The sequence below is a fragment of the Reella acinonychis genome, from assembly GCF_052384575.1.
In the GTDB taxonomy this organism is placed as follows: Bacteria; Pseudomonadota; Gammaproteobacteria; order Enterobacterales; family Pasteurellaceae; genus JBQSUQ01.
In genome coordinates this window covers 57672-109191 of record NZ_JBQSUQ010000003.1, presented here as the reverse complement: position 1 = coordinate 109191, position 51520 = coordinate 57672, and the positions used below count along the sequence as shown (strand labels likewise).

At 39.3% G+C, this 51520-nt stretch carries 79 protein-coding genes and 1 tRNA gene (2 of these 80 only partly in view); 25 read left to right on the top strand and 55 right to left on the bottom strand.

Features of this window, described 5'->3' with window-relative positions; translation table 11 throughout:
- The 4 genes in view from ACT2CV_RS01510 to ACT2CV_RS01495 are tightly spaced (at most 3 nt apart) and all read right to left on the bottom strand, a layout consistent with a single transcriptional unit that may run on beyond the window.
- Positions 1–917, bottom strand: the 5' portion of a protein-coding gene (locus ACT2CV_RS01510) for a phage protein (RefSeq protein ID WP_464973854.1). It extends 37 nt beyond the left edge of the window; only the first 917 of its 954 coding nucleotides appear in the window; its start codon is at positions 915–917; its stop codon lies beyond the left edge, outside the window.
- Positions 907–1227, bottom strand: a complete 321-nt coding sequence (locus ACT2CV_RS01505) for a phage baseplate plug family protein (RefSeq protein WP_464973853.1) — start codon at positions 1225–1227, stop codon at positions 907–909. Before ACT2CV_RS01505 ends, ACT2CV_RS01510 begins: the two co-directional genes overlap by 11 nt.
- A 3-nt stretch (positions 1228–1230) precedes the next feature.
- Positions 1231–1845, bottom strand: coding sequence for a phage baseplate protein (locus tag ACT2CV_RS01500; protein WP_464973852.1), 615 nt, complete (start codon positions 1843–1845; stop codon positions 1231–1233).
- Between the two features lie 2 nt (positions 1846–1847).
- Positions 1848–3998 carry a tape measure protein gene (locus ACT2CV_RS01495; protein WP_464973851.1) on the bottom strand — a complete coding sequence of 717 codons (2151 nt, stop codon included), beginning with the start codon at positions 3996–3998 and terminating at the stop codon, positions 1848–1850.
- A gap of 66 nt (positions 3999–4064) precedes the next feature.
- Between ACT2CV_RS01495 and ACT2CV_RS01490 the strand changes: the two genes are divergently transcribed.
- Both ACT2CV_RS01490 and ACT2CV_RS01485 read left to right on the top strand, forming a co-directional pair.
- Positions 4065–4343 carry a type II toxin-antitoxin system RelE/ParE family toxin gene (locus ACT2CV_RS01490; RefSeq protein ID WP_464973850.1) on the top strand — a complete coding sequence of 93 codons (279 nt, stop codon included), beginning with the start codon at positions 4065–4067 and terminating at the stop codon, positions 4341–4343.
- A gap of 17 nt (positions 4344–4360) precedes the next feature.
- Entirely contained in the window at positions 4361–4630 is a 270-nt protein-coding gene (locus tag ACT2CV_RS01485) for a HigA family addiction module antitoxin (RefSeq protein WP_464973991.1), read from the top strand.
- A 194-nt stretch (positions 4631–4824) separates the two neighbouring features.
- On the opposite strand, the gene ACT2CV_RS01480 is transcribed toward ACT2CV_RS01485, so the two are convergent.
- The 22 genes from ACT2CV_RS01480 to ACT2CV_RS01375 all read right to left on the bottom strand — a co-directional run bounded on the left by ACT2CV_RS01480 (position 4825) and on the right by ACT2CV_RS01375 (position 19043).
- A complete protein-coding gene (locus tag ACT2CV_RS01480) occupies positions 4825–5280 on the bottom strand; it encodes a phage tail assembly chaperone (RefSeq protein WP_464973849.1) in 456 nt (151 codons plus the stop codon).
- Positions 5280–5705 (bottom strand): phage structural protein, encoded by a 426-nt coding sequence (locus tag ACT2CV_RS01475; protein ID WP_464973848.1) that lies wholly within the window; start codon positions 5703–5705, stop codon positions 5280–5282. Before ACT2CV_RS01475 ends, ACT2CV_RS01480 begins: the two co-directional genes overlap by 1 nt.
- An 83-nt stretch (positions 5706–5788) precedes the next feature.
- Positions 5789–7135, bottom strand: coding sequence for a DUF3383 family protein (locus ACT2CV_RS01470; RefSeq protein WP_464973847.1), 1347 nt, complete (start codon positions 7133–7135; stop codon positions 5789–5791).
- A complete protein-coding gene (locus tag ACT2CV_RS01465) occupies positions 7122–7613 on the bottom strand; it encodes a phage neck terminator protein (RefSeq protein ID WP_464973846.1) in 492 nt (163 codons plus the stop codon). The genes ACT2CV_RS01470 and ACT2CV_RS01465 overlap by 14 nt, the downstream gene beginning before the upstream one ends.
- Positions 7603–7950, bottom strand: a complete 348-nt coding sequence (locus tag ACT2CV_RS01460; RefSeq protein ID WP_464973845.1) for a hypothetical protein — start codon at positions 7948–7950, stop codon at positions 7603–7605. Before ACT2CV_RS01460 ends, ACT2CV_RS01465 begins: the two co-directional genes overlap by 11 nt.
- 3 nt (positions 7951–7953) lie before the next feature.
- The gene (locus ACT2CV_RS01455) at positions 7954–8397 is read right to left on the bottom strand and encodes a phage virion morphogenesis protein (protein WP_464973844.1); all 444 of its coding nucleotides are present in this window, start codon (positions 8395–8397) and stop codon (positions 7954–7956) included.
- Positions 8384–8731, bottom strand: coding sequence for a hypothetical protein (locus ACT2CV_RS01450; RefSeq protein ID WP_464973843.1), 348 nt, complete (start codon positions 8729–8731; stop codon positions 8384–8386). The genes ACT2CV_RS01455 and ACT2CV_RS01450 overlap by 14 nt, the downstream gene beginning before the upstream one ends.
- A 3-nt stretch (positions 8732–8734) precedes the next feature.
- Positions 8735–8932, bottom strand: coding sequence for a hypothetical protein (locus tag ACT2CV_RS01445; protein WP_464973842.1), 198 nt, complete (start codon positions 8930–8932; stop codon positions 8735–8737).
- On the bottom strand, positions 8932–9888 hold the full coding sequence (locus ACT2CV_RS01440) for a DUF2184 domain-containing protein (RefSeq protein WP_464973841.1): 957 nt from the start codon (positions 9886–9888) through the stop codon (positions 8932–8934). Before ACT2CV_RS01440 ends, ACT2CV_RS01445 begins: the two co-directional genes overlap by 1 nt.
- 68 nt (positions 9889–9956) lie before the next feature.
- Complete coding sequence (locus ACT2CV_RS01435; protein ID WP_464973840.1) at positions 9957–10391, bottom strand: structural cement protein Gp24; 435 nt, start codon at positions 10389–10391, stop codon at positions 9957–9959.
- A 13-nt stretch (positions 10392–10404) separates the two neighbouring features.
- Positions 10405–11469 carry a DUF2213 domain-containing protein gene (locus ACT2CV_RS01430; RefSeq protein ID WP_464973839.1) on the bottom strand — a complete coding sequence of 355 codons (1065 nt, stop codon included), beginning with the start codon at positions 11467–11469 and terminating at the stop codon, positions 10405–10407.
- A 249-nt stretch (positions 11470–11718) separates the two neighbouring features.
- A complete protein-coding gene (locus tag ACT2CV_RS01425) occupies positions 11719–12138 on the bottom strand; it encodes an HD domain-containing protein (RefSeq protein WP_464973838.1) in 420 nt (139 codons plus the stop codon).
- Positions 12138–12356, bottom strand: a complete 219-nt coding sequence (locus tag ACT2CV_RS01420) for a hypothetical protein (RefSeq protein WP_464973837.1) — start codon at positions 12354–12356, stop codon at positions 12138–12140. The genes ACT2CV_RS01425 and ACT2CV_RS01420 overlap by 1 nt, the downstream gene beginning before the upstream one ends.
- Complete coding sequence (locus ACT2CV_RS01415) at positions 12356–13810, bottom strand: phage minor head protein (RefSeq protein ID WP_464973836.1); 1455 nt, start codon at positions 13808–13810, stop codon at positions 12356–12358. Before ACT2CV_RS01415 ends, ACT2CV_RS01420 begins: the two co-directional genes overlap by 1 nt.
- On the bottom strand, positions 13725–15011 hold the full coding sequence (locus ACT2CV_RS01410) for a phage portal protein (protein ID WP_464973835.1): 1287 nt from the start codon (positions 15009–15011) through the stop codon (positions 13725–13727). Before ACT2CV_RS01410 ends, ACT2CV_RS01415 begins: the two co-directional genes overlap by 86 nt.
- 2 nt (positions 15012–15013) lie before the next feature.
- Positions 15014–16459, bottom strand: a complete 1446-nt coding sequence (gene terL / locus ACT2CV_RS01405) for a phage terminase large subunit (RefSeq protein ID WP_464973834.1) — start codon at positions 16457–16459, stop codon at positions 15014–15016.
- Positions 16410–16922 carry a terminase small subunit-like protein gene (locus tag ACT2CV_RS01400; RefSeq protein ID WP_464973833.1) on the bottom strand — a complete coding sequence of 171 codons (513 nt, stop codon included), beginning with the start codon at positions 16920–16922 and terminating at the stop codon, positions 16410–16412. Before ACT2CV_RS01400 ends, terL begins: the two co-directional genes overlap by 50 nt.
- A 121-nt stretch (positions 16923–17043) precedes the next feature.
- Entirely contained in the window at positions 17044–17562 is a 519-nt protein-coding gene (locus ACT2CV_RS01395; RefSeq protein WP_464973832.1) for a phage antirepressor N-terminal domain-containing protein, read from the bottom strand.
- A 155-nt stretch (positions 17563–17717) separates the two neighbouring features.
- The gene (gene lysC / locus ACT2CV_RS01390) at positions 17718–18002 is read right to left on the bottom strand and encodes an Rz1-like lysis system protein LysC (RefSeq protein WP_464973831.1); all 285 of its coding nucleotides are present in this window, start codon (positions 18000–18002) and stop codon (positions 17718–17720) included.
- Entirely contained in the window at positions 17896–18255 is a 360-nt protein-coding gene (locus ACT2CV_RS01385) for a DUF2570 family protein (RefSeq protein WP_464973830.1), read from the bottom strand. The genes lysC and ACT2CV_RS01385 overlap by 107 nt, the downstream gene beginning before the upstream one ends.
- Positions 18242–18688, bottom strand: coding sequence for a lysozyme (locus ACT2CV_RS01380; protein ID WP_464973829.1), 447 nt, complete (start codon positions 18686–18688; stop codon positions 18242–18244). Before ACT2CV_RS01380 ends, ACT2CV_RS01385 begins: the two co-directional genes overlap by 14 nt.
- The gene (locus tag ACT2CV_RS01375) at positions 18669–19043 is read right to left on the bottom strand and encodes a phage holin, lambda family (protein ID WP_464973828.1); all 375 of its coding nucleotides are present in this window, start codon (positions 19041–19043) and stop codon (positions 18669–18671) included. The genes ACT2CV_RS01380 and ACT2CV_RS01375 overlap by 20 nt, the downstream gene beginning before the upstream one ends.
- 405 nt (positions 19044–19448) lie before the next feature.
- Between ACT2CV_RS01375 and ACT2CV_RS01370 the strand changes: the two genes are divergently transcribed.
- On the top strand, positions 19449–19628 hold the full coding sequence (locus ACT2CV_RS01370; protein WP_464973827.1) for a ribbon-helix-helix protein, CopG family: 180 nt from the start codon (positions 19449–19451) through the stop codon (positions 19626–19628).
- A 12-nt stretch (positions 19629–19640) separates the two neighbouring features.
- Here ACT2CV_RS01370 and ACT2CV_RS01365 read toward each other — a convergent pair whose 3' ends face one another.
- Genes ACT2CV_RS01365 through ACT2CV_RS01355 form a run of 3 tightly spaced genes read right to left on the bottom strand, consistent with a single transcriptional unit; the run spans position 19641 to position 20661 of the window.
- Positions 19641–20006: an antiterminator Q family protein gene (locus ACT2CV_RS01365; RefSeq protein WP_464973826.1), complete on the bottom strand. Its 366-nt coding sequence runs from the start codon at positions 20004–20006 to the stop codon at positions 19641–19643.
- Entirely contained in the window at positions 20006–20371 is a 366-nt protein-coding gene (locus ACT2CV_RS01360) for a RusA family crossover junction endodeoxyribonuclease (protein WP_464973825.1), read from the bottom strand. Before ACT2CV_RS01360 ends, ACT2CV_RS01365 begins: the two co-directional genes overlap by 1 nt.
- Complete coding sequence (locus ACT2CV_RS01355; protein WP_464973824.1) at positions 20368–20661, bottom strand: DUF1364 domain-containing protein; 294 nt, start codon at positions 20659–20661, stop codon at positions 20368–20370. The genes ACT2CV_RS01360 and ACT2CV_RS01355 overlap by 4 nt, the downstream gene beginning before the upstream one ends.
- Positions 20662–20961: 300 nt before the next feature.
- Here ACT2CV_RS01355 and ACT2CV_RS01350 point away from each other — a divergent pair, with 300 nt between their 5' ends.
- The gene (locus tag ACT2CV_RS01350) at positions 20962–21579 is read left to right on the top strand and encodes a P22AR C-terminal domain-containing protein (protein ID WP_464973823.1); all 618 of its coding nucleotides are present in this window, start codon (positions 20962–20964) and stop codon (positions 21577–21579) included.
- Positions 21580–21706: 127 nt separating this feature from the next.
- Here the strand turns inward: ACT2CV_RS01350 and ACT2CV_RS01345 are convergent, their stop codons facing one another.
- The 10 genes from ACT2CV_RS01345 to ACT2CV_RS01300 are packed head-to-tail and all read right to left on the bottom strand — an operon-like array spanning position 21707 to position 26954.
- The gene (locus ACT2CV_RS01345) at positions 21707–22156 is read right to left on the bottom strand and encodes a recombination protein NinB (RefSeq protein ID WP_464973990.1); all 450 of its coding nucleotides are present in this window, start codon (positions 22154–22156) and stop codon (positions 21707–21709) included.
- Entirely contained in the window at positions 22098–23018 is a 921-nt protein-coding gene (locus tag ACT2CV_RS01340) for an N-6 DNA methylase (protein WP_464973822.1), read from the bottom strand. The genes ACT2CV_RS01345 and ACT2CV_RS01340 overlap by 59 nt, the downstream gene beginning before the upstream one ends.
- Positions 23011–23241 carry a hypothetical protein gene (locus ACT2CV_RS01335; protein WP_464973821.1) on the bottom strand — a complete coding sequence of 77 codons (231 nt, stop codon included), beginning with the start codon at positions 23239–23241 and terminating at the stop codon, positions 23011–23013. The genes ACT2CV_RS01340 and ACT2CV_RS01335 overlap by 8 nt, the downstream gene beginning before the upstream one ends.
- Positions 23238–23771: a phage N-6-adenine-methyltransferase gene (locus ACT2CV_RS01330; RefSeq protein WP_464973820.1), complete on the bottom strand. Its 534-nt coding sequence runs from the start codon at positions 23769–23771 to the stop codon at positions 23238–23240. Before ACT2CV_RS01330 ends, ACT2CV_RS01335 begins: the two co-directional genes overlap by 4 nt.
- A complete protein-coding gene (locus tag ACT2CV_RS01325) occupies positions 23764–24420 on the bottom strand; it encodes a replication protein P (protein WP_464973819.1) in 657 nt (218 codons plus the stop codon). Before ACT2CV_RS01325 ends, ACT2CV_RS01330 begins: the two co-directional genes overlap by 8 nt.
- The gene (locus ACT2CV_RS01320; RefSeq protein WP_464973818.1) at positions 24417–25184 is read right to left on the bottom strand and encodes a replication protein; all 768 of its coding nucleotides are present in this window, start codon (positions 25182–25184) and stop codon (positions 24417–24419) included. The genes ACT2CV_RS01325 and ACT2CV_RS01320 overlap by 4 nt, the downstream gene beginning before the upstream one ends.
- Positions 25181–25873: a phage antirepressor KilAC domain-containing protein gene (locus tag ACT2CV_RS01315; RefSeq protein WP_464973817.1), complete on the bottom strand. Its 693-nt coding sequence runs from the start codon at positions 25871–25873 to the stop codon at positions 25181–25183. Before ACT2CV_RS01315 ends, ACT2CV_RS01320 begins: the two co-directional genes overlap by 4 nt.
- Positions 25874–25925: 52 nt before the next feature.
- On the bottom strand, positions 25926–26402 hold the full coding sequence (locus ACT2CV_RS01310) for a hypothetical protein (RefSeq protein WP_464973816.1): 477 nt from the start codon (positions 26400–26402) through the stop codon (positions 25926–25928).
- 25 nt (positions 26403–26427) lie between these two features.
- Positions 26428–26727 (bottom strand): CII family transcriptional regulator, encoded by a 300-nt coding sequence (locus ACT2CV_RS01305; protein WP_464973815.1) that lies wholly within the window; start codon positions 26725–26727, stop codon positions 26428–26430.
- Between the two features lie 20 nt (positions 26728–26747).
- On the bottom strand, positions 26748–26954 hold the full coding sequence (locus ACT2CV_RS01300; protein ID WP_464973814.1) for a helix-turn-helix transcriptional regulator: 207 nt from the start codon (positions 26952–26954) through the stop codon (positions 26748–26750).
- 129 nt (positions 26955–27083) lie between these two features.
- Between ACT2CV_RS01300 and ACT2CV_RS01295 the strand changes: the two genes are divergently transcribed.
- The 3 genes from ACT2CV_RS01295 to ACT2CV_RS01285 all read left to right on the top strand — a co-directional run bounded on the left by ACT2CV_RS01295 (position 27084) and on the right by ACT2CV_RS01285 (position 29719).
- Positions 27084–27743, top strand: coding sequence for a helix-turn-helix domain-containing protein (locus ACT2CV_RS01295; RefSeq protein ID WP_464973813.1), 660 nt, complete (start codon positions 27084–27086; stop codon positions 27741–27743).
- Between the two features lie 63 nt (positions 27744–27806).
- Positions 27807–28658, top strand: a complete 852-nt coding sequence (locus ACT2CV_RS01290) for a KilA-N domain-containing protein (protein ID WP_464973812.1) — start codon at positions 27807–27809, stop codon at positions 28656–28658.
- Between the two features lie 59 nt (positions 28659–28717).
- Positions 28718–29719 carry a hypothetical protein gene (locus tag ACT2CV_RS01285; RefSeq protein ID WP_464973811.1) on the top strand — a complete coding sequence of 334 codons (1002 nt, stop codon included), beginning with the start codon at positions 28718–28720 and terminating at the stop codon, positions 29717–29719.
- Between the two features lie 35 nt (positions 29720–29754).
- Here the strand turns inward: ACT2CV_RS01285 and ACT2CV_RS01280 are convergent, their stop codons facing one another.
- On the bottom strand, positions 29755–29943 hold the full coding sequence (locus tag ACT2CV_RS01280; protein WP_464973810.1) for a hypothetical protein: 189 nt from the start codon (positions 29941–29943) through the stop codon (positions 29755–29757).
- A gap of 237 nt (positions 29944–30180) precedes the next feature.
- Between ACT2CV_RS01280 and ACT2CV_RS01275 the strand changes: the two genes are divergently transcribed.
- Together ACT2CV_RS01275 and ACT2CV_RS01270 are read left to right on the top strand one after the other, a co-directional pair.
- Positions 30181–30369, top strand: coding sequence for a hypothetical protein (locus ACT2CV_RS01275; protein ID WP_464973809.1), 189 nt, complete (start codon positions 30181–30183; stop codon positions 30367–30369).
- Positions 30370–30421: 52 nt separating this feature from the next.
- Positions 30422–30661 carry a hypothetical protein gene (locus tag ACT2CV_RS01270; protein ID WP_464973808.1) on the top strand — a complete coding sequence of 80 codons (240 nt, stop codon included), beginning with the start codon at positions 30422–30424 and terminating at the stop codon, positions 30659–30661.
- Between the two features lie 540 nt (positions 30662–31201).
- On the opposite strand, the gene ACT2CV_RS01265 is transcribed toward ACT2CV_RS01270, so the two are convergent.
- Positions 31202–31903: a DUF4145 domain-containing protein gene (locus ACT2CV_RS01265; protein ID WP_464973807.1), complete on the bottom strand. Its 702-nt coding sequence runs from the start codon at positions 31901–31903 to the stop codon at positions 31202–31204.
- A gap of 1 nt (position 31904) precedes the next feature.
- On the opposite strand from ACT2CV_RS01265, the gene ACT2CV_RS01260 reads away from it, so the two are divergent.
- Positions 31905–32084: a hypothetical protein gene (locus tag ACT2CV_RS01260; protein ID WP_464973806.1), complete on the top strand. Its 180-nt coding sequence runs from the start codon at positions 31905–31907 to the stop codon at positions 32082–32084.
- Positions 32085–32185: 101 nt separating this feature from the next.
- On the opposite strand, the gene ACT2CV_RS01255 is transcribed toward ACT2CV_RS01260, so the two are convergent.
- The gene (locus tag ACT2CV_RS01255) at positions 32186–32605 is read right to left on the bottom strand and encodes a hypothetical protein (protein WP_464973805.1); all 420 of its coding nucleotides are present in this window, start codon (positions 32603–32605) and stop codon (positions 32186–32188) included.
- A gap of 12 nt (positions 32606–32617) precedes the next feature.
- On the opposite strand from ACT2CV_RS01255, the gene ACT2CV_RS01250 reads away from it, so the two are divergent.
- The 15 genes from ACT2CV_RS01250 (at position 32618) to ACT2CV_RS01180 (ending at position 41162) form a co-directional block, all read left to right on the top strand.
- A complete protein-coding gene (locus ACT2CV_RS01250) occupies positions 32618–32800 on the top strand; it encodes a hypothetical protein (protein ID WP_464973804.1) in 183 nt (60 codons plus the stop codon).
- Positions 32801–33050: 250 nt separating this feature from the next.
- Positions 33051–33824: a KilA-N domain-containing protein gene (locus tag ACT2CV_RS01245; RefSeq protein ID WP_464973803.1), complete on the top strand. Its 774-nt coding sequence runs from the start codon at positions 33051–33053 to the stop codon at positions 33822–33824.
- 86 nt (positions 33825–33910) lie between these two features.
- Positions 33911–34177, top strand: coding sequence for a hypothetical protein (locus ACT2CV_RS01240; RefSeq protein WP_464973802.1), 267 nt, complete (start codon positions 33911–33913; stop codon positions 34175–34177).
- 243 nt (positions 34178–34420) lie between these two features.
- The gene (locus ACT2CV_RS01235; RefSeq protein ID WP_464973801.1) at positions 34421–34564 is read left to right on the top strand and encodes a hypothetical protein; all 144 of its coding nucleotides are present in this window, start codon (positions 34421–34423) and stop codon (positions 34562–34564) included.
- A gap of 27 nt (positions 34565–34591) precedes the next feature.
- On the top strand, positions 34592–35509 hold the full coding sequence (locus ACT2CV_RS01230; protein WP_464973800.1) for a recombinase RecT: 918 nt from the start codon (positions 34592–34594) through the stop codon (positions 35507–35509).
- Positions 35490–36149 (top strand): translocation protein TolB precursor, encoded by a 660-nt coding sequence (locus ACT2CV_RS01225; RefSeq protein WP_464973799.1) that lies wholly within the window; start codon positions 35490–35492, stop codon positions 36147–36149. The genes ACT2CV_RS01230 and ACT2CV_RS01225 overlap by 20 nt, the downstream gene beginning before the upstream one ends.
- Positions 36149–36610 carry a single-stranded DNA-binding protein gene (gene ssb, locus ACT2CV_RS01220; RefSeq protein ID WP_464973798.1) on the top strand — a complete coding sequence of 154 codons (462 nt, stop codon included), beginning with the start codon at positions 36149–36151 and terminating at the stop codon, positions 36608–36610. The genes ACT2CV_RS01225 and ssb overlap by 1 nt, the downstream gene beginning before the upstream one ends.
- Positions 36611–36816: 206 nt before the next feature.
- On the top strand, positions 36817–37305 hold the full coding sequence (locus tag ACT2CV_RS01215) for a DUF4760 domain-containing protein (protein ID WP_464973989.1): 489 nt from the start codon (positions 36817–36819) through the stop codon (positions 37303–37305).
- 101 nt (positions 37306–37406) lie between these two features.
- Positions 37407–37694, top strand: coding sequence for a bL17 family ribosomal protein (locus tag ACT2CV_RS01210; protein ID WP_464973797.1), 288 nt, complete (start codon positions 37407–37409; stop codon positions 37692–37694).
- Positions 37687–38592 carry a riboflavin synthase subunit alpha gene (locus ACT2CV_RS01205; protein WP_464973796.1) on the top strand — a complete coding sequence of 302 codons (906 nt, stop codon included), beginning with the start codon at positions 37687–37689 and terminating at the stop codon, positions 38590–38592. The genes ACT2CV_RS01210 and ACT2CV_RS01205 overlap by 8 nt, the downstream gene beginning before the upstream one ends.
- Positions 38592–38741, top strand: coding sequence for a hypothetical protein (locus tag ACT2CV_RS01200; RefSeq protein WP_464973795.1), 150 nt, complete (start codon positions 38592–38594; stop codon positions 38739–38741). Before ACT2CV_RS01205 ends, ACT2CV_RS01200 begins: the two co-directional genes overlap by 1 nt.
- Positions 38738–39046, top strand: a complete 309-nt coding sequence (locus ACT2CV_RS01195; RefSeq protein ID WP_464973794.1) for a hypothetical protein — start codon at positions 38738–38740, stop codon at positions 39044–39046. Before ACT2CV_RS01200 ends, ACT2CV_RS01195 begins: the two co-directional genes overlap by 4 nt.
- A gap of 27 nt (positions 39047–39073) precedes the next feature.
- Positions 39074–39475, top strand: coding sequence for a hypothetical protein (locus tag ACT2CV_RS01190; protein WP_464973793.1), 402 nt, complete (start codon positions 39074–39076; stop codon positions 39473–39475).
- Positions 39472–39792, top strand: coding sequence for a preprotein translocase subunit SecG (locus ACT2CV_RS01185; RefSeq protein ID WP_464973792.1), 321 nt, complete (start codon positions 39472–39474; stop codon positions 39790–39792). Before ACT2CV_RS01190 ends, ACT2CV_RS01185 begins: the two co-directional genes overlap by 4 nt.
- 278 nt (positions 39793–40070) lie before the next feature.
- Positions 40071–41162: a tyrosine-type recombinase/integrase gene (locus tag ACT2CV_RS01180; RefSeq protein ID WP_464973791.1), complete on the top strand. Its 1092-nt coding sequence runs from the start codon at positions 40071–40073 to the stop codon at positions 41160–41162.
- A gap of 37 nt (positions 41163–41199) precedes the next feature.
- On the opposite strand, the gene ACT2CV_RS01175 is transcribed toward ACT2CV_RS01180, so the two are convergent.
- From ACT2CV_RS01175 to wbaP, 13 genes are all read right to left on the bottom strand, one after another.
- Positions 41200–41289 (bottom strand) — tRNA-Ser (locus ACT2CV_RS01175).
- A 201-nt stretch (positions 41290–41490) separates the two neighbouring features.
- Positions 41491–41760, bottom strand: coding sequence for a 30S ribosomal protein S15 (gene rpsO, locus ACT2CV_RS01170; protein ID WP_464973790.1), 270 nt, complete (start codon positions 41758–41760; stop codon positions 41491–41493).
- Positions 41761–41864: 104 nt separating this feature from the next.
- The gene (gene cpdA, locus ACT2CV_RS01165) at positions 41865–42689 is read right to left on the bottom strand and encodes a 3',5'-cyclic-AMP phosphodiesterase (RefSeq protein WP_464973789.1); all 825 of its coding nucleotides are present in this window, start codon (positions 42687–42689) and stop codon (positions 41865–41867) included.
- Positions 42690–42713: 24 nt separating this feature from the next.
- Positions 42714–43337, bottom strand: a complete 624-nt coding sequence (nudF, locus tag ACT2CV_RS01160) for an ADP-ribose diphosphatase (protein ID WP_464973788.1) — start codon at positions 43335–43337, stop codon at positions 42714–42716.
- A gap of 108 nt (positions 43338–43445) precedes the next feature.
- Complete coding sequence (locus ACT2CV_RS01155) at positions 43446–44162, bottom strand: 4'-phosphopantetheinyl transferase family protein (protein WP_464973787.1); 717 nt, start codon at positions 44160–44162, stop codon at positions 43446–43448.
- 45 nt (positions 44163–44207) lie between these two features.
- Positions 44208–44450 (bottom strand): DUF5339 family protein, encoded by a 243-nt coding sequence (locus ACT2CV_RS01150; protein ID WP_464973786.1) that lies wholly within the window; start codon positions 44448–44450, stop codon positions 44208–44210.
- 111 nt (positions 44451–44561) lie between these two features.
- Positions 44562–46445 (bottom strand): molecular chaperone HtpG, encoded by a 1884-nt coding sequence (gene htpG, locus ACT2CV_RS01145; RefSeq protein WP_464973785.1) that lies wholly within the window; start codon positions 46443–46445, stop codon positions 44562–44564.
- Between the two features lie 114 nt (positions 46446–46559).
- The gene (locus ACT2CV_RS01140) at positions 46560–47066 is read right to left on the bottom strand and encodes a SprT family zinc-dependent metalloprotease (RefSeq protein ID WP_464973784.1); all 507 of its coding nucleotides are present in this window, start codon (positions 47064–47066) and stop codon (positions 46560–46562) included.
- Between the two features lie 42 nt (positions 47067–47108).
- A complete protein-coding gene (gene metK / locus ACT2CV_RS01135) occupies positions 47109–48263 on the bottom strand; it encodes a methionine adenosyltransferase (RefSeq protein WP_464973783.1) in 1155 nt (384 codons plus the stop codon).
- Positions 48264–48391: 128 nt separating this feature from the next.
- The gene (gene ndk / locus ACT2CV_RS01130; protein WP_464973782.1) at positions 48392–48817 is read right to left on the bottom strand and encodes a nucleoside-diphosphate kinase; all 426 of its coding nucleotides are present in this window, start codon (positions 48815–48817) and stop codon (positions 48392–48394) included.
- A 1-nt stretch (position 48818) separates the two neighbouring features.
- The gene (gene pepB / locus ACT2CV_RS01125; RefSeq protein ID WP_464973781.1) at positions 48819–50120 is read right to left on the bottom strand and encodes an aminopeptidase PepB; all 1302 of its coding nucleotides are present in this window, start codon (positions 50118–50120) and stop codon (positions 48819–48821) included.
- 70 nt (positions 50121–50190) lie between these two features.
- Complete coding sequence (gene rfbB, locus ACT2CV_RS01120) at positions 50191–51210, bottom strand: dTDP-glucose 4,6-dehydratase (RefSeq protein ID WP_464973780.1); 1020 nt, start codon at positions 51208–51210, stop codon at positions 50191–50193.
- A gap of 3 nt (positions 51211–51213) precedes the next feature.
- Positions 51214–51520, bottom strand: the 3' portion of a protein-coding gene (wbaP, locus tag ACT2CV_RS01115) for an undecaprenyl-phosphate galactose phosphotransferase WbaP (RefSeq protein ID WP_464973779.1). Its footprint extends 1115 nt past the window's final position; 307 of the gene's 1422 nt are visible here — the last part of the coding sequence; its start codon lies off the right edge, out of view — the gene reads right to left on this strand; its stop codon occupies positions 51214–51216.

Sequence of the window (51520 nt, the reverse complement as noted above, 5' to 3'; positions counted from 1 at the left end):
CCTGATTTCTTGGCTTTCTCGTCAATAATCCGCTCGACAAGATGAAGTTCGGTTTGCCAGTCGCCAGAATGACTATCGCCGATATGTTTTACGGTTTCCGCACGAAACCAACCTGTTACTGATGAGCTTTCTACTTTGACTTTATCCGCAGGGTTGATTTGTGGCAAAAGCAAACTTCGCACATTCCAGCCATCGGTAGCTTGCTTATCCGTGCTGACGGGTTGCTTTTGTTTGCTTTTTTCATCAACTTTTTTACTGCGTGCTGCTTCTCTTACTCGTTCAGGTGAGCCAATTAGTCCGCTATCGACTGCCAGTACAACACCTTGACGGCGAGTAACTTTGGCACGATTAACAACTTGTAACTCCCCATTCTGAACAGACCATTCTAAACCCGTGCCATGCACGATTTTGTCTAATGCGGTACGAGCTGCACCGTAAAAGCTAAAACCATTTGCCCATTTGCGTTCTTTAAGTTCTTCACCTGCAACGAGTTTTAATCCCATTTTGCCCGCAATATCATTCAGAATAAGCTGTGAACTCACGCCACCCGAATAGCCTAGACTAACGGCTGTATCTCGGATCTCAATCAAGCCATCAAGCACAAATAACTCCGTTACAATATCGCCATTTTCTCGGTAAGAGTAAGCGGTAGCAATATCGCCTGAACAAAGTAAGGTTGGCTCGTTTTCTTCTGCATATCCCGCATAAAGCACGCACCGCAAATTAGGCTGTTCTATGGCTTTGCGAGTGGTTTCTGATAGGTTGTAGATTTTAATACTGTTTTCGTTTGGCTCGCTTTTTACATCCTTTTGCACATCAAACGTAATTCGCATTGGTGGCTCAATCAAAATTGCATTTTTGGTTTCGCCTTTTTTGCCAATTAGCAAGCGATAAGTGCGGTCAAATCTAAAGCTCATCATCGACTCCCACATAGATTAGTACGGCTTTTTTCGCAATGAAATCATCTCGCCCAACGGTTTGCAGCTCATCATCTCGCACTACGATAAAATCGCCTAACGGTAACGTATCTTCGCTGAATTGTTGAAGTAAAAAGCGATCAGGTAATAACTTGATACCTGTCAAAATCTCATCGTTATAGGCGTTTTCAATTGCCATCGACCAAAAACCGCCTGTACTATTCCAAGAGAAGTGTAAGAAGAAAACTTCATCATCAAGTTCGACTTCTAGCAAGCTGTCATTTAGGTTAGGAATTGGGATTGTGATCATGGTTTATCTCTTAAATACCTTATTTGCAGCTTTAGCCGCTTTGTCTAGATTGGATTGCATTTTAACTTCTTCAACTTTTCCTGCTTGTTTTGGTGTAGGCGTTCCTCCACTAGCTTTACCAGCGTTCGCTTTCGTTTTGCCAGCTTTACCCGTTGCACTACCGCTTGTTTTTTCGGGCGGAATATCGGCAGTTCTAAGTGTGACTTTCTTAATCTTCTTCAAGGTTAAGCTCACATCAAACTTCTCTCCACCGTCTGCAGTACGACTAATTTCGCAGCTTTCAATGGCAAAATCGGGGTAAATATCCACCCCTGTCGTTACTGTGAGCAATGTTCTGTCTTGGTGCAACTGCCGCAAACTCTCTTTTGCTCCAATTAACTTCGCTTTACCTTGAGCTACATTAAATAACGTACCCGCACCAGTTATCACACCTTCAATTGTCAGCGTTTCTGCCTCTTGCGTAATATGATCTGAAATCACACTACCATCTTCTACGGGATATTCCGTAATTTGACTGCGTAAACTGGTGCTTTCTGTGAGTAAAGCGTCCAACTCAAGCACGCCGATAGTGGTCTTTGTGCCAAATAAAGAATTAAACAATAAACTGACTAAGCTCATATTTACCAACCATACCCATATTCAGGGCTATAAATATCAAATCCATTATTTTTCTGATGGCGTGAAATTTCATTCGCAGCCTGCTTAGGATTAGTGCTGTGTACGTTATAAGTGTTGTTTTGGGTCTGCTGAACCTGAACAGAACGATTACCAGCCTGTTGTGCTGATGCTGTACTAACAAGCGGTTGTTCTACCGTACCATTTACCGTAACAGAAGCTCCTTTACTAAAGATATTTTTGATAAAGCTAGGAATTAATTTATCAAACATATCTGTCACAGTACTGATAGCAGACTTCCAGCCGTTTTTGAAAAAGTCCGTAATGCCCGTCCAAACTTTCTTAATTGGATCAGTAATGCCATCCCACATTGATTCGGCTGTCTCTTTGATGCTATCCCACATCTCGCCACAACTGTTCTCAATGTCCGTCCAAATTTCACTGGCTTTCGTGGAAATCCAATCCCACACTTCGCCAGCAACCGCTTTGATTTCGTCCCAATAAACAACAATCGCCACTAATGCCGCAATAATAAGCGCTATTGCAAGTAAAATCGGATTGGCTGCCATCGCTGCAAACATTGCACGACTAATAGACCAAATAGCTGTAATGGCTATTTTAGCCCCCCAGAGTGCAGCTTTTCCTAACACTAAAAATGGTTTACCGATAAACCCTACTAGCATCGTGAATTTAGTGATAATAAACGAAACAGTGTAGATCACTGTTTTAGCTAGACTTACAAATGGCGATCTAACCAACCATAAAATAGTAGAACCAATCCCACCTAATACCATTAAAGCAATAGAATAAAACGGTAAGAATTTAAGTGATAAATCCCCGACAGCATTTTTTGCCAAACCAAACGCATAAGAGAAATCGCCACGCATTATGGCTCGCACAATACTAACCGCACTTCTGATGACTTTGATGAACGACTTCACGCCATCAATTACATACTGCAACGCTGCTTTTGCGAAATCCTGCCAACTTTTCCAGTCAATATCGAAGTCAATACCAGTTAGGGCAAACAGCTCTTTGGCAAGTAATTTAACGTTAAACCAAAGCGATTTAAGTAGATCGCCTATTGTTTTAAATTGCCCTGCCCAATCCTTGAAATCACCGAATAAATCGCCAGCGAGTGAATCGCCACCATTTACCCACACATACAAATCTTCAAGAATTAAGCCTATTCCAGCGAGAATTGCTGCCATTGCTAAAAACGGAGCAAAAGCCTTGATAGCCTGAACAGTAATTGCCTTTAATCCCCTTTCCACCAATTTAAGAGCAATAATGAGCTTACTACCAATCGCAGATGTCGCTAAAATCAGCACTAACTTGATATTTTTATCGATCCAGTTGGCAAGTTGAGAAAATCGCTGACCTAAATTCAACACATCATTGACCGCATAAGATAGAAAACGCCCGATCGCATTTTTCATTACGTTCATTCCGAATGAAAAAGTTTTCGGCATTTCGTCAAATTCTTTCTGAATTTTATCAGCCTGTTTCAGTAGTCCTTGAGCAAGCTCTTTGGCGGTCAGTTTACCAGCCTGACCCATTTCTTTTAGCTGACCTACACTAATACCAAAACCATCTGCAATAGCCTCTGATAAACGTGGAGCTTGATCTAAAATAGATGTAAGTTCATCACCACTCAATTTACCTGCACCTAATGCTTGCCCTAGCTGCATTAAAGCGGCTTGTTGCGAGCTGGCGTCACCACCGCCGATGGTGAGTGTTTGACCGATAATCTCGGTCATTTTTAAGGTTTCGTCAGTCCCTAACCCTAAATCCTTGGCATTGCGTTGCACTTTTTGGAACAAGTCACCACTTGCGGCAAAAGTCTGCCCTGTTCGTTGAGCAATGTTATAGATTTCATCTAAGGCGTGTTTATGCTCTTCCGCTGATGCCGTAGCCAGTTTTACACGACCGCTCACACTCGCCCACTCGTCCGCAATCTGCATTACAGATCCGCCTGCCGCCATTGCAACATAGCCCATCACAACGTTTTTAAGCGACAGCAAATTACCTTTGATTTGCCCTACATCTGCTTTGGCTTGTGTTTTGGCTTGCTTGACTTCATTCACAAACTTTTTTAAGCCTGTATTTTCGTAAGCAAACGATAATTTAGTGACTAATTCACGTACAACGCTCATTTGTATAGTACCTGTTTACAAAAGTATAAAAATAATGTATAGTCAGACTATACAAAAGGGGATAATATGATCATCTCATTTCAACATAAAGGGCTGAAATTATTTTTTGAAACTGGCTCAACAGCTGGCATTCAAGCTAAACATTCCGCAAAATTGAATATGTTATTAACCGCCTTAGATGCCACTGAAACCGTACAAGCTATGGCGGTGCCAAGTTGGAATTTACATCCTTTGCACGGTGATTTAGCTGGGCATTGGTCTGTAAAGGTGAGTGGCAATTGGCGATTAACCTTTAAGTTTGAAAATGGACACGCACACGTTGTGAATTATCAGGATTACCATTAAGGAGCAAGAAAATGCGAATGCACAATCCCGCCCATCCAGGGTTGATTTTAAAAGAGTACATTGAAGGTCATAGTGTTACTGAAATCGCCAAAAAACTCGGTGTAACTCGAGTTGCACTTTCTCGTATTTTGAATGCGAAAGCCGCTATAACACCTGAAATGGCAATGCGTTTATATGAGTTACTGCCTAATACTACACCGCAGTTTTGGCTTAATATGCAAGCTAATTACGATACTTGGCAACTAGAACAACGCCCACGTTTTGGCATTCAACCTCTTTACGCTTAATCAACTTTTCCACTTCTCCGCCTGTTTTGCTTCCATTGCTTCAATGGCATCAAGCAGGCGGTTGATTTTCAATAGCTCGCCCATATCGGTTAACCCTGACGTATTGAGTTCAGTCATCGTCACCTTTCCAGCTAAAAAAGGTCGCCAAGCGAGCATTTCACTGGCGACCTCATCGCTATAAACACCTACTGGGTTTATTTCGCTGTTAGCTTTTGCCCCACACCAAGACGGGTGAGATATTTCGTAAAAAAACCGCTGTAATTCAATTTTAGAATGAAAATAAGCAGTTCCACGATTTCGCCCATATCTTCGAAAGCGTGATCTAGGGTGTTTTTAGTGAGTTTTGTGTCGTTACCGTTGTTGTAACTGTCCTTTTGGAAAGCCACATATTCACCACGTACCAACATATCAACCAACTTCATTAAGCCGTCACCATCTAACTGTTGAGCAAGCTCACGAATGCCATCAATAAATTGACTTTCTACGGCAGACTTATCCGCACCATCTTCAGCGGTCAAGCCACTCAACGCCTTACCAAAACTAGGGATCAGTGTTTTTGATAAATCACCGAAAATTTTCATTTGCAGCATTGCAGGGAATTTTTCAACAAAATAGGTGGTTTCCCCGATTTGAATTTCTTCACGTGCCATTATTGATTACCCCCAACAGTATATGAGCCATCTGCGGTTTCAATCGTCCACTCTCGGCTGTCAACTTCTTTGCCAAAGCTCGAATTTGCCATTTTTGTGACCCACGCAGTGCTTGCGGCAAACATTGTCTTGCCACGTAGATCTTTTACAGTGATCGGGAATGTGGTGTTTTTACTTACTTTGTCCGCAGCATACAGACCACTTAACACATCATTAGTGTCACTGGTTTGTAGCAAGGTTAAAGTGAGTTTTTTGCGAGGATCAGTACTCATTGAGCGAGCCACTTCACCGTCCGCTCCAGCAACTGAAGCAACACCATCGCCGTTTTCTTCGATTTGAACAAAAGTGCCATCAGCAAAGCCAGAGGCAATATGCACACCAATTAATACAACAACCTGATCGGCTGAGTAGGTTCTTACACTCATTTGATTTCTCCAAAAAAGTGCGGTCAATTTCAGAGAAGTTTCCAAAATTGACCGCCAGTTAAATTATGCTATGTTAATTTGAATTACAGCGAATATGCCAAGTTACCTTTGATTTCAGTAACATTGATTGCTCCTGCTAACCGAGCAGAGAATTTCACATCTTGCAAGATACGCAGAGCTTTGTTGTTGTCAGAAACGCTCGCCGCTTTCGGTAAGGTAATGACGTAGTTTTTCACTTCCGCACCTGATTCATCTAATTCCACTGGTGCAATGCCGCCACGAGCCACCCCTAAATCAAGTGCTTGGCGAATTGACTGCCCGATAACTTCAATACCTGCGTCCGTGTAAGGCAATTTGCCGTAGGCGTTAATCATCGCTGATGTGGTATTGATTTGGATTTCTTGCAACAACCAATCACGGAAACGAATCACATCAATCCATTCACCACCTGCTACTTTGCCACCTTGTGTTACTGAAAAACTATCATTGAAGTTCTCAAAAGTGGTGCAGTTTTTGTTTTTCGCTGCAATAAATTCACCTTCAGCAAGTGGCGAGTGCGACACCCCAGCAAGTTTTTTCAAGTTCCAGTTTTCCGCGCCTGGATAGAACGTAAAACAGTAACTCATCAACGCCATATCAGGGTATTCACTTTCTGCTTTATGTGAGTACATTACAGCAGTTCGGAAATAATTTTTTTCCTTACAAACGCTTGCTAAGTCAGTATTTGAAGATGGCACAAGGATATTAGGGTCAGCACTTGCCGTTAAGAATAACTTACCATTAGCTTCCGCCCAATCTGCCACTTTTAATACTTCAGATTGTTCACGACTTGCCAAACCCAATCCGTACCAGCGGTTGTTTTCTTTAGCACACGCTGCCAACGCCACAGTGAAGTTTTCTGTATAAGTTGCAGTTAATACACCGCCTTGAATATCCGTTAAAACCACATCCGCATTTCCCGTTGGCTCAATAGTGAGTGTTGAACCACTGGCTGATACCGTAATCGGAGAGCTTAATCCTTCAAGTGACGATTTTAATGCGGTTGTAGTAGCTGAAGCACTCGAAGTAAAGCTCACTTCGACATCGTGCGATTTGTAATTACCATTCGTTAAAACTTGCACTTTCGCTTTGAATTTATTACCCGATTTAATTTCACTTAAATCTAATTCATAGCGATTGGCTTTCACGCGTCCAATAAAGACCTGTGAAACGTGCGAACCTTGAGCAAAGGCGGCTGATGTGGCTAAATAAAGCGGATCGGTTGGTGGTAAACCTAAATCAAGTAATTGATTAGCGTCCGTCACTACCATAATGCGACCAGTAGCAAGGCTGTGTTTGGCTAAAATCAACATATCACTGAATGATTTGCCTTGAATGGCAGTTGTTCCTAGCTCAATTTGTACATTTACAAGACGATCAATTTTCGCCATTTTGTACTCCTATTTGTGTAATGTGATGATTATCGAGATTTTCGATCTCAACCTGTTGAATGAAAGGAATGTTGTCGTCAAGCTCTACGCTATACCGCAGTCGGATTTCTACAATCGCTCGCTGCTCATAATGTTGAGCTTCGTTTAGGTAAGGCATATCCGAGATTTTGCCGATTTCTACCACCGTAATATCTGCATTTGCCCATTTTTCAAGCGTGCTTTGCAATTTCAGGCGGAAAATGGCTTGCGTAAGCAACCTTAACGCCCGTTCACCAAATACTTGCAGCTCTAACGTACTTTCAATGTGTGATACTGCTTTACCATCACCAATAGCGTTATAACAAAAATGCTCTGGCAAGGTTTCCCATCGCAAAGCGTAAGTTGCAAAAGGTTTCGGTGGCTCTTTGCCGTCTTGATAGGCTCGAATTAACGGCACATTGAATAATTCCGACAACAACGGGTAAATTTTAGTCTGCATTGTTCACTCTCACTGCGTGATAGCGATAATGGCTCAGACTCGTTGTAGGAAAATGCGAACGGCTAACCACAAGATATTCCTGATCGTCAAAAATAACCTTGTCGCCGCCTTTCAAATCTTCCCCAGCGACTGAAAGCACGTCATCATCGCTATAAATCACAATCGCACTGCTGATATGCAACCCTTGTAGCTGCGGCGAAAGTTTATCCATTGCAACGGGTCGAATTGTCGCAAAAAAATGCAAAATCGACGTTTCGCCCTTGATCCACTCGCCATTTTCATACCGTCCATCGCTTGATTGTATTTTTTGATACTCTCTACGAAATGATGTCTGCATTGATTAACTCTCCACTTCATACCGAATGCTATTCAGCAGTTGCCCTGTATCAATCAACGGCTTGCTTGACCCTTTCCGTTTGATCGTTTGCGGTGCATTAGGTTGCCACGCAAAAGTACGCAACACGGATTTCATTTTCCCTTCATACCACAAGCCAACTTGAGATAATGCGGTAAATGGTGGCGTACCATTGCTGACAAGTGACACACTTCGTTTTAACAATTGAAAGGCTTGATCTGAATGCAAGGCATAACATTGACGAATAAAAGGGCGAGATGGAATGTGCCTTGTTCCGTACTCATTCCAAACCGCCACATCTAAAACGCTAGTACCGTCTGGGTAGCTGCCACTATCCGCTTGAATGCCAATTTTGACCTGACATTTAGCCAGTTTCTCAATGTTGGTGACCGCTTTTAGAAAGCCTAAATCCCGATCAGCAACCGACATTGTTGAACCCTACTGTAATAGCACCCATTCGCTCACAAATCGCATTGAGTTCTTGCCATTTCGCCAAGAACTGTGTGGATTTACGATGTTCAAGGCTATAACTTACCGCTAAATCCCCTTCTCGTTCGCTACTTAACCCTTGCGGATTGATGTTGCTTTCGAGATGTTGAGCAAGTAAGTATGCAGTGTAATAGGCAGCGGCTAACTGCTGTTTTTCAGCGGGTAGGCACTTCGGCGCGTGATCTAATCCTAACGAAACGGACATATTTAACACCGCACTATCGGCTTTTACGTAGTCAGGGTAAATTAGCGGTAAGATTGAGATCACGTCCATAACCTAGCCTTCCTTTTTGTTACCTTTCCCATTTTGAGCTTTCGGCTCTTCTGCTTTCGGCTCTTCAACCTTAACTAAAACGCCACGGTCTAAAAACGACTGCAAGCCAACGGCATCGTCCGCAATTTCTACGGTTTGATTCGGGGCGATAAACTCGCCCCCAATGTGAATTAAACGGGGTTCCACGTTTTTGACTAGCATTATTGCACCTCCGCTTTCACCGCTGATAATGGATAACGCAAGAACACACCGCCCACACGAGCTAAGCAGTTCACTACAAGCTCAAGGTTGCGTTCCTGTGCTGGCAACTGCTCAAAGTCTTTTGGCAACTCTAAATTCAAGTTGTCGATATTTTTCTCATAGCAAATCACTAAGTTTTTGCCTGATTTGCTTGCTTTTTCAAGCTCCCAAATACCTTGAATGGTAAGTGATGGGTATTTCTTCTGGAAGAAAGCCAACACCGATGTTTTATCTGCATTAGAGAGATATTTACTGCCTAAGGTCTGATAATCCGTCAACGCCATAATTAAATGTGTTGGTTGGTGAACGCCTTTAGACTGCAACACCACGGTGTTGTAGAGATTATCTAAATCTTCTAAGATTTTCTCCGCAGTTGCAGATTTCCAGTTGCCTGTTAAAGCGGTTTCGCCTAAATTCGGGTGGTTGATAAAACCATTTAAGCCGTACTCCTCATCGCCTAATAAGGCAATTTGGTTGAGTTTGATTTCCACTGCACGGCGAGCTGCACGAGCTTTCGCAGTCGGTAAATCCGTACGGTTTGCTACTGCTGCCTGTAACTCTTGCAAGTTGTAGCCATAGCTTGCACCGATACTTTTCACTTTTACCGCACGTTCAGTTGCTGCAACGTCCGCACGTGGTAAGTCATCGGCATAATTAGCGATGATTTTCGCCATACCTGCGTGAGAGTAGGTTTTTTCTACCACTGTTTCCGCCCATTCAGGAGCTTCGCTTGAAATCGGCACTAATGCCAAACCGTTCATCTGCGGTAATTTTTCTTCATAAACTTTGTTACGCACAACTTCCAACTGACGAGCAGTAAATAAACCTGCGTCTTGGTTGAAAGTACCTGCAACACGTAAACATTTGTTGATTTCGGTCAATTCGGCTTGGTCTGCATTAAAATTTTGCATTGTCATTCTGTTTCTCCAATAAAAAAGCGACCTAATAAGATCGCCCTATGTGTGAAGTGATTAACTGATAAATACTATTTCTGTGGTGCGTGAAGTTCCACTAAGGCAATTTTGCCAAACGGTGTTGTCACTACGCCTGAGCGGAAAATTGCATTTGGTAACGCTGTGCTTGCAGCGTCCGACACTAAACCAGTAGCAGGATCGAATTTCACACCACCACGTTCAGTTACGGCATCAGCACCTTTTACCGAACACCACGCTAAACCACGGGTCATTACAGAAACTGCATCAAATTTCGCATATTGTTCCGCAACAGCGTGACTGTGCAATGCGATACCTACTGCAACTGTACCACCTAATTTTGCTTGTGTTGGTTTAGTGCCAACAGTAACAATAGTTCCAAAAGGGATTGCGGTTTCTGCTGCAAAGGTTTCAACACGATCAAAACCACTATCACCTTTCATACCAGCGAAAGCTACTGCTTGACGATCATCATAAATTTTTGCCATTTTTTGCTCCTTATTAGTTACGGCTTGCCATCATTTTGGCACGACCAGATAATGTTAATTCAGGTTTGCCGTCTTGATTCATTTGCATTTGTGGTTGTGTTAACGTAGAGCGTTGTTGAGCTTCGTTATCCGCACGAGCTTGACTATCAGCTAATGCCATATCAAACGCCGCTTCAATGTAAGCGTCTGAACGATCTTTTAAGTCCACACTATCGCCACGCACCGCTTTAATTACTGCTTCTTGTAATTGTCGGTCTGTGCTATCTGCTTTCACTTCAACTTTGTGACTTTTTGCAGCCGCTTCCAACGCTAAACGCTTTTTCGCTTGCTCAAAAGCATCTTGCTTCATCTGCTCTTGTTTACTTTCAAGCTCTTTTACTTTCGCTTCTGCGGCATCTGCACGGGCGGTTTCTTTGTCTTTTTCCGCTTGAGCATTTGCTGCGTCTTGTTTGAATTTATTGAGTTCGTTGATTACTTCAGGGGCGGCTTGATAGGTAATGCCACTGTCTAAACGAACATTTGAGAGATTTTCTGGTTTTTCCACGTTGTGTTTCTCCAAAAATTGTACGGCATCAGCCGCATCCATATTTAACCGAGCATTACCTGCTCGCCCTTTGCTTACGATAGCCAAATGATTCGGCTTGATATTACGTTGGATTGCATCGTACGGTTCACCGTCTTCAGTTATTCCGCTTGTCATCTCAAGCTCTACTTCATAGCCTACCGATAATTCTTTTTTGCCTTTTGTTGTAATCGGATTAGTGTTGTGGATAACAATATCCGCTATCAAATTTTTGCCATCTTGTCGTCCAACTGATAACACCGACCCAATTACAAGCGTTTGAGCATTATTACCCGTGATTTTGCCGTGATGCTCATCAGTAATCGGAATGCCCTTAAACGCATTCAAACTGTCCGCTTTAAACACCTCATCAGGCGGACGATATTCACGTCTTGATGTGCCATCAGGCTGCTGATAAATAAAAACCCCCGTTCTTGTTAGAACAGGGGTGTCACGAATAAACCCGTTTTGATCTTTCTCCGCCTTAAATTCAAGGCGATCGTATCGCATTGTCATTGTTACCACCATTTAATTGCGTTTACGAAAATTGCAGCCGCAACCAAAAAACCAAGTAGCCAAATACCCCAAAATCGCAATGTTGATAAACGTTCGGTCATCATTCTAAACTCCTTGATAATTGATAGGATAAGTTTTAAACTTGTCATATAAATCGTTTCCTTAATGGTTGTGATTATGGAAATGAAAAACCCCGAAAGTTCGCACCTTTCGGGGTTTGTTTTTGGAAATAAAAACCTAGCGGTTAGGCTAGGTTTGTAAAAATTGTTTGGCTTGTTGATATTTTCTCTGTCGAGATAAATCCTTTTCAGTCGTTATCGATAGGCGACTTAAATCCATATTATGTGTTAAATCTGCAATCTTAACCTTTCTCGCAATCTCGTTCGATTTCACACGTAATAAATAATCTTGATAATTTTCGCCCTGTCGCTTGGTAATTGCATTCACAGAATCAGCAACGACTTTACCAAATAAAGCCGAAATATCACTTAATGAAGTTTCTGTATCTTCAACACTATCGTGAAGCCAAGCTGTTGCGACAACTTCATCACTTTCATTTTTGACTAAATCAGCCACAAATTGCAAATGATTGATATAAGGTTGCCCTGCTTTATCAAGCTGTTTTTCGTGAGCTTTCTGAGCAAACTGCTTGGCTTTAATCGCTAACATCAATGCACCTTGATGAAATGGATAGCTTCTTTCTCGGAAATTTCTTCATAATCAGAAAAACCACTCACAAGAATTTTATCCGCCCAAAATGTACCGAATTTCTGATCCCAATCTTCTTGTTCTGGCTCGTATGTAGCAAATGAGAGCCAATCAGCAGGATTGCCACGAATGAGTTTTTGTCGATTATCGCCAAGTTCAGCTAAATAGTATTGATACATTATTTTTTCCCTTTAATTAACGATATATCTTTTGGTACTTTAAGATTAGCACTTAATTTCTGCATTTCAAGTGAAATTTTCACTTTTTCTTGTGGAGATGTTTTAGGATCACGAAATATCTCGTAAAGTTGGTGTAACTTACCGTTTTTTAGTTCAAAACTCTCTTTTGTGTGATACTGCATTTCAAAGATGATATTATCTTTTTCAACAAACGCATTTACAAAAGTATTAATCCCTTTGTAAGTTGCACCTTCTTGCCAAGTATTTTTAACAATAACTGTTCGATAGCCTTTGGTCGCCAGAATCTTTTGCATCTTCTGATACTGTGCCACAAAAGTATCGCCATCAAAGATTGATGTATAGCGAACTACATCTTTAACACTAGCAATAGCTTGCTGCTCAGAAAGTCCAGCTAACATTTCTGTTTTGATTTTACGCTCTAAAGAGTTAAGAGATTTCAGTCGATATTCAAGCCCCTCCACCTTACCACCAACTGAAGCAATAATTTGAGTTATATCACTCGTAATTTTAGGCTCTATTTTTTCAGCTCTCGCTCTCAACAATTCAGCACTTTTCACTTTTGAATTACCATATAATGTATTGTCTACAGAATATAACTCTTTCGGCTTTGCAGATCTACTACTTGCTATTGAAGTATTATACGGCTTATCCATCCCTTCTACAAAATCATCAAACTCAGGCAACACAGGCTCGGCATAACAACGGCATAAAATCGGCTGTTGTGGGTGTCCGTCTTCGGGTGCTTCTGCCCACGAAAACTGTTTACCTTCTCGCTCTTGGTGACTATCTCGCACTCGCTCATCTAGCATTGTCCGCCAAATGTAGTGTGTAATGCCGACTTGCTCTTGTCTGAGTTTAGTAAGCTGCCCGTTGAGCTTGCCGATTTGATCACGTGCGATCAATCTTGCTCGTTTTTTTGGAATAGCTAAGATATCTTCAATTTCATCTGCAACACTTTCCCAGCGTTCACCTTTTCTCACCGCTTCCACAAAACGATACCGCAGTTTTTCGTGCAACTGCGTGGGAATGCTCTTAATCAAGGCAGTGTTCTGCTTTTCAAACAGTTTTAACTGTAAGTCAAGCCAATCTTCGTGTTTGAAAATATCCACGCCATAAACGCTTTTCAGCACTTTATGGAGTTGTCGTTTGTTGAAATCGCTTGTTTGATGGGCAAAATCACGAACTAGGCGGATCACTTCATCATCTGACACCCAAAACAACAACGCAGACGCAAGTTCTTCAAGCCATTTCAGTAGCAAGTCTTCCAAGCTATCATGCCGCAACGAGTCAGTTTCTGCCCATTTTTTACAAAAATCACGAGCTTCTTTTTCTATTTGCTGAGCTAGCTTAATGAGAGTGCTTGTGTAAGCTCGCTCCACTGATGTTGGAAATAACCACGCTTTCGGTTTCTTGCGTATTTTCCGAATCTTCATCTGCTGCACCTTTCAGGTTTAACTCTTCGCTGTGTAAATCTCGCAATTCGTCATTAGATAACGCCCCTGCGTCCACCAAATCAAGCAACCGCTTCGTTTCAACTGCTTTCGTATCTGCTTTGACTTTCTCCACATTCGCAATTTCTGCGTCAGTTGGTGTTTTTAATGACGGGAATGTAATAGACCAATCGTTATTTGCTTTCACGTGCTTTTGAAGTGCGATTAATTCAAGTAGCTTTTCCAACACTGGTTTGATTTTATTTTGTTGAATGCCTTCGATTAGGTCATAGAAACTCTCAATATCATTCTCACCAGTAGCGTTCATTCCTTTTGCAGATTGTCCGAACAAAATCGACACAGGTATTTTTGTATCAGCAGAAATGGCAACTTTTAACTCGTCAAGAATATCAACTACACCGCCTAAATCAGCGTTGATGATGGTGTAATCATCTTCCTGATCGACCACCACCGCATTAAGTGAATTTCTAGCTTTTTCCACCATCGACACACGACTACGAATGCTATCTTCTAGTCCGTTTGCTATCGCTGTTGCAAGCCCTTTCATTCGATGAACAGGTTGCTGCTTACGACGTAAGATTTCATTGCTTAAATGCAGTGAATTTTCATAAATCGCAATTTTCTCAAATACTCGAGTAACCGCCCTACCTTTCCAATGAATACCATTTTTTGCTTTTTCAGGTAATGCGTCACCTGATACAAACAACATTCGGCTTTCGTGAATTTCCACTTGTGCATTATTTAACTGCACAAAATAGCTTTGATACTGCCCAAAATTCGATTTTTTCGGATCTAAATAGCGTTGACTGGTCGGCGTAATCTGATCTAACCCAAAAACACGCAACTCACTGATTTTTGTCATTCGGTCTGTGTTTAATGGCTCATTTAACAATCCGTCATCAGTGATTAACACCAACGCAGCACCACCAAATAACCGAGACCAACGTACCGCATTAGCGATTTGTGGAAGAAATGCAAGGCGTTCGAGTTCGTACAGCAGAACATCATTCTCATCGTTCTCTAACTCAATACTACGTGATACCGCTGCGTCTGCTGGAATATCAACCACATTCGCAAATAACCCACCTAGTTCGTATCGAGTAAAATCCAGCATCACGTTGTTTTTGTTGCGTTGCTCATTTAGCCCTAAAGCGTCTGAATAACTATCTTGATTAAAATTCATTTCTACGCTCCTAGCGTTGTAAATCGTCCGTACACATCAAACAAATCAATTAACTCACCATAAGCGCGAGAACAAGCGTCAATGCAATCATCATGATTGCCATTTGGGAACATCTGCATTTCATCAATGATTTTTTTGTTCCAATGCCCTTTAACCATCTTCACATTCCCAACATTCACCTGTGCAGCAAATGGCTCAGCTCTTGTTACCTTGTCGCCACTTTCAGGACTACTACGCACAATGTAACCTTGCAACATACGAGTAAGGTAAAGCACTTGTGTTTTACCTGCTTGACCAGGGTCTTGCGGCAAGCTGATCTCAACCAATCGTCCGTCAAGTGCTGCCGTCTGCTTAATCAGCTTATCTCGCTCATCAGGTGCTAAATCGCCGTGAGCTAAATCTGCGATAATCAGCGATCCATCTTCACATTTGCCGAGTTTTACCCCTGCGGTTGGATCACCACCAATCGTCGCACCCAAATCCCAACCACGTATCCAGCTGATATTACCGACAGGCAGGGTTTCAATAATCTGAATGTTGGCAGGCTTAAACACTCCACCATCTTTGCTTGATGGTCTCTGCTGATATAAAGCATTCCACGTATGTGAACCCACTGCATTTTTGATTTTAGTCAATCGTTCTAAGTCAAAACGTTCAGGGTGTAATGGCTCACCTTCCTTGCGATATTCTTCATCTTGTTCAGCAATCGCAGGAAACGAGACTACTCGCCATTGATCACCGCCATTTTCCATCTCTTGAAGTAATCGCCCAGCTAAATCATCTTCGTGCCAACGGGTCATACCTAATAACACACCACTTTTTGGCGATAAACGTGTGTATAGTGTGGTGGTGTACCAATCCCAAACGCTATTACGTACAGTTTCAGAACTGGCTTCTTTTGCGTCTTTTACGGGATCGTCTATGATCGCAATATCCGCCCCCATTCCTGTAATACCACCACCGACACCAGCGGAACGATATGCACCTTTATACCCCAAGATTTCAAAAATCTCGCTATTGCGTAAGGCTTGACCTGACACTGTGCTGATCCGTTTATTATTCAATGAAGATTGCGGGAAAATTTCGTGGTAGCTTTCATCGTCCATTATCCGCTGCACATCACGGTTCATTCGACTGGCTAAATCTGCGGAATAAGAACAGGCAATCATCTGCAAATCTGGATTTTTGCCAAATGCCCACGCAGGAAAACGGCGACTAAATAGTTCACTTTTACCGCTTCTCGGTGGTGCAAAAATCATTAAACGTGGTTGCTTGCCGTCCACCACATCTTGATAAAACTGTTGAAGTTCTTGAGCGATGATTTTATTAAACCAACCTGTGATAAAGTCGGGTTTGGTATGTAAGGTAAAATCAAGCAAATTACGCCGTGCTAATTCGCTACTCAAGCTGCTTTCGCTTAAGCTCTCTAAGAAATCTAAGTTCATCATCTGAATACACCGAAAGATCGAGTTCCTTTTTCACTTCAACCTTAACCGCACTACCATTAACGCCTGAGATTTCTTGCGTAACCCGATCACCATATTTTTTCGGAGCCACTTTAGTGATATACCATTTACGGCTATCTACTCTCAGTTTCGCCACCTGTACATCTTCAGGCGTGGCACAATCAGCAATATCTAACATTTCATCAAGTAGGCTATCCGCTTGCATTTCCCTCGCACGCGCGTATTGGTCGCAAAATTCTGAATTTTCTTTCAACCATCTAATAACTGTTGATTTATTAGGCATACTTGGTCGTTCACAAATCTTGCGTAAACTCTCCCCTTGAGCAAGCAGCATACAAATATCATCTGCAACTTCTTGCATATAGGAAGATGGTCGCCCCACTTTCTTTTTTTCGGTTTTTCCACGCCCCTTAGACGTGGATTTAACCCCGTCTTTCTTTGGCATTATGGTTAATCCTTTACTGTAAATATAAAAAAACCCAAACATTCGCCGTGTTCGGGGTTTGTTTTTACAACAGGGGGGTTCCCCGAGATTTTGCAAAAAAAACGTGACAAATAGCCACGCTTTAGATTTCAACAAACAGCTCCATTTGCTTAATTTGCCAGAACTCTTGTTCTAACTTTCGCTTTTCCGCTTTACATTCCTGCAACGCTCGCCCTTTTTCGCTAGAACGAATCTGATATTCTTGCTTTTTCAGTAGCCATTGCTCGGTTTTGTGCTTCACTTCATCGCGGCGAGCAATGCCCGTTGTCCAATAATCCCATAATGCCAAGAAGCACTCTTCTTGATAGTTTTCTAACCGCTCTTTTAAATCGGAACGTACCTTGTTTGGGTTGATTGAAAACAGCCAGCCATTGAGTTTCTTGATTGGCATACACAGCATTTCACGATTTTTGCCATCTTCAGCAACTGTTGCGATATAGCAACAGTTAAATTTTGAGCAGTTCTGATTAAGTTTAACAGATTGGCTTGCCCAGTTTAGTCCAATTCCTTCAACAACTTCACGCATTGCGACATAAGCCACGCCGTTGTTATCAATTAAGGTAATTTCTTGACCTAAAAAGTCAGTTTTTAATGCTTGCATAATGTCCTCGTTACTCCTCACGAAAATAGAACCTACAAGAAGCAATGAGTGAGGATGGAAACATTGCTTGTCGAGTGTACATCTCTATCTTGCAGGCAATAAAAAACCCCTAACAGCTAACTGCAAGGGGTTAGATCTTGATAAAAATCTGTAAATTATTTTTCACGCATCTGTGCTTGCCACTCTCTAATGCTATCGATTTGACTCGCACACAAATCCCTTTCACTAATCACTTTGATTAGATGCTCAATAGCATCACCATAGGTTGTGCCGTTAAATTCGGTGCGTTCGCAAGGCGTGAGGTATGCTTGCGGAGGAAATAAATATTTATACTCAATCCTTGCTTTTGTGGTGCAACCGCTTAATGCTGTCAATAACAGGACTAGGCATAGCAGTAACGCCGCACGGATCTTTTTGTAGAATAACTTTAACTTGTTCACGACTACGCTCCGCTTGGCTTTTTAATTGATTAACCAGTTTGTATTGTTGTTCAACTGCTCGTTGTTCAACAATAAGCTGATTGTTCAATTGTTCATTGACTTTGTTCATTTGTTCAATGGTTTGGGCTTGCGTTTGGTTTTCGGCTGTTAGGCTAGTGATTTTCTGTGATTGGTACCAAATCCAACCACACAAGCCCAAAATTAAAAAAAGTGCGCCAATTTTGACCGCACTTCTAAAATTAAACGTACCCATTTTCGAATAATGCCTTTTCACGCTGACGACGTTTAAGCAAAATCGGGCGACCGCCAGCATTTTTCCAAGCCAAAAACTGATTTGCAGCACCTTTATAATCTCCATTATTAAGTAACTTCACCAGAGTTGAACGTCTAAAAGCACCTTCGCCAATATTAAATGTCAGGCTAACTAATGCATCAAACTGATGTTGTGATAGCGAAACTAAAACACATTCATTGATAGCATTTTCAAAACGTCTTAAATCCGCTCTTAATAATTCGCGCGACTTGGTCTTACTGATAGTCATACCTCGCGTAATTGGCTGATCATCAACAAAGCCTGTATGACCTACGCCAATAGTCCAAACGTTAGCAGAACAACGATAAGAGGTTAATCGCTCCCCTTCTTCTTTTATAATAAACGCTTCGCCATTAATACTTGTTCTCATCATTTGCAGCACCTTTGTTTACCTGATTATGCAAAAACTTAAACATATATTTGCGGATCTCATCCGTACCTATATAACCAATTGCAATACCCACAAATAACGCAACATCACTTGGATTTTCTAATGGTGTCCAAGCTACCGCTAATTTACCAATAATAGGAATGGTTGAATGAGCTAATGCGCCACAAATTAATCCATCAAAAACGGTATGACAAAAATTCTGATTTTTACGCAAATAACAAACGCGAATTACGCTCATAAAAAAAGCGGCAAATGCGCCGCTTAATGGATGATTTGAAAAATTTAAGGACAGCCAAGTCCATATTGCCGCCCATATATCAGGGGATTTATCAGGCATAACATATCCTTTGTCACTAGATAATAAAAAACCCCGACCGTTTCCGATCAGGGTTATGGAAATTTGTTTGCAACTTATTGCAAGATACCATAAATACTACACTTTTAGTGCGTACTAAGCAAGTAATTTTTTGATAAAAAGCAAAAAGCCTATAAAAAATTATAGGCTTTCGAAAGATTATGCTTGCACTGTATGTAAACATACAATATAATATAACCACTTTCAAGGAGATAGCTTGAAAGTGAGTGTGAGGCTTAATCCTCACGTTTGAAGTAGGAAAATCGTATGTTAGTTAAAATTTTCCTTATCGTAGTTTTACTATTACTAAGTTTCCCAATTTATTAATAGTTACGATAAACTGGGGAGCGCCAACTCCCCAGTACTTCACAATAATAGGAGTTTCCCATGGCATTGTCAAGAACTGAAATTAATGCACGCAGTGAGGCGAAACGAGGCATTGTAACAAAAGCCTTTAAAATCCATCAATCCGTTTCACAAGATATTGATGAGCTTGCTGTTAAACTTGGTATCTCAAAAGGCAAAGTGCTAGAACAAGCAATTGCCTTACTTAAACAACAAAGCTAAAACCAGCGGAGATTAAGCATAGAAATACGCCATAATCTCCGCCCCTTCAATCGCTCCCTCGACATAACTTTTGGCTTTTGCTAATTCTTTGAAATAAGATGTTTTACTCATATTCAACACTCGCCAAATATCTTCATCAGGTAAACGATACGCATATTTCGCCATAATAATTTCATAGCGTAAATCAGACTTTTCTCTTAATCGCAAAATCTGCTCGCCGATTAAAATACAAGTATCATCAGTAAGACTGAAGATATGATGACTGCAATCATGCTCTATCGCCATCCGCATACCTGCTGCGATGTAGGGATATTCCGTTCCTATACGACTATTCGCAAAGCGACCCCATGCAATCAAAACCCGATCTATATGCTGCATTACTCCTCCTTACACTCCCTTAACCGCACAACTAACTTTCCGTCTTTTACCACACCCATTGCTGTAATGGATTGTTTAGGTATCATTTGCCAACAGTCATCATCTACAATTTTGGCGTTGACTAAACTATCTAGCAGCACTTTCCATAAGTTGTCTAAATCACGCTTGCGTTTATCTGGTAACCACACCTCAACATCAATTGATACTGGTTTTTTGAATGGCAAATAACCTAAGCAAGTTAAAAACACTTGGCTTTGATAAGCTTTCCCTTTTTCTGAAATATAGTGTCGTCCTCTTGCGTGTCGCCAATAAGTGTTTACGCTTGGAGGATAGGGCAACATTAAAGTAATTTCATTTGCGGTCATAACTTACCTTCTTGGCGTAAAATAGCTTGTGTACGGAACACTCCCTCCGCGTGAGCCAATCTTAATTCTTCGCGCGTGTAACTCGTTCTTACGCGACCATCTATTGCGTTATGGCAAGTCAGACAGCAGAAAGCGCCGAAAACATCATCAGGCTTTTGACCAATACCATTTAACCCAGCCATACGATAGTGTGCTAATACCGTTGTTTCAGGATTGTGATTACAAATACCTACCAACCGAACTTGGCACTCTCTGCCTTTCGCTTTTTTGCGTAAATCAATTTTAGCCATTTACACCTCTTGATTTTTATTAATGTTAAGCGTAGGATATCCCCAGTGGTCTCAAAAGCCATTTTCTAACTAGGTTTTCACCCCGAATGTGTGATTTTTTTGTACCTAAAATTTAGTCAGTTTAACTGCCATTATTAAATTGATTAAAAGTGCGGTGCAATTTTCAATATTTTTTCAATGATCGAGAGTGTGACTAATACAATACCGCAAGGGAATAAGTCCGCTAGAGTTAGACTAGTTTTGAGCTCTCGATCGCCCTAACTCAAAATTAGGGAATTTCTATCAAAAGGAAATCTAACTATGTCAAATTTAACTTTTCAGAACACCACTCTTACTGTCGTTCCACACAATAACCAAATTTTCTTTACATCAACTGATTTAGCTGTTGCTCTCGGTTATTCAAGATCTGACAAGATCGCACAAATTTATGAGCGTAATGCAGATGAATTTACTGCCGATATGACCGACACCCTCAAAATGAGGTTATCGGGAAATCTTGAAACAACCGTCCGTATTTTCAGCCTGCGCGGTGCTCACTTAATCGCAATGTTCTCTCGCACAAAAGTCGCCAAAGAATTTCGCAAATGGGTGTTGGATATTCTCGATAAAGAAATTAAACAATCTACATTACCAACACCAAAACCTGAAAAACGCTACCATTTCGAATTAACTGAGTTCGAGCTAGAACAACTAGCTTGGTTATGGTTTTCACACCGCCAAATGAATGACTTATTAGGTGAGCTTATCAACCCACTTAAAGCTATTGAATCAAGATATTCATCAACGGTATATAGTCATTACCACGAATATAAACGACACAATAGAGACACATTGACCGTCATTCAGCGTTTTGCTGAGCCTTTCTTACAATCCGAACGTTTAAACTGGCAACGTGTCGTAAAACGTCTTACTGCGTAAAACTCCCCCAAAATAGACCGCACTTTTTAGGTGCGGTTTTTATTACCACAAACACCACAAAATAAAACCAAATACCGCCCAAAATGAAAGCGTAGCAAGTAAAGTAAAAATTAATCCCCAGTTCATACTAGCGTCCCCAAAATCCCCATTTATCGTTAAAATGCACGCCATTAGAAACACCCCAATAGGTAATATATTCAATTAAACTCGCCAATCTCGCCACGCTCATTTGTGCAGTGCTTTCTCGCAAATTAATCACTTCACCTTCAAGCCCGATTGTCATTTCTGCCTTACCGCCTGTCGCAATTTTATGAGCGGACACAAAAATAGCTTTCCATGTATCTACGTCTCGTTTTTGCCCCTGAAATTCACACTGGTTGGCGATATCTGTCAGCATTGCGTGAAGCTTGGCATTTTGTTCGACTGAATGTTTTAACGGCTCTATGCGCACCACAAGCGGTTTCTTTTCATCCGTTGGTAATTCAGCAATCACCGCTTGGCAATTCGCCTTGATTTGCTCAGTACGTAGGAAGAATTGGTGTTTCAATCTTCTCCCCTTGAATTGCAACACATACATCATCACAAAAGGCGTTAAATTCATTCGTTGAATATATTCCTAATTCCACCCAAATTTTGCTTACTTTCACGCTTTGTAGAATGTTTTGTTTAATTTGAACCTGACAATCTCGCTCTAATTGTAGGAAATCTACTTCTTCTTTTGGTGGAGGTGGGAGTTGAGCAGTTTCCCAGCGCTCCACATCAATTTGCCATTCATCACGCACAACAAGCTGATTGGTTTTACAATCAAACAACTCACGCACACAGTCTGACGTGGTTTTTTGCTTATCCACCACTAAAAACAACACTTCAATTTGCGTATCTTCAAATGCGTTTTGAACGCGATTAAGTTCCACTAACTGATTACCAATTAAAGCTCTAAATTGTTTTTCTGTGTTGCGATAACCAACACCAGGAAACAGAATAAAAAATCCCCAACGGTTCGCATTATTCAAACCTTTAAGTGTAAAAACATCATCAACAACACCTGATTTTTTCCATGGAAATTCTGTTTGAATAGCCTGCTGTTCCGTCTCGCTCAATTCCTTAAACTTCATCGAAAAGGGCGGGTTCATCACCACGCAATCACATTTGGGTTCGCTCTCATACAGAAAAAAACTCTGATTGTGGATTTCTGCGAAAGGGTAATTTATTGCCAATGCCACACAGCTTTCCGACTGAATCTCCACCGCTATAAATTGGCTTGGCTGAATAAACTGCTCCAACTGACCGCTACCTGCTGCACCATCGAACACACTCACGTTATCGCCTACGTATTGCTTCACTTTCTCCGCAACATAACGACGGAGCGGTTCTCCTGTGATATATTCGGCGAATTGGTTCGCTTTCTTGCGGTTGTTGTGTTCTTGGAAATTACTCATCTTCCCGATACTCCACACCAAAATCCTCTAAACCAAAATAACCACAAGATTTTGTGCGAGAGAAAGGCGAAAGTTTATTGTCTTGAATCACTAATTTACCCGCACAACGAAAACGATCTTCACTCCATTCGCCCACAAACGCGCTTATTGGCTCACCGTCCCAACAGTCAGATAATTCCGCACCGCATTTAGGGCATTTGAATTTGGTTGGGTCGTAGGTCATTCATTTCCCCCTTTTTTAATAAAATCCAAGCTCACTTGACGAGTAACAAACCCTTGCATAAACGGATCGAACACTGCCACCATTGAGCCTTTATTGTTACCTTTTACTTCTTCCCCTGTTTCAGGGTGCAGAAAATTAATGCGACCACCAATAATATCGATAACCTCTGTTGCGTTATCTTGGATGACTTTGTACCATTTGGTTGATTTGTCCGCTGGCAACAACATCACAACTAGATGCCCTTCGCGCATTAACGTCGCAGCACGTTGCACAAATGGTAATGGGTTGCTGTATGGTGGATTAACGAAAATTCTGAATGATTTAATATTCCAATGCTCACTTAATTTATCGCTTAGGTTTTCTGCCAGAAAATCTTCAGCAAATTCACTTCCTGTACCAATCCAACGTTCACAAAGTGAGTTAGATTTACTGGCGCATCCGTCAAAATGAAACCACGCAAAACGATGTTCTAACCAATTAAAAACATAACGCGGTGTGCGGTAGCTGTCTTTGTCGAATAAATTACTCATAACCCCTCAAAATTCTTTTTAACTGTTTAATTCTTTCCGCTGTTTGCTCTGGTGTGAGTTTTTCTTGTTTTTTATTTTCAATTCTGACCGTTTTAGGTTGAGCGACTACCCCACCATTCTGTAAATAGTTAGCCATATCACTAATCAAGCTTTTTGCCTTAATGAGCGTTTTTTCTGTGTTTAAGTTGTCATTAAAAATCGCCCGATGAAGTTGCATAACCAAGTGATACTCCATTGCATTTTTCCAAGGATATTCCTCTGGATATTCGCAAACGCAACCTTGATATTTTTGATATATTTTTAGTAATTCCTCCGCGGTGGGTAGTCCCAAGCTTGCGTACTCATTTCCGCTATTACACCAGCTAATAAACTTGCCAATACTAGGTACAAAATCATCCTCCTTGGTTCTTAACGCTTTCATGCCAAGACGCACTTGATCAATGGTTCTAATGCCATTTTCAGCAAAAGCTAAAACCCATTGTTGCTTAGCTGTTGCGATTTGTTGAGCAGTCCAATATTGGATGCTAGGGCAGCTTGCTAAAAGCTGTTCAAAAATACGATTGACAAGATACTCAATATCGCTTGGTAATTTACCTTGCTCGGTGATTTTTGATACAGAACCGCTTGATTGAACATTTAGCGCCGTCATAACACATCTCTCCACGCTTCAGGGGTATTCCATTCCGCTTGCATGTTATCGCCACGTTTTTGAGGTTTAGGAGAATCACTTTGCCATTCCCAACTCGCCTTAAAGCCTTGCCAGTTTCGATCAATCATAATCGCCACCACCTCCTGAAGTGGCAATTTGGCTAAATCAGCTTGAATTTGCAAGCGTTCCAGCATGGTGCGAGTGATTACTGCTCGCTTGGATTTTCGCTGACCGATAAAATCTTCAGCCAGCTGACCTGTAATACCAAACTCGTTTAGCAGTTCAAGTGCGGTCGATTTTGGAGGTGTTTTTTTGGAATTACCGTTAGGTAATTCTTTTTTAGATATATTGTTTTTAATATTGTTTTTTGTGTGTGAACTTTTTTCACTAGTCACTAGTGAAGTTTTTTCACTAGTCGTTTTGTTCACTAGTGAAGTTTTTTCACTAGTTACCCGTGAACTTTTTTCACGAGTGAAATCAATATCCAAGTTGACTGAAAAAATCTTTATATTTCTTTCGCCTGTTTTTTGGTTTACCAACCCTCTCTCAGCTAAACTGACACAAGCATTAATAACTGCACGATTGCTTAACCCTGTCACTTTCATTAATTGAGTAATAGAAATAGCGTCCTCTTCCTTCCCCCAGCCTTTGGTTTTACGCACAATGGCAAGGTAGCACTTTAATTCAGCGCAGCTCATTTGTGACATTAATTCGTCAATCACCGCATTTGGCACTTGAAACGAATTAGGAATAAATTTACTCATTGCATTAACTCCGAAGCGTAACGTGACGCAATAAATTCAACACCTTTGCTTGTCACTCTTGTTTGCGTGAAATTGTGACCGTGTTCTGCGGTGCCTGTTTTGACTGAAAATAAATCCTTAGATTGAATAGATTGATAAGGCAGCAAATTGCCTGATTGACGATATAAAAACTTATCTTCAATCAAACGGTTAATCATCGCTCTTTCTGGCATTTTCAAAATCTTAGCCACCTCACGAAATGATTTTGTTGTGCCGACTTCAACATAGTGATCGACAAAATCAGCTTTTGGTTTCATTGCTAAATTTTCCAACGCTAAAGCTTGCTTTTGTTTCTCACTCTCCACTAACGCCTCAAGTGCTTGAAGATAGTTTTGAGGCAAAAGTGCGGTTGTTTTTTGTTGATTTTCCAACTCTTGCCAACGGTCAACTATTGCAGCAGTAAATTCAGGGCAATTTTGAGCAACAACAATCAAACTGTCTCTTTTATCTAAAAGATATTCATAATAAGTTTGTTTATTTTGAGGGTGGGTGTAAGCCATTGGCTGATACCCCTTAATAACTTGTTTTGCTATTAATCTCTCAATAGAGCGATATAAATCACTATGATTTTTACCTATTAATTCCGCAATCTCTCGACTGCTCATTGTGATAGTTGATTTTTGCTCTGTAATAGTAGATAATTGATTCATGTAGATAACTCCTTATGAGTTTGTAACTAGCCACCGTTGCCGCGGTGGTTTTTTATTGCTTAAATTTTCTAACTTGTTTAAAATCTGAACTCTTATTGATATCAATAGGTTCGTTATGGACATTTCCGCAATCTTCACCTCTGCTAAAACCACTCTTGATTTGCTCTCTGGCATCGAAAGTAACACCGTTTTGAGTGAGAGGGTTGCTTTGCTCAAGGATCAGATCGAAATACTCCGATACGCCTACGAAACGGCTCAAAAAGAACTGACCGACACAAAAACAAAATGCACCGAACTTGAGAATGAAATAGCGACTTATCGAACAGCGGAACAATTTGTCCTTGAGCAAGGTGCGGCGTTTAAAAAAACCACCAGCGGCTACATCAAAGCGGTGTATTGCCCCAACTGTTTTACTGTTGCTGGCGGCAGTGTTTCGCACTTCCCTTTTCAATGTGGCATTTGTAAATGGCGAAGTATGTTTAAAATCAGCGACTTCGATCGCATTTTTAATTCGTTGCCATAAACTCATTTAATCTCGCTCCAACGGTGGCTTTTTATTTGTTTAAAATTCGCTCTTTCTCTGCGTTTAACCCTTTCGCTGCAAGGTCGAACACCGTATCAAGATGTTCCATATCCACAAAAATATGTTCTTGTGGCACAACCTTTAACCCAATCGCATAAAGTAATCGGCTAAATTTTGTGATTTTTTGATCGCCTTTCCATTTTGAAATAGCGGAACCACAAACGCCCACCACCTCGCCAATATCATCAAGATCTTTTAAATCAATCGCTCTCAATATTTCGCTTTCAATATCAAGGGCGTTCATTTCTTTTGCTGTGTTATTGCGTGCCATTGCATCTACCTTGGGGTAAGTTAGTTTTCAACAGGGAAAACTTCATCAAGAGAAACTTTGGAACCTAAATCATTAAGTGCTTTCACAATACGTCTAGCGTCATCAAGTGATGGTTTGCGAGTGTTTAATTCATAGTTCGCAATTCGGCTCTGACGAAATCCAACTTGACGACCTAACTCAGATTGAGTGATACCAATTTCTTCTCTTGCTTTTGCAAGATTGTTCATAAATATCCCTTTTTGTGTTTAAAGATAAACACATTAAATCACAACAAGTGATAACAATCAATCACAAATTGAAATTTTTTAAATATAACGTTACGTGATATTATTAAAATGTATATAGAGAGGTGAAAAATGGCGACATTAGGACAAAGAATTAAAGAATTTAGAAATAAAATGGGTGTAAACCAAAAAGAATTTGCAGAGTTGTGTGGACGGATTGATAAAAGGACAAAAACTTGGGGGCAATCAAGAATTGCTAATTACGAGACAAGTGCAAGAGAGCCAAGTTTGGAAGATATTGAGGTTATAGCTCAAGTGTTAGGTATTGACGCTGCTGAATTAGCTTTTAGCAACGCAAAACCAGCTCAAATTATTAAATCATTCCACTACCCTCTACTTAGCCCTGTACAAGCGGGTTACTTTACCGAAGTCAACTTACTTAACCATATCGATAGTGATGAACAGTACGATATGATTTCATCACAAGTCAAAGCAAGCGATGGCGCATTTTTCTTAGTCCTTGATGGTGATTCCATGCTACCGCGGTTTAAATCGGGCGATATGGTATTAATCGATCCAAATTTAGCCATTAAACCCGGCGATTTCGTGGCAGCAATCAATGAAGACGGTAAGGCAACCTTTAAACAATACAAGGAAACAGGCGAAATAGATGAGTTCGGCAGACCGCACTTTAATCTTGTGCCATTAAACGATAACTTCGGCAGATTAAGCAGTAAAACCCACAAAGTAAAACTTATTGGCAAAGCGATTGAGCATAGGAGTTGCTTGTAAAAGTGCGGTTGAATTTTGTTGGGTAAATAGAGTGAAATCGCCATAAATAAAACGGGAGATAATATGGTTCCAAATGATGTAATGGTTGTACAAGAGACAGAAATTCGGGTGACAGAACGCAATGGGGAAGACTATATCAGCCTAACGGATATGTGCAAAGCCTTTGGTGACGGTGATCAACTCATCAAAAACTGGCTACAAAATAAAAATACTATTGAATTTTTGCAAGTTTGGGAAGAAATTAACAATCCAAATTTTAATTTGGTGGAATTACACCAAATTAAAAATAACATTGGATTAAACCGTTTTGTTATGTCTGTTAAAAAATGGTCGGCAACTAACGCAATTGGATTGGTTGCTAAAACAGGACGGTATGGTAGCGGTACCTATGCTCACAAGGATATTGCACTTGAATTTGGTTCTTGGCTAAGCCCTGAATTTAAGCTCTATCTAATCAAAGAGTTTCAGAGACTTAAACAAAAAGAAGCTCAAGAAAACAAAACAGAATGGAATGTTAAACGCATTTTGAGCAAGGCAAACTACCGAATTCATACCGATGCTATTCAAGCTCATCTTATCCCGCGACTACTCAATAGCAAGCAGCCAATATTTGTATACTCTGCTGAAGCAGATATTCTTAATCAAGCAATGTTTGGTATAACAGCGAAGCAATGGAGAGATCAAAATCCCGATTTAAAAGGGAATATTCGAGATTATGCCACCATTGAACAACTTACCGTATTAGCGGCATTAGAAAGCCAAAATGCTTTATTGATCGAGCAAGGTGTTACACAAGCTGAACGATTAGCTATGTTAAATCGACTTGCGATTCAACAAATGCAATCCTTATTAAAATCAAAATCGCTTGAATCATTAAAAGATAAACCATTATTGATTGAAGATGAAAAAAGTTGAGCATAGGAGTTGTTTGTAAAGTGCAGTTGAATTTTATTGGGTGAATTAGGAGAAAAAGAATGGAAACATTAACAATTACAAATGAAGATGAATTATTTTCTCTGTTAGAAAAGTATGTTAAAACAGGTGAAATTAGTGATAAAATTAACCTGGAAGATCTACCACCACTCAAGATTCGTCTTGTTGGTGAAAAATTTGATCAAAGCCTAACGCCTAATGTAATGAAAGGCTTTGTAGAAATGCAGAATTACATCAATCGCACCTATCGCCTAGTAAAATACGGGGACGTGGAAACTAAGTCGCTCTCAAAAGAAGAACGAGAAGCGTTGCAATTACAAGTTAAAGTTGAAAAAGGTTCATCTATTATTGATATCAGCTTTGATGGTCTTTGGGCTCAAATAGGACAATTAGCTAGTAAAATGAATGGTACAGAACTCGCATTAATTACACTTGGGAGCTTCGCTATTTGGGGAACAACAACTGGTGTAAAACGTTTTTTAAACAATCGTAAAGAAGTACGGTTAGCAGAAATCAAAAAAGACTCAGATAAAGAGCATTTAAAAACCTTTGAAGCAATGTCTGCTCAGGAAACTCAACGTGCTGAAATTATGGCACAAATTATACAATCTCACCCCGTGCTTGAAAATGTTGATCGCCAAGCCTATGATGCCAAAACAAGTTTATTCAAATCATTTGCAAGTGTTGATGAAGTTGAAGTTGGTGATACGACAGTAGATCAAGAATTAAGTTCAGAACTCACAAAAACAGCACGTCGCCGTTCTACTGAGATAAGATTGGATGGAACATACAGACTTGAACAAGTGAACACCACCGATCCGACTTTATTTAAGGTAAAAATTCGTAACACCAAAACAAATCAAGTTTTTGAAGCCATCGTTCAGGAGCAACTCTTAGAAGGAAATAAAAATAAACTAATGTTAATGCAGGCAGAATGGGACAGAAAACCTGTTAAGCTCAGTATTAATGCGAAAGTGCTTGATGAAAAAATTCGTGATGCCACCATTACTTCCGTCGATGAAATAGAAGTAACAACAAACTAATATCCAAACCGCCCACTTTGGCGGTTTTTCTTTCCCTAAATCTCCCCAACCAACGAAACCAAACCACAAACCACCAAACGCCGACGCGCTTCCACATCCAAGGCTAAAAAAGCATTAACCTTTGCCATCACCTCCGCTTCAGGCAAATCCGACTGCTCTAATGCCTCCACAAATAAACTCACAATCAAATCGCGCTCAATCTCACCTTTCGTTAATTTCGCCATATTTTTCCTTATTTATGCTTGTTTTCGTTAAATTTCGCATCATTTCTAAAATTTTTTTGTGATCTCGCTCACAAAATCAGCAATTAATCAAAAATAATTAAAAATTTTTTCTGTTTAAAATCAATAAAATAATCACAAATTGAAATATTTTTATAAAAATATCACATTTTGTTATTGACAATATAAACACAATTCGTGATAATAGTTCCAACAAAACAAAACAACGGAGAAACAAAAATGAACATCAACAACGTACAAGAATTAAAAGCTGCCTTTATTGACATCACCCTTGCGGAATATGCTGAAACGACAGGTAAGCCATTTGAGCAAATTAAAAAGCTTTTTGAAGATTTACCGTTCTTCCACGAAATGATTATGGAAATTGTAGAAGAAGCCGCAGAAAAAATGGCAGCGAATTTAGCTTAAGAATCTTTACTAAGCCCTTTACGGAGGGCTTGAATGCAGCGGAGAAACAAAAATGAACGCATTAACACTTGCTGAAATGGAAGAACTACTTCATGAATTTAGAGTGAGAGACGCGGCAGTTAATATCGCAAGAAAAGCAGAGAATCAAGAAATGGTTGATTTCTTAGAGAAAACACTAAAAACCCTTGAGAGAGGGGCTGTAGAAGAAGAAAAAGCAGTTTTTGATGCTGTAGTTCGTCTTTTCACCAACAAACTTAAGGCGTTTAAATCTTTCGTAAAACGCTCTTTATAGAATCTTTACTAAGCCCTTTGCGGAGGGCTTGAATAAAGGTTTTTAACCTGATTGTTCTTTAAAAATTTGGTGCTTGTGCGGATGGTATTAACAACCTCGAGCAGTTATCAAGTAAAACTTGAAAACTCGGCAAGGTTGGTTAGACCCTGATAAGTAAACTTAGGCGAATTACTCAATAGAGGGAGTAAGAGCATAGGCAACACACTCGCAAGGTGTGGAGAGCTGAAAAGGCAACACTGGTACTAGTCCTAAGCAATCTTGGCGCCCTCAAAATTGAGGGCGCTAACGAGCTCAAAATTAAGCCCGTTAAAAGATACAAGCAGCACCCGACTGAAAGGCAAAAGCAGGGCGGGCGACGGCGTGGGCAGACACGCACTATTTAAAACTGCACTCAAACCAATCTTGACATTTTGTTTTTCCGCTCCGTTAATCAAGACGAGTGCAGTTCTAAATGGTTCCTTAATGGTTGTGTAAGGTTAAATATCAACTTAATGACATAGTTCTCCTTTTAGTTAGGTTGCCCTCGTTTGAGGGCTTTTTTTACACAGAAGATTGAACTTTTTTAGGGATCATGGCAGGTAGCGTGAACGCATAAATCAAGAATAACCTAGTGAATAAACGAATATCATCTAAATCTTGCTTGGAAAATTCAAGCAATGCGTGCGATGCGCCATTCCCTAGAGTACGAATGCGATGTGCAAAATCTTTCATACTTGGTGATAATTTTCCTCTATCCGCTAATTGATTAATTCTCTGATTTAAATTTCTATCCGTAGGATTGTTATCTAATTTAGATAAAGCAAGCTCAATAACTGCGCGATAAGAGCTGCCAGCTTGTTTTAAAAACTTATTTCCTTCCACTAAACAAAACAAATCTTCCGCTTCTAAAAAAGCCTCTTCTAAATCAGAAGGTAAATATTCAGGAATATCAGGTTTAGGCGGAAGAGGGTAAAAAACAAAATTCTGATTGGGGAAAATCTCCTCCAAAGTATATTTATGTTTGGCGTGCGTTTCTATGAGATGATGAGTATGCGCAGATTGTGAGGGATCAAGTCCTAGGTTACGCATCATATTCGACACTAACACATTTGTCACCACGCCACCACCACAATTATTACAAGTACCAAGGATAGCAAAAACATCCTGATCACTTTGTATTCTTTGTCGTCTTGAAAAATCATTCACCTCAAAGGCAACATTTTTCTTTCCACAATATGGACAATCATGACCAAAGGTAATCATTATGACCCTCCAAAAATTTATTTTAAAAATCGATCAGGATTTAAATTCACCTGATGCTCTTCTTCTACTTAACACGCATTATAAGCAACTCACCGAGCAAGAAAAAGAGCTTTTTGTGGTTGCTTTAATGGGGAAAGTGATTGAGTTAAATGCGCGATTTAATCACGAAATAGAACGATAGTTATTTAACAACCGCCCTAAACTCAGGATAACATAACCGCACTTTCAACAGAAAGTCGGGATTGGTCGCACATTATGCGACCTTTTTTATTTCATCGCATATCAAGATGATTTCTTATTACGTTGATTTAATTTTTTCCACCGTTTTTTATTCATCAAAAAATTGAGTGAAATAGGCAATAAACCTAGCCCGAACAAATTAAACGTAATTTTCATTATAAAATATTCGCCATAAGATGTTGGTGATGAAAAACTTACACCTAATGCACGCATTTCATCAAAGCTGAGAGAACCTGCAGAAATAAGAGAAACAACGGTAAACAGCAGATATAATTCAAAGCCAGTGATTTTATTTAGGCTATATTTTTCATCCAAGTAATAATAAATAAACATAAAAATACAGCCACCAATAAATAAAATCATCCACTGACATTGCCAAGAAAACCAATCATTCAACACAAAACTGTAATAACCAACAGGCACAAGCAACTGTGCTGCGGATAATTTACGACCAATATCCATAAGGAACTCCAAATGCTAACCCAAGAAGATCATAACCATATCAGGAAAATCGTCAAAGAGGCAATCGAGGAAATCGACAAAGAACGAGATGAGCAGGAAGAAGAGGCAAATCGCCAGTTTCGCATTGAGTGGCTAAAAAGTTTTATAATACTCATGGTTGCATTGTTTATTATTGGATTAATACTATCTATTTGACAACCGCCCCAATTTCAGGCTAAGATAACCGCACTACTAAATCAAGTCGGTTACCTCGCTCCGATATAAAGCGGTTTTTTTATGCCTAAATTTAAGCTCTGCAGATCTGCAGAGGTTCAATGGTCGGGTCGAGAGAGCCTAATATAACACCGAAAGGAAATAAGCTCCGCCATCTTGATTTGGTAGTTGAAGCCCGATCAATCCTACTAAGATTGATCGAAAGACTAACTGAAAATCAAGGGGCATAAAAATGTCAAACTTAACTATTCTAAACACACAAGTTCGCCAAATCGACAACCTATACAGTTTAAACGATCTTCATCGTGTTGCTGGTAATGAAAGCAAACATCAACCGACTTTCTTCATTCGTTTAGATACCACACAAGAACTTGTTTCCGAAATTCAAAAAGAAGAGCCAAATACGCCAGCGGTTATCCGTAAAAATGGAATCGGCACATACGCTTGCGAAGAAATCGCACTCGCCTACGCCATGTGGATTTCCCCAAAATTCCATTTGGTTGTGCTAAGAGCGTTTTTAAAACTACACAAAAATTCCACCGCACTTTCTACGCCATACCTCACACCAGAGGAACAGCAACAAGTGCAACAAGCGGTATCAATCACCCACCACCGCACAGGATTAAGCTATGCCGAAATCTATGGACGGATTAAAGCTAAATTCAAGGTCGCCAAATACGATCAGCTGCTTTCCGCACAATTGCTTGACGTATTGCAATTTATCGCGGATATGAACGCCAGATTGCCAAACCCTGATGAAGTGCTGATTTCCATTCACACCCTTGAAGCATTGGTAAAATGCTGCCGATTAGCAAAACAACATGGCGAACAACTTGAACCCGCGATGAAAACCATCTTCGATATGCTCGGCGTTGAACGTTACAGCAGAAACCAATTCGCTGCACGTGCCTACGACCTCGCCCACGAGTTCAACGTTTGGATCAACGAAGCAGAACGCCTACTTGCTGAAAAAGGCATACAACTGCCACAACTCAGACAGTTTTAAAACATCACAAAAAACCACCGCACTTTTAACGTATGGCGGTTTTCTACACCCTAAATTTCAATTTTTGATTAAAAAAGGAACAGAAAATGAACGCAATCCAAAAATTCTTTTACGCCATATTGTGTATTGTTGGCGTTATCGCTCTCGGTATTTTCATCTTAGCAGTGATAACAACATTTCGACCAGTATTAGCGGCGAACACCATTGACCAGTGCGCAGATAAAGGCGGTATATGGCAAACCTACCCTACTCCCCACTGCGCACCGCCTGATATGACGGAAGAGCAAATAGAAAGCGCAAAAAGTTATGTGGCGTTAAAACAGATTGAAACGAGGGTAATCAATGATAGATAGATCTTACACACGAAAGTTTGAAAAATACCGCGTGCAAATGTACCGAGAGCATGAAAAAGGTTTTGTGTATGGCGTGATTAGTATTAATGGCATACAAGACTATAAAACCTATTCTTACTCAGCTGGCAACGTCAAACGCCATATGAATAAACGGATTAAGCAGATGAATCAATTACGCTGCATATCTCCCCCTATTCCGCAGATTAGAGATAGTCTTGCGACAAAAGAACACAGGATATAGCAATGAACATGGACTACTGCCTAGAGCCACTAGAGGCATATAAACCAAAACCACAACATAACGATGACTATGAGCCAGATGATGATTTTGATCCATATGATGATGATTGTGATATGTGGAAAAGTCAGTGTTATGGACGAGCTTAAGCTGTTTTTATGACAGGAGAATAAAAAATGAATCAGTTACCACAAACAAATGAGCATAAAAAAGCGTTTCCTATTAAAGAATTTTTTGAAATGCCGGCTATTAAAAAGAAAATAGAAACATTGCTAAACAAAAACGCGGCAGCTTTTACCACAAGCGTGTTGCAAGTTGTAAATAGCAGTCCAATGTTACGCAATGCTGAGCCGATGAGTGTATTTAACGCGGCTTGTATGGCTGCAACGCTTAATTTACCGCTACAAAACGGTCTGGGATTTGCTTATATCGTCCCTTACCAAAACAAAAAAGAGCGTAAAACAGAGGCACAATTTCAGTTAGGTTATAAAGGACTAATTCAACTAGCGCAACGTAGCGGACAATTTAAACGTCTTGTTGCAGTACCTATCTACGAAAAACAATTAATCACTGAAGATCCAATTAATGGGTTTGAATTTGATTGGAAACAAAAACCCACCGAAAACGAAAAGCCAATTGGCTATTACGCTTATTTTAGGCTTATTAATGATTTCACCGCTGAAATCTATATGAGTGTGCAATATATGCATAATCATGCCGCGCGTTACTCGCAAACCTATAAAAAAGGTTTTGGTGTTTGGCATGATAACTTTGAGGCTATGGCATTAAAAACGGTTTTAAAACTCCTTCTATCAAAACAAGCGCCATTATCTGTTGAAATGCAACAAGCGGTATTAGCAGATCAAGCAGTTGTAAAAGACATTGAAAAAGGCGAATTTAACTACGCCGACAATCAAATTGATGATGCAGAATTTACTGATATGAAAGTAAGTGATGAAGTGTTTGAACAATGCAAACAAAACATTATCAATGGCGAAGCAACGCTACAAGATTTATGTGATAACGGTTTTGAATTTAGCCAAGAACAGTATAAAAAACTAGAGGAAATTGAAAATGTATCAAATGAAAGCTAGATGTTCAATGCTTCATAAATTACTTGGTGAGCCTAAATCAAAAGCGGATAAAGAGGCAGGAAAAATAACCGAAACCGCTAAAAGTGCGGTGCGAGAAATTGTTAAATATGATTTGTTCGGTTATCAGTCCTTTGAGGGTAACAAATACACCGAGAAAGGTAATCAACTTGAAGATAACGCTATTAAACTCAGTGGATTAAAGCGAGGTTTGCCACTGAAGAAAAATAAAGAACGTAGAGAAAATGATTTAATCACTGGCGAATGTGATATTTATGTACCATCTCGCAAGCTGATTATTGATACTAAATGCTCTTTTGATATTGGCACACACCCGTTTTTTAGCGATGAAGCGGAAGATAAAGCGAAAAAAGCGGGTTACGATATCCAAATGCAAGGTTATATGTGGCTTTGGGATTGTGAGGAAGCACAAATTGATTTTGTATTGTTCCCTACTCCGTTAGATTTACTCTCGCCTTGGCAAGATACGGAAAAATACATTGATTTGGTTGAGCAGATACCGCAAGAAAAACGTATTACTACGGTAATTGTAAAACGAGATGAACAAATCATTGAAAAAATTAAAGAACGAGTGCCAAAAGCACAAGCTTATTATCAACAGCTTATTCAGGAGGCTATGTAATGGCTGGAATAAATAAAGTAATCATCGTGGGTCGTTTAGGTAACGACCCTGATGTCCGCACTATGCCTAATGGCGAACAGGTAGCAAATATTAGTGTGGCAACCAGTGAAAGCTGGACAGATAAAAATACAGGCGAACGCAAAGAGCTTGTAGAATGGCACCGTATTGTTTTTTACCGCCGACAAGCAGAAATATGCGGTCAATACCTGAAAAAAGGCTCGCAAGTGTATATTGAGGGCAAATTACGCACACGCAAATGGCAAGACCAAAACGGACAAGAGCGTTCCACCACCGAAATTCAAGGCGATGTAATGCAAATGTTAGGTAGCGCCCAAGATAATAACTTACAAGCTAAACCGCAAGCTAACTTACAAGCTCAGCCTAACGCTTATGAAAAAGCCAAAAACGGCAGCTTTACACCGCCACCAAGTGACGGGTTAGATGATGAGATTCCGTTTTGAGTTATCGTTAAGTCTTGCATGGATATTTGACAACCACCACCCTTTGATTTAGGATATAACCACTTTCAGCAGAAAGTCTGATTGGTGACAGCAATCATAGTTCTTTGATTAAAATTAATATTAAATAGATGGCTTACTTGGTAGGCTTTTTTATTTTGGAGGAAGACTATGAAAAAATTTAAATTAAATGAAGGTTGGTGGATTTAATGATTATAGACTGGATTTTAGTAAGTAGCATAGGTACTTGTATTGCAACAGGCTACCTTGCTATTTTTGCTAATAGACAGTTAAAAGACCAACGATTACACCATAAACAAAAATCAACCATTGAATTATTACTTGCTCACAACCATAACGCCTCATACCTAGAACAACGAAGAAAATTTGTTCAAATGCGAAAAGATGGTGTAAATTTCACCGAAATAGCTTGCCATATAAAAGATAAAAACAGTGAATATACTGAAAATAACGCAACTATTACAAGTGTCTTAAATTCCATTGAATTTATCTGTGTTGGTATTAGAGAAAATATTTTTGATGAAGCAGTTTATAAACGAATGAGTCGCAGCAGCCTAATTTATGATTGGGACACATTAAAGCCTTACATAATGGAATTAAGGCGTATTAATGGAAATAACGATAAACTATTCTGCGAATTTGAATGGCTCGCAACAAAATGGAAAGATGAACAATAAGCCTGTACCCCACAAGCTTTTTTATTTGAGATTCCCTAAAAATTTACAAACCAAAAACAGAACAATTTTGTTCTAATCTTTATAACCCAAGCCACTAAATAGTGGCTTTTTTATTGCCTAATAATCCTATGACAAAAAATAGACTACCTCATCTAACAGATCACCTTTTTCTCGCTCTTGAACGTTTAAATGATGAAGATTTATCCATTGAACAAATTCAAACGGAAGTCCAAAGAGCAAAAGCTGTCGCTGATGTTAGCGATAAAATCATCGATATAGCAAAAGTCTCACTTGAGGCTAAAAAGGTACAAGCCGACTACCTCGGCAACCAAGCTGATTTACCTACTATTTTTGACGCTACACCAAAACTGGAGAATAGTAATGCTTAATCCAATCACCGAAATGAAATCTCAAATTACGACAGCTAAAGTGTTACAGCGTGATTTACGCGCAACATTAAAAGAAAAACAAAAAGCAGTTGAAAATTTTTATGTCGCAAAAGAAAAAGCGGAGGCTATACCTCCTCAACCTAAACCTGAGCCAATAAAAATTGACACTCCCCCACCACCTAAGCGAATTATCACAGATCAAACTAAAGAAAAAGCATTGCTTAAGATGGCAAAAGAGCAATATCAAAACTATGCAGATGTAGCAAAGTTTGCTGAAACATTAAATTTGCGTGCTGGTGTAGTGTATCTTGTATTAAAACATCATGGTTTTATTAAGCAAAACGAAACCACGCAATACCGCGTGCTTGATGCATATTACAAATATAATGGGAATTTAAAAGCAATCACCGAAGAAACAGGATTAACAGTTTGGATATGTGCTAGAACGCTGCAAGAATTAGGTTTATCGCCTAATTGGGCAAGTTATAAAAATCGTGCGGAATCAACCAATAAAGGAGACTGGGCGGAAGAGGAATTTAGAAGGCTTGTTCCAGGTGCATTAGATATGAATATGCAGTATCAAATGAATAATCCTTTATTTGATTTTATTGTAAACGACAAGACTGTTGATGTAAAAATGTCAACAGTAGGAAAAAATAAAAATTCCTACCAAATACGAATAAGGCACACCAAAGATGGCGAACTTCCTGATTTTTTCTGTTTGTTTTTAATGATTGATAAGGATAAATACAACATCCTGTTAATACCTAAAGAAATCCTACCCGATAATCAAACTCAATTAAACATAGTAAGCAAAGGCACTCCTGCTAACTCCTCTATGTACTGGGATTTTGAAGTACAACCCTCCGCACTTGCCGCTATGTTGGGAGATATTTAATGATCGAAATGGAAACCGCAGAACGCAACAAACGTGATTTAGCAGAAATCGACAAAGAACTCGCAGAAGTGGAACGAAAAGTAAATTTGCTGCACGAAGAACGCAGAGAATATATCAACCGACACAATTTAAACAAGGAGAATAAATGAACGAAATGCAAATTGCTACGCCGCATAGTTTTTTTATGCAATTAATCGTTTGTTTTGTACAACATCGATTTAACTCGTTAAATCCCACTATTCGCCAAAAGGCAATTGAGGATATTAAAAAATATTGGGTTTTGTTTGATGTCGAAACAAGAAATTTTATCGAAGATTGTGCGAAGAATAATATTTTACCGGAGTTTAAAGAGCTTGGTGTTTGGATTATACAAAACAGAGATAAAACACAACAAACAGTAAAACCGCAGCAACCTTATATTGAGCTACCTGTGGTTGATGTTAAAGTCCGCTAAGTGCGGTATTTTTTTGGAGAAATAAAGATGAAACCATTTGATTTAGAAAAAGCGTTGGCTGGTGAGCAAATTGTAAATACTCAGAATGGCAAACGATATTGGGTTATCGGTGAAAGTCGATTTGATAATGTGAGTTACATCACAGAAGATGAAAATGGCGTAGTTGATGTTGAAAAAATCGACGCGTTAAATCAACATTGCAGAATGTGGGAAGAACCTCGTCCTCGAGTACAATTAGATTTACCTACACCATTAAAGCGAGCAAAAGAAGACCAGCTCGTATTTAAAAAAGGGTCGCGATGTATTATTAACTTTTATTTTGATCCGAATAACAAAAAGCATTGTGATATGTTGGAAGCAGGCTCTTTATTTGAAAGTGAAGAAAACGCACAAGAATGGCTTGACGCAATGAAAGGATCGAGAAGATGAATGATAATCAAGTAACAATTTCAAAAATGGAACTTCAATCACTTGCTATTCAATCATTCCGTTATTGTTTAGGGCGAATGACTTATGTTGTCAATGATTGCGATGAATTTATCCGTAAATACTGGCAAAACTTCACTGCAAATACAAAATTTCTCATTGTGCGTGAATTATTAACCGCACTTAAAGATCATGAAAGCGGTTTACAAGAAATCGGTATGCGGTGCGATTATGATGTTTGGAAAAATTTGTATGATTGGATGAATGAACAACACATAGAAACACAAAGCAGTGAATTTGAGGAAACAAAAAATGAATAAAAGTCTATCCACTCACAGAGTTTTTTATTTAACAACCCTAGCCAACCGCTAGGGTTTATTTTTGGAGGAAATATGGAGGAAGCCTTATCAATATCCCAAGTTGCAAGGATGTTAGGCATGAGCTATTCATGCGTTCATGGGCATAAGATAGAATGGGGATTTTTTCAAATGGAAGGATCTAACGCATGGCGGGTTTTTCCGTCAGAACTTGATCGTAGACGTAAAGAGTTGCAAAATACCAGCCGATTAGGAGTTTTGGTCGGCGATAAGGAGAAAAAATGTCGATCAGAAAAAATAAAAGCGGTATCTGGCAAATTGATTTCACCACACCAAGTGGGGAGCGAGTTCGGATCAGTAGTAAAACGACTGAAAAGAAACTTGCACAACAAATGCACGACCAACTAAAGCATGAAGCTTGGCAAGTTGAGCAATTAAATAAACGCCCAGAAAGAACCGTTGAACAAGCATTAATCCGCTTTCTTGAAGCATCGGAAAATCAAAAGGATATTGAAACAAAAATCCGTCATGCTGAATATTGGCAGAAAGCAATTGGGCATAAACGACTTAGCTCTTTAACAAGTGATGATATTTATAACAATTTACCTACTCATATCCTGAAAACAGGTAAAAAGTTATCACCATCTACACAAAATCGTTATCGCACCTCAATTATGAGAGCGTTAAATTTAGCTCGTCAGGCAGGCTGGATTGATTCAATCCCTTACTTAGCTAAAAACTCTGAACCTAAAAAACGAGTACGCTGGATCACGAAGGATGAAGCTAATACCTTATTAAACAATATTACTTTAGATTGGATGAAAGATGTCTGCTTTTTTGCGTTAATGACAGGAGCAAGAATGACAGAGATCTTAACTATGACATGGAGTAAAATTGATTTTAATCAGAATATAGCTATTGTGACAAGTGATGTAGCAAAATCAGGTAGAGCAAGAGCGCTGCCATTAAATCGTGAAGCAGTCAATTTTTTACGCCAAAAAGAAACAAAACGTATATCAGATTACGTGTTTCATCGCGGCAAAGGGAAAATGATTACAGATATAGACAGAGAACACTTACATAAAGCACTATCTGTTTCTAATATTCGTGATTTCCGCTTTCATGATTTTCGTCATACATGGGCGAGCTGGCATGTTCAAGCTGGTACACCACTACTTACATTAAAAGAGCTTGGCGGCTGGGAAACGATTGAGATGGTGCAAAAATATGCTCACTTAAATGCAGAGCATCTTTTGACATACGCAAATCATGTCAAATTTACGTCAAACTCATTCTTTGACACATCAAATATGATTGCAAAGAATGATACTCTGAGTGAATTTTCAGAAAACAAAAAAGTCGTAAGTTATTGATTTTGCAGACCAAACTTACGACTTAATAAGCACTTGATGGCGGAGGAAGTGAGATTCGAACTCACGGAGGGCGTAAACCCTCGCCGGTTTTCAAGACCGGTGCCTTCAACCACTCGACCATTCCTCCGTTGTTTAAGCGTGGTAAATAATACGGATTTCCTATATAGCTGTCAAGTTACAAAATAAAAAATATGTTTGATTGCTGATTTTTAAAACAATTCAATAAAAAACCTGAATAACAGAAAACAAGATAAAATTACACCGCACTTTAGTAAAAAATAGGCAATAAAAAAGCACCAATTAAGGTGCTTTTTTATCGTAAATAAGATTAGCGACGTAAACCTAAACGTGCAATTAAATCTGTGTATTTAGCAAGATCTGTACGTTTTAAGTAGTCTAATAATTTACGACGACGAGAAACCATGCCTAATAAACCACGACGACCATGGTGGTCTTTTTTATGTGTAGCAAAGTGTGCTTGTAAGTGGTTAATTTGTGCAGTTAATAATGCAATTTGAACTTCTGATGAACCAGTGTCTTTTGCATCACGACCAAACTCAGCAACGATAGCTGCTTTTTTTTCTACGCTTAGAGACATTTTTAACTCCTAAAAGGTTATTGTAAATACATCGTCCGCCGATCTCTAATCCAGCGGCGACAGGGAAGTTGTATTGTAACGATAAAATAAAAAATTGCAATCAATTAATAACCATCTTCATGCATATTTGGTAAAAAACGTGCCCCTTTAATTCGGTAAACATCAGTTTCAATATGACCATCATCAAAAAGCGTAATTTCTCGCCAACCTGGCTGTAATGTGTCCAATGTAAAGGCATTATGATCTGGTTTAAATTGAATACAAGTTGAAGGCGTACACATGATTTGGTAGCCCAACCATTCAGTATCAACTTCTTGATGAATATGGCCATGCAAAATCGCTCGTACATTTTCGTACTTAGATAAAACATGTGCTAATTCATTGGCATTACGCAAATTATGCTGATCTAACCAAGCAGAATTCGTCGAAACTAAATGGTGATGTAGCACGATTAAAGAATAATATTCTTGATATTCTTGCAATTTTTCTTCCAACCAATCCAGTTGATATTGACTGAGTAAACCATGTGGTACACCGAACACTTGGCTATCAAGTAATAAAATTTGCCACTTATTCCCTACCAATAAATGTTTATCAGAACGTAAATTACCTTGTTGTTCCGTTAAAATTTCTGTCATATGAGGTAAGAAATCATGATTACCGGGAATCCAATACACAGGCTTATTTAACTGGTTGATACTATTACAAAAACGTAAATAACCTTCTTTACTACTATCTTGAACAAGATCGCCCGTTGCTAAAACAAATTCGTAATCATCTGCCGATTGCTTAATTTCTGTTAATACTTGTTGAAAACTGTCAAACGTATTAATGCCAAGCAATTCGCCACTTTCATCCTTAAATAAATGGGGATCGGTAATTTGAATAAAACGAATATATTCATTTTCGCTTTGATTTGTTATTGTCATCGCGAACCTCTACAATTTAATCCATTATAACCACTTCTGTTCCAACTCTTGATAATGTAACTGCAACCATTGCAATCCCATGACAGCAATGCTGTTATCAATTTTGCCTTGCTCTACCCATTGATATGCAGTTTCACGCTTCACAACATGCACTTTAATATCTTCATGCTCATCGGCTAAACCATGTAATCCTGTTGCTTTGCTACTATCCACTTTACCCGCAAATAAATGAATGCGTTCGATCACTCCACCTGGGCTATCCCATACACTTAATGCATGCTGCAAATGAGAAACCGCGACACCAGCCTCTTCCTCACTTTCACGCTGAGCCACGCTTTCAGGCGTTTCCCCTTCTTCCACCATACCAGCGATCAATTCTAACAACCATGGTGAATTTGGTAATTTTGGATCATAAGCACCGATACGAACTTGCTCAACTAAAACAACAGAATCCTCCTTAGGATCATAAGCAATTACCGCAGACGCTGCCCCTTTGACTAATAATTCTCTTGTCACAATTCCGCTAGTGCCACCGGCAAATAATTTATGGCGAAATTGAATCTTCTTGAGCTTAAAAAAACCATCGTAAAGGGTTGTTTCATTTACAATTTCAATATCATTTTGAGTAAATTGTTGAATTTCAGACATAATAAATTTTCACAAATCAAATCACTTCATTTGAAGTAGAATACTAAAAAAAGGAAAGCATGCGACAACTTTTTTATTAGAATTTGAACTCTGTCACAAAAAACTTTTTCATTTTGTCGGATTAACCGCATAGTGCAACGCATGCGGCAGATGGGTTGGCATTAAAGTATCGTCTCGCCAGTGGAAACAATGGATATCCGTACTTTTTCCCTCTGTTGTAAATGCAGCTAAATAAAAAGGCAGATCATCGACGAATAACAGTTCTCCTTGCGGGCAATGAGATGAATACAATTGTTGATGAGTCGGATAGTGTTCCACTTCCGTTAATTTCACAATACCAACACCTTGTGATTTAAGGATGGCTTCACGCAAACACCAAATACGATAAAACGCCACTTCAGGATTATCTTGTTGTGCAAACCATTTTTGCTCAGATTGAGAGGCAAAATGTTGCAAAAGTGCGGTGTAATTTCTCGACTTTTTCGCAAACTCAATGTCAATGCCTACTGCATTTGGCTTTTCATCAATGCTCAAAATCACTGCCACCCAGTTATCCGAATGGCTAATATTAAAATCCATATGAGTTAATGGAAATTGCGGTCTGCCACTTGCAGTTCGATAGACTTGATTTAATAAGGAAGTATCAACTTGCGCACGTTCACAAAGTTGATGAAGCAAAAAATAGGCTAATTTTTGGCATTCACTGCGTTGTTTAACACGAGGATTAGAAGAAGCAACTCGTTGTTTATTTCCCCAAAATAATTCAGGTACTAGATCAGTTGGATAAGATTGTTGAATATTAGCGTAAGCGATGAAAGTTGCCATAAAATAAAAAGCCAGTCAAAACTGGCTTTGAATTATACGCAAAAATTACATTTTTGGCATTTTTTTTAGCTGTTCAAGCGCCATAGCACAGGTTTGTTCTTGTGCTGCGGCTGGTGCCATTTTCATTTGCTCTTTACTTGCATTCATTTGTTGTTTTACCGCTTCAGGCGCTTTCTCAACATAAGCATCGACTGCTTTGAAATATTCATCACATTTTGGATGTAAATCCGCTGCATTAGCCGCAAAAGCCATAGCAAATAATGCTGAACCAAATAGAACTTTTTTCATAGCGTATCCTTTTAAAATTGTTTATTCCACTCTATCGCCACATGCCATAGAGCAGATTTATTATACGTCAATCGCACAAAAAAAAAACAACTGTATTTTTAATGCACAATGCTATTTTTGTAAAAAGGCATTCATACGCTTAATAAATGCCATTGGATTTTCCAATGTGCCTCGTTCTGCAAACATTGCTTGTTCTAACAATAACTCAATCCAATCTGCAAATAATTGTTCATCAGCAACATCAGCGACTTTCTTCACTAAACTATGTTCTGGGTTAAGTTCAAAAGTATATTTCACTTCTGGCGCCTGTTGTCCCATCGCTGCAAATAATTTTGCCATTTGCGTCGTCATCTGATCATCACCAGTTGAGACAATAGCTGGTGTATCAGTTAATCGATGTGTTAAACGCACTTCTTTTACTCGATCGCCTAATAAGGTTTTCACGCGCTCAACAAAAGAAGAAAATTGTTCATCTTGCTCTTTTTGTTGCTCTGGCTCTTTATCTGCCAAATCCCCTAAATCCAAATCGGCTTTGCTGATTGTTTGTAATTGCTTGCCATCAAATTCTGTTAAATAACTTAACATCCATTCATCAATACGATCTGAAAGTAATAGCACTTCAATGCCTTTCTTATTAAAGAGTTCTAAGTGCGGTGAGTTTTTCGCAGCAACATAACTATCTGCCGTAATATAATAAATGGCTTTTTGCCCTTCTTTCATGCGTGCAACATAATCGCTGAGCGACACGTTTTGCTCACTGCTTTCATTGTGAGTTGAAGCAAATCTGAGTAATTTAGCAATGCTTTCTTTGTTAGCCACATCCTCTGCTGGACCTTCTTTCAATACCAAACCAAATTCTTTCCAAAAACCTTGATATTTCTCAGCATCATCATTGGCCAGTTTTTCCAACATTTGTAATGAACGCTTGGTCAATGCTTTACGTAACGCCGCAGTGACTTTGTTATCTTGCAAAATCTCACGAGAAACATTAAGCGGTAAATCATTACTATCAATTAAGCCACGCATAAAACGCAAATAATTTGGCATGAATTGTTCCGCATCATCCATAATAAACACTCGTTGAACATAGAGTTTCAAGCCATGTTTATGTTCACGATTAAATAAATCCCAAGGCGCTTTTGACGGCACATATAAAAGGCTAGTATATTCTTGATTTCCTTCTACTTTATTATGTGCCCATAATAATGGATCAGCAAAGTCATGGCTTAAGTGCTTATAGAATTCTTTATATTCATCATCAGAAATATCGCCTTTCGCACGTGTCCATAGCGCTTGCGCTTTATTGATTTTTTCCCATTTAATGCCAGTTTCTTTGCCTTCATCGTCATATTCTTTTGCCAAAATCTCAACAGGCAAACCAATATGATCCGAATATTTACCGATAATTTCACGTAATCGCCATTCATTTAAGAATTCTTTTTCATCTTCACGTAAATGTAAGGTAATTTCTGTACCGCGATCTTTTTTCTCAATATCAGCAACCGAATATTCCCCTTCGCCAGCAGATTCCCACAACACCCCTTTACCAGCTGCTTCGCCAGCTGCTCTTGTTTTCACCGTTACTTTATCCGCAACAATAAACGCTGAATAAAAACCAACGCCAAACTGGCCAATCAATTGGCTATCTTTCGCTTGGTCACTACCAAGTGCGGTTAAAAATTCTTTCGTTCCTGATTTCGCAATGGTACCTAAATGATCAATCGCTTGTTCACGCGTCATACCAATACCATTATCACTAATCGTCAGAGTTCCTTTGCTTTCATCAAAGCTAATGCGTACTTTTAAATCACCATCGCCTTCATAAAGTTCTGGTGCGGATAACGCTTTAAAGCGTAATTTATCTGCTGCATCTGAAGCATTTGAGATAAGTTCACGTAAGAAAATTTCTTTGTTGGAATATAAAGAATGGATCATTAATTGAAGAAGCTGTTTCACTTCTGACTGAAAACCACGCGTTTCTTGATTGGTTGACATATACTTTTCCTTTTTATCAAAATTTATTGAAATACCTCATATAAATAGGTTTAGAAAAATAAATTTCAAGTTTGGAAAAGAAAAAATACATCTGAAAACAAAGTTTGGGGAGAACTATTCATTATTGGAATAAATCAATGGAGCATTACATTTTCGGCATAAATACACCGCTCTTTTTCGTTGAATATTATGATGACGTCGAGTCGTTAAATAATGGGTTTGGCATTGGCATTCATAAGCAAAAGTACGCCCTTGTACATTCGTCACATCAAATTGATGGCAAGTATCCGCTGGCAAATTAAAAAGATGTTCCATCACAAATTGCCATTCTTTACCATGAGGTTTCACTCTACCAAATTGTTGATAGACCAATAAATGCGCCAATTCATGTGGCACAACTTGCTGGATAAATTCAGTGGGGTTTTCCAATAATAAAGTACGGTTAAATTTAATAAGGTTTTTCTGCAAATAAGCGACACCTGCTTTTACGCCTTTCAGTTCATAAGTGACAGCAGGAGAAGGGAAACGACGCTTAAAATGTTGTTCTGCAATCTGTAAACAATGGGTTAACCGCCATTGCACCTGCATTTTTAAATGTCGGAATTGGGTTTCTGTTTGCATAAAAAGAAAGGCGAGCAAGCTCGCCTTATATAGTGAAATGATTTATTTTAGGCCCGCTGCAGCACGTAATTCTTCTGCACGATCCACTTTTTCCCATGGGAATTGTTCACGCCCAAAGTGGCCATAAGCTGCAGTTTCACGATAAATGGGTTGGATTAAATCAAGCATTTTGATTAAGCCATAAGGACGTAAATCAAAGAATTCACGCACTAAGGCAACTAATAACTCGTTTGCTACTTTGCCGGTACCAAAGGTTTCCACCATAATAGAAGTAGGATCTGCCACACCAATTGCATAAGAAAGCTGAATTTCGCAACGATCTGCAAGGCCTGCAGCAACAATATTTTTCGCGACATAACGAGCCGCATAAGCAGCAGAGCGGTCTACTTTAGAAGGATCTTTACCTGAGAATGCACCGCCACCATGGCGAGCTGCACCGCCGTAAGTATCCACGATGATTTTACGACCAGTTAAACCACAATCTCCCATTGGTCCACCAATCACAAAACGCCCAGTTGGATTAATAAAATATTTGGTGTCTTTTGATAACCATTGTGCAGGCAATACAGGTTTAATAATTTCTTCCATCACAGCTTCATGCAAATCTTTTTGATTTACGCTATCGCAATGTTGAGTAGAAAGAACCACTGCGTCAACACCAACAATTTTGTTATCTTCATATTTTAGCGTGACTTGGCTTTTTGCATCTGGACGTAACCAAGATAATGTTCCATCTTTACGCACTTTTGCTTGGCGTTCCATTAAACGATGCGCATAAGTAATAGCTGCTGGCATTAATACATCCGTTTCATTGGTCGCGTAACCAAACATAATGCCTTGGTCACCCGCCCCTTGATCTAATGGATTTGCACGATCCACGCCCTGATTAATATCAGAAGATTGTTTACCAATAGCATTTAACACCGCACAAGAATGACCATCAAAGCCCATTTCTGAATGTTTATAACCAATATCGCAAATCACTTGACGCGTTAAATTTTCAATATCTACCCATGCAGAAGTGGTGATTTCACCGCCAACGAGCGCCATACCGGTTTTCACATAGGTTTCACAAGCTACGCGCGCTTTAGGATCTTGTTTTAAAATTTCATCTAATACCGCATCTGAGATTTGATCGGCGATTTTATCTGGATGGCCTTCTGATACAGATTCAGAAGTAAATAAATAGCTAGACATAATATTCCTTAATTTCATTTAGAAGTATAGACGGCTATAATACAGATTTTTGAATAAATTTCAATCTTTACATAAAAAAATTCCCTAAATTAATTATTCAGGGAATAAAAAACTTGCGCTCACAGGCATTATTTTAAACAAATTTCCGATTCCACGAAGAAATAGGCAATTTCACGTTTCGCACTTTCAGGGCTATCGGAACCATGCACTGAATTACGGGTTTTAGTTTCCGCAAAATCACGACGAATCGTACCTTCTTCTGCTAATGTCGGATCAGTAACACCAATTAAAGTGCGGTAATCTTTTATCGCGTTTTCTTTCTCTAATACAGAAACCACAATGGGCGCAGAGATCATATATTGCACCAATCCCTCAAAAAAAGACTTTCCTTTGTGTTCTGCATAAAAACCTTCTGCTTGTTCTTGATTTAAATGCAACATTTTTGTCGCTGCAATACGAAAACCAGCTGATTCAAAACGCGCTAAAATCGCACCAACTAAATTACGCTCAACCGCATCTGGCTTAATGATTGAAAATGTATATTCTAATGCCATGTTATTCTCCTTTTGTTAATAATAAGTCTGCAAGAGTTTGCACGCCAATCCCTGTTGCCCCAACTGCCCATAAATCGCTCGCCGATTTGCGATAAGTGGCTGAGCAATCAATATGTAACCAATTTTGTTGATAATTTTCAACAAAGTAAGATAAAAATGCTGTTGCAGTACTTGCCCCTGCACTCACAGCCACAGAACCTGTATTTGATATATCTGCAAAAGCAGAAGAAATTTGTCCGCGATGTAGTTCTTCAAATGGTAAACGCCAAAATGGTTCTTGAGTTTGTTGAGCTGAATGTAATAAATCTTCAACCAGCAGATTGTCCATGGAAAGTACTGAGTGATAATCGTTACCGACCGCCACTTTTGCCGCACCAGTCAATGTTGCTGCATCAATAATAAATTGTGCTTGCTGCTGGCTTGCCTCAATTAAACCATCAGCTAAAACCAAACGCCCTTCAGCATCCGTATTCATTACTTCAACCGAAACATCATTTCGATACTGAATAATATCCCCTAATTTGAAGGCATTGCTACTAATCATATTTTCCGCACAGCATAAATAAAGTTTAACTCGCAGCGTCAATCCTTGTGCGATCGCTAAACCCAATGCGCCAGTCAATAAAGCAGCACCCCCCATATCAGATTTCATGCTGTCCATATTGTTGCTTGGCTTTAGGCTATAACCACCCGTATCAAAAGTAATGCCTTTGCCCACTAAACAAGCTAAAACTGGCGCAGTTTCATCGCCCGTTGGATTAAAATCAAGCTGTAACATAGCAGGCGGATTTACCGAGCCACGCCCTACAGTCCAAATACCTTGATAACCTAATTCTTTTAACTCATCGCCTTTAATGATGTTATAACTTACAACGCCTTCTTCCCAAGCCGCAGCTTGTTGTTCAATAAATTGAGCTGCTCGATTTACCAATGCTTCAGGGGTTAAGACATCAGAGGGTAAGTTAATGATTTCACGTACAAAATCAATACATTCAATTCGGCTAAATAACTCTTCGTTCTCAAATTCAGATAGTGTTGGAAAATCTACTGAGAAATCTTGTTTTGCACTATAAAAGCCTTGATAAAATGCCCAACAAAACTCCAATGACCAATTGTTTCCAGATAAATCAGCATTAGAAATTCCTTGATTACGTAACTTACGAGCTGCTTTCTGCACTAAAGTGCGGTCTTTTTTTTCGCAGTTTTGCGAACAATGAATAATCGCCTGATTATCTTGAAAACTCAGAATAGCATTTTTACCCCATTCTGCGCTGCAAGATTCAAAAGAAAGGAAAACGTTCATTTTTATCCTTAAAAATAAAAAAACAATGATTACAATATATCAGTTTCTACACGAATTGGCAGAGATAATTTTATTTTTTCCACAAGTTTGTATGATGAAGATACCACTCTACCGTTTTGCGTAAACCCGTCACCAAATTGACTTTAGGCTGCCAACCGAGTTGTTGCTGAATTTTGCTTGAATTGATGGCATACCTTTTATCATGACCTGGACGATCCGCAACATAAGTAATTAAATCTTTATATTGAACTACACCTGCTGGCTTGTTTGGCACGAATTCTTCTAATAGGTCACAAATCATATTCACCACATCAATATTAGTTTTTTCACAGTTGCTACCAATATTGTAAGTTTCACCAACTTGCCCTTTTTGCAATACAAGATAAAGCGCCTCAATATGATCTTCCACAAATAACCAATCACGAACTTGTTGTCCGCTTCCATAAATGGGTAATTTTTTTCCCTGAATAGCATTTGAAACCATCAAAGGAATGAGTTTTTCGGGATGTTGGAAAGGCCCATAATTATTCGAGCAATTAGTCAGTAAAATTGGTAAACCATAGGTTCTATGCCAAGCTCTCACTAAATGATCACTTGCGGCTTTGGATGAAGAATAGGGACTACTTGGTTGATATCGGCTTTGTTCATCAAAGGGAGCAGCATTAGGACTTAAATCACCATAAACTTCATCTGTAGAAATATGTTGAAAAATAAACCGCGCTTTTTTATCCCCATCTAAACTAGCCCAGTAATCCCGCGCAATTTCGAGCAAGTTATAAGTACCAAAAATATTAGTTTGAATAAAATCAGCAGGACCATTTATCGAGCGGTCAACATGACTCTCGGCTGCCAAATGAATAACCGCGTCAGGCTGATGTTGCGTAAAAATTCCTTGCATCACATTTCTATCGCAAATATCTTCCCGATAAAAATGATAGCGAGGAGAAACACAGACTTCATCTAATGAAGACAAATTCCCCGCATAAGTCAATTTATCAACATTAATAACAAGATGATCTGTGTTATTGATTAAATATCGAATAAAAGCAGAGCCAATAAAACCAGCTCCGCCTGTGATAAGTATTTTCATGGTTTAATAAGCACCATCTCGTTTCAAAACCACATTTACTGTTTTAAATAAGATGGCAATATCATTCCATAATGACCAGTTTTTAACATACCAAGCATCGAAATATACTCGAGTTTCATAATCTACGTCATTACGACCACTCACTTGCCATAAACCTGTCATACCTGGTTTTGCCATTAAGTAATAATCCACATCTTCTTCGTAGCGTTCTAATTCATCTTTTACAATTGGACGAGGACCAACTAAACTCATTTCCCCTTTAAGAACATTAAAGAGTTGTGGTAGCTCATCTAAACTAGTTTTACGAATA

Excerpts from the sequence above, each read along its gene's own strand:
- ACT2CV_RS01505 (WP_464973853.1), bottom strand. The coding sequence starts at position 1,227 with ATGATCACAATCCCAATTCCTAACCTAAATGACAGCTTGCTAGAAGTC.
- ACT2CV_RS01500 (WP_464973852.1), bottom strand. The coding sequence starts at position 1,845 with ATGAGCTTAGTCAGTTTATTGTTTAATTCTTTATTTGGCACAAAGACC.
- ACT2CV_RS01495 (WP_464973851.1), bottom strand. The coding sequence starts at position 3,998 with ATGAGCGTTGTACGTGAATTAGTCACTAAATTATCGTTTGCTTACGAA.
- ACT2CV_RS01490 (WP_464973850.1), top strand. The coding sequence starts at position 4,065 with ATGATCATCTCATTTCAACATAAAGGGCTGAAATTATTTTTTGAAACT.
- ACT2CV_RS01485 (WP_464973991.1), top strand. The coding sequence starts at position 4,361 with ATGCACAATCCCGCCCATCCAGGGTTGATTTTAAAAGAGTACATTGAA.
- ACT2CV_RS01480 (WP_464973849.1), bottom strand. The coding sequence starts at position 5,280 with ATGGCACGTGAAGAAATTCAAATCGGGGAAACCACCTATTTTGTTGAA.
- ACT2CV_RS01475 (WP_464973848.1), bottom strand. The coding sequence starts at position 5,705 with ATGAGTGTAAGAACCTACTCAGCCGATCAGGTTGTTGTATTAATTGGT.
- ACT2CV_RS01470 (WP_464973847.1), bottom strand. The coding sequence starts at position 7,135 with ATGGCGAAAATTGATCGTCTTGTAAATGTACAAATTGAGCTAGGAACA.
- ACT2CV_RS01465 (WP_464973846.1), bottom strand. The coding sequence starts at position 7,613 with ATGCAGACTAAAATTTACCCGTTGTTGTCGGAATTATTCAATGTGCCG.
- ACT2CV_RS01460 (WP_464973845.1), bottom strand. The coding sequence starts at position 7,950 with ATGCAGACATCATTTCGTAGAGAGTATCAAAAAATACAATCAAGCGAT.
- ACT2CV_RS01455 (WP_464973844.1), bottom strand. The coding sequence starts at position 8,397 with ATGTCGGTTGCTGATCGGGATTTAGGCTTTCTAAAAGCGGTCACCAAC.
- ACT2CV_RS01450 (WP_464973843.1), bottom strand. The coding sequence starts at position 8,731 with ATGGACGTGATCTCAATCTTACCGCTAATTTACCCTGACTACGTAAAA.
- ACT2CV_RS01445 (WP_464973842.1), bottom strand. The coding sequence starts at position 8,932 with ATGCTAGTCAAAAACGTGGAACCCCGTTTAATTCACATTGGGGGCGAG.
- ACT2CV_RS01440 (WP_464973841.1), bottom strand. The coding sequence starts at position 9,888 with ATGACAATGCAAAATTTTAATGCAGACCAAGCCGAATTGACCGAAATC.
- ACT2CV_RS01435 (WP_464973840.1), bottom strand. The coding sequence starts at position 10,391 with ATGGCAAAAATTTATGATGATCGTCAAGCAGTAGCTTTCGCTGGTATG.
- ACT2CV_RS01430 (WP_464973839.1), bottom strand. The coding sequence starts at position 11,469 with ATGACAATGCGATACGATCGCCTTGAATTTAAGGCGGAGAAAGATCAA.
- ACT2CV_RS01425 (WP_464973838.1), bottom strand. The coding sequence starts at position 12,138 with ATGTTAGCGATTAAAGCCAAGCAGTTTGCTCAGAAAGCTCACGAAAAA.
- ACT2CV_RS01420 (WP_464973837.1), bottom strand. The coding sequence starts at position 12,356 with ATGTATCAATACTATTTAGCTGAACTTGGCGATAATCGACAAAAACTC.
- ACT2CV_RS01415 (WP_464973836.1), bottom strand. The coding sequence starts at position 13,810 with ATGAAGATTCGGAAAATACGCAAGAAACCGAAAGCGTGGTTATTTCCA.
- ACT2CV_RS01410 (WP_464973835.1), bottom strand. The coding sequence starts at position 15,011 with ATGAATTTTAATCAAGATAGTTATTCAGACGCTTTAGGGCTAAATGAG.
- terL (WP_464973834.1), bottom strand. The coding sequence starts at position 16,459 with ATGATGAACTTAGATTTCTTAGAGAGCTTAAGCGAAAGCAGCTTGAGT.
- ACT2CV_RS01400 (WP_464973833.1), bottom strand. The coding sequence starts at position 16,922 with ATGCCAAAGAAAGACGGGGTTAAATCCACGTCTAAGGGGCGTGGAAAA.
- ACT2CV_RS01395 (WP_464973832.1), bottom strand. The coding sequence starts at position 17,562 with ATGCAAGCATTAAAAACTGACTTTTTAGGTCAAGAAATTACCTTAATT.
- ACT2CV_RS01385 (WP_464973830.1), bottom strand. The coding sequence starts at position 18,255 with ATGGGTACGTTTAATTTTAGAAGTGCGGTCAAAATTGGCGCACTTTTT.
- ACT2CV_RS01380 (WP_464973829.1), bottom strand. The coding sequence starts at position 18,688 with ATGATGAGAACAAGTATTAATGGCGAAGCGTTTATTATAAAAGAAGAA.
- ACT2CV_RS01375 (WP_464973828.1), bottom strand. The coding sequence starts at position 19,043 with ATGCCTGATAAATCCCCTGATATATGGGCGGCAATATGGACTTGGCTG.
- ACT2CV_RS01370 (WP_464973827.1), top strand. The coding sequence starts at position 19,449 with ATGGCATTGTCAAGAACTGAAATTAATGCACGCAGTGAGGCGAAACGA.
- ACT2CV_RS01365 (WP_464973826.1), bottom strand. The coding sequence starts at position 20,006 with ATGCAGCATATAGATCGGGTTTTGATTGCATGGGGTCGCTTTGCGAAT.
- ACT2CV_RS01360 (WP_464973825.1), bottom strand. The coding sequence starts at position 20,371 with ATGACCGCAAATGAAATTACTTTAATGTTGCCCTATCCTCCAAGCGTA.
- ACT2CV_RS01355 (WP_464973824.1), bottom strand. The coding sequence starts at position 20,661 with ATGGCTAAAATTGATTTACGCAAAAAAGCGAAAGGCAGAGAGTGCCAA.
- ACT2CV_RS01350 (WP_464973823.1), top strand. The coding sequence starts at position 20,962 with ATGTCAAATTTAACTTTTCAGAACACCACTCTTACTGTCGTTCCACAC.
- ACT2CV_RS01345 (WP_464973990.1), bottom strand. The coding sequence starts at position 22,156 with ATGTATGTGTTGCAATTCAAGGGGAGAAGATTGAAACACCAATTCTTC.
- ACT2CV_RS01340 (WP_464973822.1), bottom strand. The coding sequence starts at position 23,018 with ATGAGTAATTTCCAAGAACACAACAACCGCAAGAAAGCGAACCAATTC.
- ACT2CV_RS01335 (WP_464973821.1), bottom strand. The coding sequence starts at position 23,241 with ATGACCTACGACCCAACCAAATTCAAATGCCCTAAATGCGGTGCGGAA.
- ACT2CV_RS01330 (WP_464973820.1), bottom strand. The coding sequence starts at position 23,771 with ATGAGTAATTTATTCGACAAAGACAGCTACCGCACACCGCGTTATGTT.
- ACT2CV_RS01325 (WP_464973819.1), bottom strand. The coding sequence starts at position 24,420 with ATGACGGCGCTAAATGTTCAATCAAGCGGTTCTGTATCAAAAATCACC.
- ACT2CV_RS01320 (WP_464973818.1), bottom strand. The coding sequence starts at position 25,184 with ATGAGTAAATTTATTCCTAATTCGTTTCAAGTGCCAAATGCGGTGATT.
- ACT2CV_RS01315 (WP_464973817.1), bottom strand. The coding sequence starts at position 25,873 with ATGAATCAATTATCTACTATTACAGAGCAAAAATCAACTATCACAATG.
- ACT2CV_RS01310 (WP_464973816.1), bottom strand. The coding sequence starts at position 26,402 with ATGAGTTTATGGCAACGAATTAAAAATGCGATCGAAGTCGCTGATTTT.
- ACT2CV_RS01305 (WP_464973815.1), bottom strand. The coding sequence starts at position 26,727 with ATGGCACGCAATAACACAGCAAAAGAAATGAACGCCCTTGATATTGAA.
- ACT2CV_RS01300 (WP_464973814.1), bottom strand. The coding sequence starts at position 26,954 with ATGAACAATCTTGCAAAAGCAAGAGAAGAAATTGGTATCACTCAATCT.
- ACT2CV_RS01295 (WP_464973813.1), top strand. The coding sequence starts at position 27,084 with ATGGCGACATTAGGACAAAGAATTAAAGAATTTAGAAATAAAATGGGT.
- ACT2CV_RS01290 (WP_464973812.1), top strand. The coding sequence starts at position 27,807 with ATGGTTCCAAATGATGTAATGGTTGTACAAGAGACAGAAATTCGGGTG.
- ACT2CV_RS01285 (WP_464973811.1), top strand. The coding sequence starts at position 28,718 with ATGGAAACATTAACAATTACAAATGAAGATGAATTATTTTCTCTGTTA.
- ACT2CV_RS01280 (WP_464973810.1), bottom strand. The coding sequence starts at position 29,943 with ATGGCGAAATTAACGAAAGGTGAGATTGAGCGCGATTTGATTGTGAGT.
- ACT2CV_RS01275 (WP_464973809.1), top strand. The coding sequence starts at position 30,181 with ATGAACATCAACAACGTACAAGAATTAAAAGCTGCCTTTATTGACATC.
- ACT2CV_RS01270 (WP_464973808.1), top strand. The coding sequence starts at position 30,422 with ATGAACGCATTAACACTTGCTGAAATGGAAGAACTACTTCATGAATTT.
- ACT2CV_RS01265 (WP_464973807.1), bottom strand. The coding sequence starts at position 31,903 with ATGATTACCTTTGGTCATGATTGTCCATATTGTGGAAAGAAAAATGTT.
- ACT2CV_RS01260 (WP_464973806.1), top strand. The coding sequence starts at position 31,905 with ATGACCCTCCAAAAATTTATTTTAAAAATCGATCAGGATTTAAATTCA.
- ACT2CV_RS01255 (WP_464973805.1), bottom strand. The coding sequence starts at position 32,605 with ATGGATATTGGTCGTAAATTATCCGCAGCACAGTTGCTTGTGCCTGTT.
- ACT2CV_RS01250 (WP_464973804.1), top strand. The coding sequence starts at position 32,618 with ATGCTAACCCAAGAAGATCATAACCATATCAGGAAAATCGTCAAAGAG.
- ACT2CV_RS01245 (WP_464973803.1), top strand. The coding sequence starts at position 33,051 with ATGTCAAACTTAACTATTCTAAACACACAAGTTCGCCAAATCGACAAC.
- ACT2CV_RS01240 (WP_464973802.1), top strand. The coding sequence starts at position 33,911 with ATGAACGCAATCCAAAAATTCTTTTACGCCATATTGTGTATTGTTGGC.
- ACT2CV_RS01235 (WP_464973801.1), top strand. The coding sequence starts at position 34,421 with ATGAACATGGACTACTGCCTAGAGCCACTAGAGGCATATAAACCAAAA.
- ACT2CV_RS01230 (WP_464973800.1), top strand. The coding sequence starts at position 34,592 with ATGAATCAGTTACCACAAACAAATGAGCATAAAAAAGCGTTTCCTATT.
- ACT2CV_RS01225 (WP_464973799.1), top strand. The coding sequence starts at position 35,490 with ATGTATCAAATGAAAGCTAGATGTTCAATGCTTCATAAATTACTTGGT.
- ssb (WP_464973798.1), top strand. The coding sequence starts at position 36,149 with ATGGCTGGAATAAATAAAGTAATCATCGTGGGTCGTTTAGGTAACGAC.
- ACT2CV_RS01215 (WP_464973989.1), top strand. The coding sequence starts at position 36,817 with ATGATTATAGACTGGATTTTAGTAAGTAGCATAGGTACTTGTATTGCA.
- ACT2CV_RS01205 (WP_464973796.1), top strand. The coding sequence starts at position 37,687 with ATGCTTAATCCAATCACCGAAATGAAATCTCAAATTACGACAGCTAAA.
- ACT2CV_RS01200 (WP_464973795.1), top strand. The coding sequence starts at position 38,592 with ATGATCGAAATGGAAACCGCAGAACGCAACAAACGTGATTTAGCAGAA.
- ACT2CV_RS01195 (WP_464973794.1), top strand. The coding sequence starts at position 38,738 with ATGAACGAAATGCAAATTGCTACGCCGCATAGTTTTTTTATGCAATTA.
- ACT2CV_RS01190 (WP_464973793.1), top strand. The coding sequence starts at position 39,074 with ATGAAACCATTTGATTTAGAAAAAGCGTTGGCTGGTGAGCAAATTGTA.
- ACT2CV_RS01185 (WP_464973792.1), top strand. The coding sequence starts at position 39,472 with ATGAATGATAATCAAGTAACAATTTCAAAAATGGAACTTCAATCACTT.
- ACT2CV_RS01180 (WP_464973791.1), top strand. The coding sequence starts at position 40,071 with ATGTCGATCAGAAAAAATAAAAGCGGTATCTGGCAAATTGATTTCACC.
- rpsO (WP_464973790.1), bottom strand. The coding sequence starts at position 41,760 with ATGTCTCTAAGCGTAGAAAAAAAAGCAGCTATCGTTGCTGAGTTTGGT.
- cpdA (WP_464973789.1), bottom strand. The coding sequence starts at position 42,689 with ATGACAATAACAAATCAAAGCGAAAATGAATATATTCGTTTTATTCAA.
- nudF (WP_464973788.1), bottom strand. The coding sequence starts at position 43,337 with ATGTCTGAAATTCAACAATTTACTCAAAATGATATTGAAATTGTAAAT.
- ACT2CV_RS01155 (WP_464973787.1), bottom strand. The coding sequence starts at position 44,162 with ATGGCAACTTTCATCGCTTACGCTAATATTCAACAATCTTATCCAACT.
- ACT2CV_RS01150 (WP_464973786.1), bottom strand. The coding sequence starts at position 44,450 with ATGAAAAAAGTTCTATTTGGTTCAGCATTATTTGCTATGGCTTTTGCG.
- htpG (WP_464973785.1), bottom strand. The coding sequence starts at position 46,445 with ATGTCAACCAATCAAGAAACGCGTGGTTTTCAGTCAGAAGTGAAACAG.
- ACT2CV_RS01140 (WP_464973784.1), bottom strand. The coding sequence starts at position 47,066 with ATGCAAACAGAAACCCAATTCCGACATTTAAAAATGCAGGTGCAATGG.
- metK (WP_464973783.1), bottom strand. The coding sequence starts at position 48,263 with ATGTCTAGCTATTTATTTACTTCTGAATCTGTATCAGAAGGCCATCCA.
- ndk (WP_464973782.1), bottom strand. The coding sequence starts at position 48,817 with ATGGCATTAGAATATACATTTTCAATCATTAAGCCAGATGCGGTTGAG.
- pepB (WP_464973781.1), bottom strand. The coding sequence starts at position 50,120 with ATGAACGTTTTCCTTTCTTTTGAATCTTGCAGCGCAGAATGGGGTAAA.
- rfbB (WP_464973780.1), bottom strand. The coding sequence starts at position 51,210 with ATGAAAATACTTATCACAGGCGGAGCTGGTTTTATTGGCTCTGCTTTT.